This is a genomic window from uncultured Pontibacter sp., assembly GCF_947502515.1.
Classification (GTDB): Bacteria; Bacteroidota; Bacteroidia; order Cytophagales; family Hymenobacteraceae; genus Pontibacter.
The window spans coordinates 1-57,671 of record NZ_CANNAI010000012.1 but is presented as its reverse complement, the minus strand read 5'-3'; the positions used below and the strand labels follow the sequence as shown (position 1 = coordinate 57,671).

Sequence of the window (57,671 nt, the reverse complement as noted above, 5' to 3'; positions counted from 1 at the left end):
CTGACAATAGACGAAGACGAACAACGACACGCCGTGCACCTTAAAATAAAGCTGACATGATCACATGCTATGTAGTAGATGATGAGCGCCATGCGCTCGAGGTACTGTCCAGGTACATACAGAACACACCTGGCCTGCAACTGATCGGGGCCGAAGAAAACCCACTGCAAGCCCTCGACGCAATTGCTTCAGGGCAGCTAACAGCGGATATCACATTTCTGGATGTCGACATGCCACAGCTTTCGGGTGTCGACCTGGCCGGACTCATCAACAGCCGCACTACCGTCGTCTTCACAACTGCCTACCCGGACTATGCCTACCAGGCTTTCGAGAAGAATGCTGTTGATTTTCTGCTCAAGCCCATCTCCTACGAGCGCTTCCTGAAGGGTGTAACCAAAGTAAAGGAGAGTCTGCAGCCAAAGCAAGCTATACCTGCTGCAGAGCTAAGTGACAGCTACTTTTTCATCAAAACGGATGTGAAAGGCAAGTTTGTACGGGTGAACTTCGAGGAGATAAGCTATGTAGAAGCGATGCAAAACTACGTGCGTATCCAGACTGCCACTGAAAAGCTGACTACCTACCTGAGCATGAAAGAAGTAGAAGAGCACCTGCCCACTACCGATTTTGCCCGGGTACACAAATCCTTCATCGTGCACCTGCCCAAAATCAAGACCGTAGAAGGCAACCAGATCGTGCTGAGTACTGGCAGTGTGGTGCCGATGGGATCGAGCTACCGGGCTGCTTTGCTGGATATGATCAATGCAAAACTGCTGAAAAGCAAGCGCATGAATTAAAACAATACCGATACCTGTGTACGGCCCGTATGCACTGCACCTACACTGTTGGCTTTGCGACCATCATAGTTGAGTGAGATGTTGAGGCCGTTGCTCAGACGCTGCTGCACATTAAAAGACCAGGTCAGGTTATTGCCAGGGCGTAGTGCGTTGAGTATTTCGTATCCCACATAGGAGTTCATATCGCCATCAAACTCAATATTCACCCAACGAACAAGTCCTGAAACGGTGCGCTTGCTGACCTGACTCAACTTTGTTTCCAAGCCCAGTTCGTGAAAAGTTGCCTGCTGCTCTGCATCGGCTGGTGAAAGTTTGTCTTCGCGTAGGGCCAGTTGATAGGTGCCTGTAAAACGCAGCTTCGCATTAGGCTGGTAAGCCAGCTCCGGCGTAAGCTCCTGTGACACGATACTGAAGTTTTTCGAGTTCAGAAAGTTAGAGCGGTTGTCACGCACGTTCTGAGCCAGGCTGATCTTGGAACTCAGCACTTCATTCAGGTTCAGACGGGCGATCAATTGGTGATTACCCACGCTGCGGGTTTCGGTACCGTTCGCCAAAAGCGATTTCTGCTGATTCTGCTGCACCGTGTATTCCAAGCCATACTTTGGATTGCTCCGATTAAAGTAGAGCGTATTACGCAGCGACTTCACCAATGAGATCAGAAACTCATCTTCAAAATCTTCGCTGAATGGATTAAAACGGTTCATCACCTCATCATCTGTCGTCTTCTTGTCGATGCTTACAAAGCTAAGGGCTGAGAACTTAGCCATAAAGCCTTTGAAGCCTTCGGCGCTGCGCCAACTGCGGGGCACGTTGCTATTCAGACGATAGGTGAAGCGGTTGGTATAGGCGTTAATATACTCATCCGTAGGGAGGAATACTTTGATGAAACGGCGCTGGTCCACTGTCTGTGCCTCCAGGTAATCGTTCAGGTCGTTGGGGTTGCCGCCTTCACGGAGATAGTGCGTGCCCTGCCCCGGCATGGTTTCCCGGAACACGAAGATACGCTTCAGTTCACGGCCTGTACCCACAGAGTAACTCATTTCAGAACGGAAGCTGCCATCCAGAAAAGAGGTGTTCCAGTCTATGCGCGATTGTACAGTTTCTTCGTCCTGGCCCTGTTCAAGCTTCAGATTTCTGTAAGTAGCCTGCAGGGCGATATCACTGTCACGGCCATACCTGCGCTGGAGCATGGCATTGTAGGTCTGCCCTACTTCCGGCGCTCCCATCTCCCCAATTGCCGTTGGGCGGAGGTCGGTGCGGTAGCTATAGTCCACCCGAAAGCGTGTCTTGGCGGTATCAGGACTCTCCACAAAAAGCACATGCTCGTCAAAGTACATGGCCGAACCCGTCACAGAGTCACTGCCGATAGCGGTAAGTTTGTTCTTATCAAAGCGGTACATATAGCCGGGCTCAACTTTACCGAGCCTATACCTGGCCCCTACATCGCCCCTATACCACTCTGATTCGCGGGTGGACTGGTCGCTGTGCAGCATGAAGAAACTATTGCGTAACTCTAGCTTACCAAACTCACGGTTCAGGTCCAGTTGGTGCTGCGTACCATCTACCTGCTGGTGACGGTAGCGACGGCTGATGCGGTAGTTCACCAGGTTCTGCGGGTCCTGCACCGCTCCTACCGAGAAGTTAAAGATATGGTCTTCGGCTTTCTGATTCGGATTGTCAAGACTCCAGTCACGATCGAATTCAATAGGACGATAACGGTCGATGGGTTCAAAGTTCACATCAGTATACTCGTAGTTGAGCGTACTGTTGAGGCGGTATTTGCCCAGGAAAGAAAGCTGTCGATCCTGTATCGCATAACCTACCCGCATGGCAGCCCCATTATCATCCATGGCATCGAGGCGGGAGAAGCGATTGAGATCATTTTGCGAAGCGGCGCCTTCCAGGAAGAAATTCACGCCTTTCTCCAGTTCATAGTTACCGCCCAGCGTGATCAGCTGCTTCTTACGAGGCGTGGGCAGAATACGCACAGGTGCATAGTTGCCCTGCGGCACGCCATTGACCGGTGCTACCCATCGGTATACCCTACCATTCACTGCATTGCTAGCCGCCACGTAATTGCCCCGATTCGCCCCTACTTCTGAAAACCGCACATTGTATATTGCAGAGTCCGGATTGCTGGAGAACACATATACCTGCTCAGGTATACCATTTACCAATGTATCCCGCTGGGCGTAGAGCACCTGTGCCGGATCAAAAGGCACCTGCGTCGCTCCTGAAGTAACGGCCATGTTCAGGCTATCGCCTATACCTGCGAGCAGGCGTTTCTCGTCATCCCGCAGGTCGAGGTGCAGCAGATTGTTTGGATTGTCCGATTCATTGTAGTAGTTGGCGTATACCTGCACTTTGCCCAGTTGCTGGTAGTGGCTGGCGTGGTAGATGCTGCGGCTATAATTGAGGTCGGAGTACTCAAAGTCTACCCGAATACGGGAGTTTTTGGTAATGACGTGGCGTGTCGTAAAGGTGATCTCAGCCTGGTTATAGTCGATCACATAATCGAAGTCGAAACCACGGGTCAGCAGCCGACCGTCCAGAAATACACGCTCCGAATTAGCCAGTACAATGATGAAGCGTTCGTTATTGGGGCCGCGCAACCTGTAGGGTCCCTGCACGCCTTCCAATGCCTCTACAGCCTGTGAAGCAAACTTGCCTTTCGACACCGAGGCGGCTACAGTGGTAGTACCCAGTTTATCCGGTGATTTGCCAAAAGTAGTCTCGAATGCGCCGCCCTGCACGTTTTTGTAAAACTGCATGAAGTAAGACGGCTTACTACGCAGCACCACATCCCCTGCCGACAGCTGCCATTGCTTATGCTTGAGCGTGATGTACACACGGTCAAACTCGTTCAGCTGCTGCGTATTCCCCTCAGGTTGAAAAGGTATGTTCTGATCGGTGATGGCCGCTGTAATACTGATATCATCTGTCAGTTTACCGTCAAGCTGCAGGTTCAGCGCCGAGTTTACAAATACATTTTGCGTGTTACCGAAGGAAATGCCGCGTGATATGCTACCTGTTTTGTTGAGTCCAGGAGTTTTAAAAATTTCTTCCCGTTGGGCAAAGTCCTCTTTGTAGAATTCCCGTGACGACGGACTCCGGTCCAGCTTCATGATGTCGCGGCGATAAGCAGGCTTGGCCAGACTCAGTGGCAAGGTTCTATAGCATACCAGCACCGAATCAGGTATAGGCACCACCGTTCCAAGCGTATCCATGATCTGATAAGCAGGCGCCGGAAACTCGGTCAGTTTAAACTCGTGGGTATAGTAGTTATAGTCAAATTTGAACTGGTCTTTTCGGGGACCTACGAACGTGATGGAGCTAACATCAATTGTCAGTGTATCGAGTTGTTGGGGATAATCGGTGAGGTATAGCCACTTGCAATGTCGGTTGTTCACAGGAGCCTGGGCCAGCGCAGGCAGGCTCAGCAGCAACAGCAAGATGCCGGTGATCAACCCTCGAATCATGTGGTGGCCAGCGGTAAAGAAATGTAAAACGTCGTCCCCTCTCCCTCTTCTGTCACAAACCAAATGTGACCTCCTGCGTTCTCAATTCCTTTTTTGGCAACAGCAAGGCCTATACCTGAGCCTGTGTACTTGGTGCTAAAGTTAGGTATAAATACTTTGTGCTGAATCTCGGCAGGTATACCGCTACCATTATCAGCTATAGACACCAGCGCCATGTTATTCCCATCCACCTTCAAGTCTATCTTGATCACAGGCTTCCGGTCGGCAGGCACCGCTTGTATGGCGTTCAGCAGCAAATTGTTGAACGTACGCACCATCAGCGCTTCGTCGGCCATCACCATCACCGGCTCTTCAGGCATACGCAGTTTCGTTCTCACAGATGCCGGGTTTGTGTGCAGGTCGGCGGCTTTGTGCAGAGCAGCCCCCAGGTCCATCAACTCGGCTTTCGGCTCGGGCATGGAAGTGAAGTTGGAAAACGAGGTGGCGATATCGCTGAGAATATTGATCTGCGTGATCAGCGTATGCGAGATCTTGTTGATCATCTGCTCCGTGTTCGGGTTCTTCTCTGCAATGGCCTTCTGGAGGTACTGCAGCGAAAGCTTCATCGGGGTAAGCGGATTTTTGATCTCGTGTGCCACCTGCCGCGCCATTTCCCGCCAGGCTGCTTCCTTTTCACGCATCGCCAGTTCTACCTTGTTCTGCTCCAGTGTCAGTAGCATACGGTTGTACTCATTCACCAGCATCCCGATCTCATCAGCCCCTTCATAGGCCAGCATTTCGTTTTTGCCGGTCAGGGAGGTATGTTTCAACTTTTCGGCCAGCATACGAAGCGGCACCGTCAGGGCTCTGGAAGCAAAGAAGGTCAGGATGATAAACACGATGAACATGACTGTGAAAATGTTCATCGTTGTCGTAATCAGCTCGATCAGCTTCAGGTCCAGCTGTCGCTCTGAGTCAAAGAAAGGTATACCTATAAAGCCAATCAACTTCTCCGGATCATTGTCAGGACGAAGTGGCAGGTATAGCGCATTGAAGCTTAGGTTACCTGCATGCTCATCGAGGAGAACACGCAAAGCCTGTCGCTCTGATATAGCCGCAAAAGCGTGTGGATTGACTAGTTTGGATAGCAGCCCTGACTCAAAAATTAACGGCTGACTTGTTACCAACAGGCGTCCGTTACGATCATAAAGGCTCACATCAGCCTCTGATAAAGCTGCAATGGAGGCAACACGTCGCAACAAGCGATTGCGGTCGGGCAGCACTTCCAGCGTAGTCGGTCTGCTCAGATGGTCCTGTATAGCCTCGCCTTTTTTCTCGTATGACGAAAGCAGGTCTTTCTTGTAAGAGCCGGTCACCAGGCTAGCCGTTACGATACTCACCAGCATGAGGGGCAGCAAGATACCGAAGTTCAGGAAAAGCTGGATTTTGGTACTGAAGTTGGGCTGAAAATCACGCAGTCGCTCCCGATTCAGGAGTATGTAAAGCACCGCCAACACAATGAGACAGCCGGTAAAGTACAGGAACAGAAAAGAAAAATTTGAGAGTACTTCACGGGCTCCATACTTACTTGTCGTGATAATCACGGTCGGGCCGTAATCGGTTTTAACACCTAAGTGGTGAAAGCCCTCTTCGGTTGCTCCCTGCCGGTACAGTTCACTTCGTTCCAATTCGCTCCTATCGAAGTTGGTGGCATAGTCAAACTCACCTTCGCTGTATGTCAGCCGGCCCTTTTCATAAATTCCGTAACTCAGGATATCGGCTCTGAAAGGCTGCTGATGCTGTTGCCCTGCTAATAGCTCAGGCACCAGGCTATTCGGAAGCAGCTCCTTGAGGCTCAATTGCAGCACAATCGTTCCGTACAACTGTGTACCCAGGGGTACTTCAATCAACTTAAGGTAAAAGCGGGTATGCGGACGGGCAGGGTCATTGACCAGGTATAGATTATCATACTCGGTTCTGTTCTGTGGTACGGCATATTTTTGCCTTAGCTCATCCAATGTAGCAGCTGTGGTGTCGGCACTTTCAAGTGTACGCCCTTGACTGTCAAACAACAGGATATTCGCTTCATACTTGTCAAAATAGTCCGGAAGAAATTGGCGGGATATCTTGCGCTTAATAAAGTAGGCATCAACATAAGGCCCCTTCATCTTGGATTGTATAAGGGCGTCTTCAGACACCCGAACTGCTACGTCTTCTTCCAGCAGATACTCAGCCAGCACATCATTGCCCTGCATCAAGTCAAAAGCGAACTTCTGTTTGTAGGCTAGCAGCTCGCTCTGGAAGTGGGTGTAAAGCGAGGCTGCACCTGTCAAACTGCTTACTGCGATGATGAGAAAGAAAAACAGATAGGTGCGGTATGGTAAACTGATTGCCTGCCGGTGCTGTGCTGCCAACAGAATCACAATCCAGAAAACGAAGCCTATCAGAAGCACGGGCAGCCAGCGCATATCTAATACCAGAGCCAGCAAGGTAAGTATGACGGTAACTCCCAGCAGAATCTTATAGGACCACCAGCCATTTGACTTGCGCAACAGCACATTGGCTATAGAAGCCAACATATAGCCAAACAGGCTCAGTGCCACCGTGTGCAGGAACATTAGGCTGTACATTACCAATTTATACCGCTCCAGCGCAATAGATTGGTTAATGTCGAGTGCTAACGGAGAGTTGTGGTATATGCCATAGTAAAAGCGGAATAAAATGGCTAGCAACACGAAAAACCCCAACATGGAAGCCCCAAGTATTACTTTGCTCTTGTCAGCCGAATACGCTTTAACGGTGTTTAATACCTCATTTTTGTGAAACAAGTAATAAGCAGCCCAGGCGACCGTAACAAGCAATAGTACATTCAGTGCCAGATCACCTACTGAAGGGGACCAAAATGACGCAGCATAAAGGCGCGGATCAAAAAGCTCTGTTTCTACTATCAGAAAAGGCAGATTGAGCAACAGGAGCGCAAGCCTGAATCCAACCAGCAGGATCAGTAAAAGCGCTATACCCTGGGTATAGCGCTGACGTACCAAGAAGATTTTGCTTAACGAAATGCTGAACCAAACAAAAAGAACAGCCCCTAAAGTGAGCAGAATAAGTTGGATGTCATCAAACCCAGAATCGATTCTATCGGACCCATGATCGAGTGCAAACAGGAATTCACCTTCACTGGTCTTTACCTGTGGCAACTGCCCCGGGTTATCAAGCACTAGCCGAACGTCTGCTTTCCCAAAAATACTTTTCTGCAAACCCGACGACAAGTAGTCATTTGTTATACCATAATCTATCTGAAGCGGAATGTAAGTGAAGATGTCATAATCATGGACCCGATGGGGCATGACCACAAAGGTGCCATAACTATTACGAATAGTAGATGTATGGCGAACTGTCGGGGGCATGTCAAGGTCTGGTATAACAGTATGGTCAGACCAGAACAGCAAACGACCATTCTTATAGACAAAAGTAGGGTAGTGTGTTTTGGATAGAAGTTTTGAGAAGCTTATTCGGCCTGTTTGCAGCTGTTCACCGAGCTGCACAGACTCCTGGTGAGCATCCAGCAAGAGGGCCTGAACCCGCTGTGTTATACGCTGCTGCGTCTGCTCTCTATCGGCTTGGAGCCAGGAAGCCGGTACCTTATAATGCAAAAAAGCTGTCGCCATAAAGCACAGCACAGCAAGAGCAAATAAGAGTATTGGCGCAAAATTACGGTTCAAAGCAGCATGGATTACCCACGAATTTAAGCATTTCGTGTTATAAGAGCATGACCTTTAGGCAGCTAAAATGTAACTAACAGCCTCAAGGCATGTTTAATTCCGGAAGAAATGTGTAATCCGGAACAAAACCGGATCAAATTTCACACCAAAAAACTTGATGACAAAATAAAACCACATGCAAGACTTGCTGCCTGCATGTGGTTTATAATACGAATTGAAAATAGTCGCTGCTGCTAAGGAAGAATAACAAAGTATGCTACTTAGCTATTCAGTGCTTATGCGGTTTTAGCGGCTTTCTTTTTTTGACTGCTTTTATACCACAGAAATCCTACTGTACCTACCAGTACATAGGGTATCAGCATCAGGTATAGGATTCCAGTATTCAATCCTGCTCCTACCTGAGAGTCTGAATCGGTACTACCTGTACCAACATTTGACTCAACCGTCGCGCGGCACATAGCACATTGGCTGTAGGCCTCTGTAGATACCAGACTTAGCGTAAGCATCATCAGGCCGAGAATAAATATTTTAGATAATTGGCGCTTCATGATCATAAAACAAGTGTTAAATGTTCCTGGTTCTAACTATAGTACGGAGAAATCAAAATATACACGAGTACACCCGTTATGGCTACATAAAGCCAAATTGGGAACGTCCATTTTGATATACGACGATGGCGTACGAACTGCTCTGAAAAAGCAAAATACATGGAAAGCAGTACCAACGGTACAATCACCACAGCAAGAACGATATGTGTCAGAAGAATAAAATAATAAAATAGCTTAAGAAAGCCATCCCCGCCATATATCGTGCGCTCCCCCAAAAAATGGTAAGTCACGTACGACACCAGAAATACAGCCGACAGGCCAAAGGCAGTTGCCATGGCATTACGGTGCACTCTGATATTTCCCTTACGAATGTTGTAATAGCCAATAACCAAAGCAAATGCTGTTAAAGAATTCAGTATTGCATGGAGCGTAGGTAGGAAAGATACATCCACACTGCTTGAGCCTTCCTTTGGCATAAAGAAAAGCATAGCCACAACGACAGGTATAGCAATCGATAAAATGGCAATCAGTATTAAGAACTTCTTTTCACTGCCAGCCGCAGGGCTATTTTGATTTGCTGTATTCATCTAAAAGAACTTTAATTTCCAGAATCAGGCGATCCACATCCTCCTTATCAGTACCATCATATATCCCGCGGACATACCTGTCTTTATCTACCAGCATAAATTTTTCACTGTGAATAAAGTCCTGCTGGCCTTCTACTTTCATAACAGGCAAATAGAAGCCTTTCTGAGCTAAGGTATAGATTTTATCACGGTCACCCGTCAAGAAATACCACTTGGCCGGGTCAGCTCCATATCGGTCACCGTATTCGCTTAGTACTTCAGGGGTGTCATATTCAGGATTAACAGTAAAGGACACCAGTTTTACCTGTTGCTCATCCTGAAAAGCTTCCTGCACACGCACCATTTGTGAAGACATTGCTTTGCAAATGTCGGGACAAGTCGCGAAAAAGAAGTCAGCTACATAGATATGACCGTCCAGGTCTTTTTGAGAGATTGCCTGGCCTTGCTGTGAAGTGAGTTGGAAAGCAGGCACCTGATTGAAGAGTGTATCCCCCTTGGCATCACGCTGTACCTCACCTGAAGCGGTAACCTGAGGAAAATATTTACGGAGCGTGTAGTGGTGCTCACCGAAGCTTCCGATAAATATAAAAATAAGAAGAGGCACTAATAGTAGGATGCCTAATATTAGTGCCTTTGAGTTACTCATAATATGTGTACTTAGTTGAAGTAATTTCTGATCGAATCGAAGTAATAGCTGCCTTCTGAAATCAAAGCCACCATTAGCCAGATAACCAGGGCCATAGGTATAAGGATAGACCAGATCAAGGCTTTGGACTCGTGCTTCAAGTGCATGAACTCCGCTACAATGTAGAACGCCTTAAAGATGGTCAAAATTATAAAGATCGCATTACGAAGTGTACCTGCGTCCATTGTAAAGGCGAAAAGGAACTCTACTGCAGTTAAGGCTACCAGGATAAAGAATGTTTTCCAGATAACTTTTGTCTGCGCTTTTGGTATCTCACCTGTCTGGTGAAGATCTTTGGAGTGATCCGAATGAGCTGCCATAGTATACTTTATGTTTTAGAGAGGCAGTCCCGCACCAGGCGGGAACTGCAGCTGTGATAGTTTATGATTTATAAATTAGATCAGGTAGAAGAAGGTAAATACGAATACCCAAACCAAGTCTACAAAGTGCCAGTAAAGACCAACTTTCTCTACCATTTCGTAGTGGCCACGTTTGTGGTATACACCATTCACTGTGTTAATGAACACCATGACCAACAGTACAACACCAGAGAATACGTGCGTACCGTGGAAACCAGTGATGAAGAAGAACAAGTCGGCGAACAAAGGCGGACCATATTGATTCATGGTCAGGTTAGCACCAAAGATGCGTGTACCATCTGCCAATAGCATACCCTCGTCAGTACCAGAGATGAAGTGAGCCCACTCCCAAGCCTGGCAACCAAGGAAAATGCCACCGAAAAGAATCGTCCACATTAACCATTTCTGTACATCATTCTTATCCATACGATGACCAGCTTCTACTGCCAATACCATGGTAACAGAACTCAAAATAAGGATCATGGTCATCAGGGCCACAAACGCTAATGGAAGATCTACTCCATGGAATCCAGGGAAGGCGTTAAAAACTTTCTCCGGTATTGGCCACCATTCAGTTGAGAATGTAAAGTCATCCGGACTTCCAGTGTAAGGAAGATGACTGTGACGAGACAGGCCATAAACAATCAGGAGTGCACCAAAAGTAAAGGCGTCAGAGAGTAGGAAAAACCACATCATGAGTTTTCCATAGCTCGCTTTTAATGGTTCATTACCACCATCCCATGTACCTGTTTTAGGTGCTTCCAGCGTAGTTGATGTAGACATAGTTTAGTATTGAAAAAAACGTGTTTAGTGATTTAATCTCAAAAATAGATACAAGTATAGCCAAAGGCCACCCAGAAAGTGCCAATAAATGGTGCATAGCTGAATACGCAGCATGCTCTTCGAGTGAACTTTGTAACGTAGACTTGATACAATTACCACCGCCACATAAATGAGACCAGTGATCAGGTGAAAACCATGTACACCTGTTAATACATACATAAATGAACCGGAAGGGTTACTAGACTCTCCCCCAAAGAACACATTGTTATTAACTAACTCAGCCCATCCATTCCACTGTCCGAACAGAAAAGCAATTCCTAATCCGAAAGTCAAATACAGCATCAGGCGTAGTTTTGCTATATTATCCTGAGCTGCAGCATTATGGGCAAGCTGCATCGTAACACTGCTTAAAGCAATAATTACTGTGTTGATCAACATGATGTTTGGCAGGTCATACTCGAGCCAGTTGCCTTCTGCACGACGCACCAAATAAGCGCTTGTAAAGGCTGCAAACATCATAATTATACTAATAATAAGCAACCACAGTGTAAACTTTAATGGATGTACTCCTCCTGTGTTGTTCTCCTCTCCCAATGATTTGGCAACCATATCCATATCCTAAATTTTATCTAAAACGAATGCTATCAGCACGATAGGCAAATACAAAAAAGACCCAAACATAATATTCATCGCCGCTTTGTTAGTACATGTGCGCATTAAATGAAATGTCTGAGCCAGAAATAATACACCACAGATCACAGCAATCAGCGCTGAAGTAGTTCCGGTCATCCCAAACTGCAAAGGCAGTAAGCTAAGCGGAATCAATACTAAGCTATAAATCATAATCTGGACTGCTGTTTTCAAATTCTTGCCCCCTTCCATAGGAAGCATTTTGAATCCTGCTTTTTTATAATCTTCATCCAATACCCAGGCAATAGCCCAGAAGTGAGGGAATTGCCAGATAAATTGTATTCCGAATAAGATCCATGCTTCAACGCTAATAACACCAGTTGCGGCTACCCAACCGATCAGTGGCGGTAAAGCCCCAGGTATAGCACCAACAAAAACGTTGATAGGGCTGATACGCTTAAGCGGCGTATATATAAAACCATAAAGAACGAGTGACAACAAGGCAATAGCTGCTGTCAATGTGTTAAAAAAGCTCGCTAAAATAAACAAACCGCCAACTCCTATCAGCGCGCCAAAAATAGCTGCTTCAGTTACACTCAGTGTATTGGTTGGAAGCGGCCTGTTTGCAGTGCGCTTCATTAACTTGTCCAAGTCTTTTTCCAGTATCTGGTTCACAATGTTGGCAGCGCCAGTGACCATCAACCCACCCAGCATGACCAATGCTATCTGTATCCAACTTCCACCCGGATGTCCTAGTATATAGCCTATAGCACTTGAGAAAGCTACTGTAAAACTTAATCTGAACTTCAGAAGCTTAAAATATGCTGATGCCTTTTGTGCCATATTGGCTAGAGACAGTACCGATTCTGATCTATCTGTAATCATTAGCTAAGAACCACTACCGGTTTTTCAACCGCCTTTTTGGAGGCGTAGTAATAAAAAATTAATATCAAGAACTGAACACCAAATAGTAAGGTAGCTATCGTCAAGTGTAATGGTTGCAGGAAAGCAGGTATGGCAAAATAAGCCATAATCACCCCAAAAGCTATTTCAGCAACCAGTAACACTAGCATCCAGTTCGTCATCATACTCAACTGGCGATCTCTTAGCTTATAGATTAAATAAGCCATATAAAGATGAAGTACCAGTAACAGGATTGAAAAAGATCGGTGGATATAAAAACTCGAACCAAGTTGGTCTACCCAAAGATCCCTGTTGCTACCATTCATTTCGAAGGCAACAATATCCACTTCTTCACGCACTTGTGTTCCAATTAGTATCTGAACAAAAGTAGCAGCAGCTACCAGTCCAATAACAAAGAACATTTGCTTCGAAGCATCAAATCGTGGTACGATAAAAGCAGACTGCGAACGAATCACCGCATACTGCAGTAAGGCTACAAGCACCAGCGCCAGCGCCATATGGATTGTAATGGTTACTGGTAGCAGGTTTGTAGACACGACTATCGAGCCCAACCACCCCTGTATTCCAACTAGTACAAAACTTAAGAATGAGAGGAAGAAAACAGGCTTGTCAGTTTTCAGGTAAGGTATAGCATACAGCACTGTCAGGAATATTAATATCCCAATCACAGCCCCTACCAAACGATTGATATATTCTATCCACGTCTTCGTCACATTGAAATCTGTTTCTATGTGTTGAAGCGGGTGATCTCTCAATTCGCCTGCTGCTTTGTCGAAACCTATGTTATCCAGAAACCCTGCCAGTCTCTTGTTTTTCTCTACACGCTGTTCTTTGTAGACTTCCAGATAATCGTCTGGCAATTGGCTAACATCAGTTGGAGGAACCCAACTGCCAAAACACTTGGGCCAGTCCGGACATCCCATTCCTGAGCCCGTGCTTCGCACGATTCCTCCAACTAATATTAGAAAGTACACAGCTAACACTGTAAGTACTCCAATATTTCTAAACCTTTTGTATGGAAAAGATTTATCTGTCATTTAAGCTATTCTAAATCCCTCTCGTACGGCAGGTTCGAAGACTGCGTCTGAGAGAAAGGTACGTTCTGTGGGATGTAGTCCTCAGCAGCACCTGGTTTGCTATAATCGTAAGGCCATCTGTATACTGTTGGGATCTCACCAGGCCAGTTACCGTGTCCTGGATTAACAGGTGTTGTCCACTCCAGTGTGTTTGAGTGCCATGGGTTAGCAGTAGCACGACGACCTTTGAAGATGCTGTAGATAAAATTGAACAGGAAGATCAACTGCGCAGCAAAGCCCATTATAGCAGCGATACTGATAAAGCTGTTCAGGTCAGTAAATGTATTGAATGCATCAAAGCCTGTCCAAGAGTAATATCTTCTTGGGAAACCTGCTATACCGATGTAGTGCATTGGCATGAATACCAGGTAAGCAGACAGGAATGTTAACCAGAAGTGAACAAAGCCTAGCTTTTCGTCCATCATACGACCGAAAATTTTAGGGAACCAGTGGTAAATACCGCAGAACATACCGAAGAAAGCAGCCGCACCCATTACAAGGTGGAAGTGAGCAATTACAAAGTATGTATCGTGCAACTGTATATCTAATGCAGAGTTACCCAGGATAATACCTGTCAAACCACCCGAGATGAAGAGCGATACGAAGGCAATCGCAAACATCATAGCAGTTGTGAAACGGATGTTACCTCTCCAAAGCGTAGCCAACCAGTTAAATACTTTTACCGCTGATGGTACTGCAATTATTAGTGTCAGGAACATGAAGACTGATCCCAGGAACGGGTTCATACCTGTCACAAACATGTGGTGCGCCCATACTACAAATGATAGCAATGAGATACCTAACATCGAACCAATCATGGCTCTGTAACCGAAGATTGGTTTACGAGAGTTAGTAGCGATTACTTCGGAAACAATACCGAATGTTGGAAGGATTACGATATATACCTCTGGGTGACCAAGGAACCAGAACAAGTGCTGGAACAAGATCGCGCTACCACCAGTATGTGCAAGAGCCTCACCAGCGATATAGATATCAGAAAGATAGAAGCTTGTGCCGAAGCTACGGTCAAAGATCAATAGCAATGCAGCAGAGAACAGAACCGGGAATGAAAGTAGACCTAAGATAGCAGTCAGGAAGAAGGCCCAGATAGTAAGGGGCAACTTCGTCATCGACATACCTTTTGTTCTAAGGTTAATGACAGTTGTAATGTAGTTTACACCACCAAGCAACTGAGACACGATAAACAGTGCCATACTCACAAGCCACAGTGTCATACCCATAGCTGAGCCTGAAATTGCCTGAGGAAGCGCACTTAGTGGAGGGTATACTGTCCAGCCACCACCTGCAGGGCCTGTCTCAATGAACAGGGAAATAAACATGATCACACTTGCCAGGAAGAAAATCCAGAAAGAAAGCATGTTCATGAAACCAGATGCCATGTCACGGGCACCAATCTGCAGCGGAATCAGGAAGTTACTGAAAGTACCACTCAGGCCAGCCGTTAGCACGAAAAACACCATGATGGTACCGTGCATGGTTACCAATGCCAGGTAAAATTCCGGGTCTAGCTTACCATTTACGATCCAGTTGCCCAAGATTGGCTCTAGAAAAGTAAAAGTAGCTTCAGGCCAGCCAAGTTGTAGACGGAAAATAATAGATAGGAAGCCACCTACAAAGCCCCAGAAGATACCCGCAAAAAGAAACTGCTTTGCAATAACTTTGTGGTCCTGGCTGAAGATGTACTTCTCAAAGAAGTTTTGGTCATGATGATGATCATGCTCGTCGTGAGCGTGATGAACATCCTTATTTAGAGAGATATCTGTACTCGACATTGTTGATATTGTTTAATGCTACAACTCTGTTTTTACTTCTTCTGCACTCTTCTCAAGCACCACCTGATCTTTTGAATCATGCGTGAACTTTGTTAGAAGCTGTGGATTTTGCTCGATAAATGGTGTTTGTGAAGCTAACCACTCCTCGTACTCCTCAGGTTCATCAACCACCAGGATAAAGCGCATTGCAAAGTGACCACGTCCGCAGATCTCAGTACAAGCCACTTCATAGTTGAATTCAGAGTTTCCGGTTTCAGATCGCATCTCAGCCGTTGTTTTAGTAGGTACAAACCAGAATTTGGTTGGCATACCTGGCACAGCATCCATCTTCACGCGGAAATGTGGTAAGAAAACACTGTGGATTACATCACGAGAGCGGATTTTCAAAAGCACTGGTTTACCTTTTGGCACGTGGATCTCACGTGGCATAAAGTCATCCATTGCATTTGGATCACTGAAATTCACACCCATTTCATTTGTAGCATCGATGAAGTTAACACTAGCTTCACCCAATTTACCATCTGCACCTGGGTAGCGAACCAACCAGCTAAACTGCTTACCCATCACTTCCACTACAACTGCGTCGGCTGGTGCTGCACTTGTGATATTTGCCCATGTTTTCCATCCGGCAAATACTAACAGAGCCATCACAACAGCAGGAATCATAGTCCAAATAATCTCTATCTTGTTGTTGTGTGGGTAGTAATAAGCACGCTTATCATCCTTATGCTGATATTTATATGAATACCAGAAAAGTAGAATCTGCGTGATTACGAATACTATACCGATCACGATCATGGTAGTCCAGAACAGACTATCAGTCCAGGCGCCATGCACAGAGGCAAGCGGCTGGTTCATGTTTTCCCATGAATCGGCAAAGGACCAGGCGAATGCAGCACCTCCTCCTATAAGGAAGAGGAGCAGCAAAAGGCTGTTTACTTTGTTACTTGTTTTGGTGGTTCCGACAGCACGCTGTGTCGATCCTCTAAAGATGGAGGCTAGCGTCCCGATCCTGAATAAAAGGAACAGGATAACTAATAACAGGACTATGGATAAACCTATGGCGAACGTAATCATTATATAACGCTTTTAGTGTGATCTCTAAACATGATGGTGAACACTCTCTTCCAGGAATGGGTGATTTACCGGCACCAGCGAAGCTTTGGCCAAACCTTTTGTAAAGGTAAGTAAGAACACGCCCAGGAAAATAAGAGTAGTTCCGATCTCAATAAATCCAATAGTTGCATCAGTACGCATTGTACCTGGCATCATCATCAGATAGAAGTCTAACCAGTGACCAATCAGAATTGCAATCGTAACGATTTTCAGCATGATCATCTGACGCTTCGCATCTCTTGTCATCAAAACAAGGAACGGGAATGCAAAGTTTACAATAAGATTAGTAAAGAAAATCCACTTGAAGTGTCCGCCATTACCACCTAGTCGCTCAATGAAGTAGATTGATTCCTCAGGAATGTTTGCATACCAGATCAGCATGAACTGTGAGAACCAGATGTACGTCCAGAAGATAGAGAACGCAAATACAAACTTGCCTAAATCGTGCAGGTGGTTTGCATTAACCATTTTCAGGTAACCATTCTGCTTCAGGATTATCACTGTCAATGTGATTGCTGCCAAACCAGATACCCACCAGCTTGCAAACACATACCAGCCAAACATAGTCGAGAACCAGTGTGTGTCAATTGAAAGTACCCAGTCCCATGCTGATGTAGAAGAAGTAACGCCGAATACTACCAGGAACATCGCAGAAATACGAATGCTTTTGTGATAGTAGGAAGTACCACCATTCAGGTCTTCATTCAGAGAGTTTCTTCTCAACCAGTTGAAGAAGAGAATCCAAAGAACGAAGTAAGCAATCATTCTGATCAGGAAGAACCAGAAATTCAAATAAGGGGCTTTACCAGCGATGATTGGGTCATATCGCTCGTCGTTCAGATCGTAAAGATAGTCATGCGTCCAGTGGAAAATATCGTGACCACCTAGCAGGAAAACGATCAGCATAACAGCACCACCTATTGGCAGATAGTAGCCTAATGCTTCAGGTATACGCTTAATCAGTACAGACCATCCGGCATAAGCCACATACTGTACCGCAATGAAAAATACACCTACAAGTGCTATACCTGTGAAGTATACGTTATTTAACCAGAGGTTTACATAGAGCCTTTTGAGCCAAGAGGCTGCTTCATGACCAGCTGCTGCTGCCTCCCCATGCCCTTCAGCATGATGCGCATCGCCTCCGCCCATGGCAGCAATGATGATTCCAGCTATAAGTAGTACAACACCTATAGCTATCATTAAGAAAAACTTGTTATTCGTTTTTCTGGAAATGATGAGTCTTTCTTCTGTCATTATCCTTGTGATATTATGCCTTAGACTTAGTTATTAGGTGTAGTACCTGATTCTTCTGTAGTTTCTGCTTCATCAGCCGCAGGTGCCGGTGCTTCACCACCCTGTAACTGCTGCACATACATTACAATTTTCCAACGTTCAGTAGGGTTAACCTGTGAACCGTGCGGCATCATACGACCACGTCCATTTGTAATAACATGGTAAATATGACCTGCCGGAAGTTCTGCAACACGTCCTGCTGAGTAGGATGGTACACCTTTGAATTTCTGTCCAACCAAACCTTGGCCATCACCCTGGTCTCCATGGCATGAAGCACAAAAGCGAGTGTACAATACCTGGCCTTCTGCTAAGTGCTGGTCATTGTATTCGAGTGGATTTTTCAGCTCTACACCTGCTACTTCAGCTTCGTCTTTCGACAGGTACATGTTATAACCCATTTTGCCACGGGCTACTGTACCTTGAGCTGGCTCACGCATGTTCATACCGCCCGGGTTGTAAAGGTTTTCTTTTACCTGAGAGTATGGATCAAGCGGTATAGAGTGATACATGTCTGGAGCAAACTCAAGACCTGGATCTTTTTCATTGCTACAGGCTACCAGCATTGCGCCTGAGAATAGTACGGCAGAGGCTTTAATACCTAAATTTAATAGACCTTTCATTATTTGATTACCTCCTTCTCGTTAACTTCAATTGCGCCGTTAGAACGAAGTAGATCGTTCAATGCATTCATATCAGTCACACCTTCTGTAACCTCAATCGCCATTACAAACTTGTCGTCTGTAGAGCGTTTGTCAAAAACATTCACCTTAAAGGAAGGCTTCAGTTTTGTGACAATGAAGAAGGTGATCACCATACCGAATGCAGCGCAAAGAACGGTAAGTTCAAAAGTTACAGGAATAAATGCTGGTAACGCGATGTGCGGTTTACCACCAATGATCATTGGCCAGTCGAAACCCAGCATCCAGATCTGCATCCAGAGGGCAAAGGAAGTTCCGAACAAACCGCAGAAGAATGCTACGATTGGAAGTCTTGAACGCTTGATACCTAATACATCATCGATACCATGGATAGGGTACGGCGAAAAAACTTCGTAAATTTTAGTACCGGCAGCCCGGACGTTCTCGATGGCCTGCAGCAGGACATCCTCATCATCGTAGATACCTAGAACGAATTTTTTAGTCATTGCTATGGATGTGTATTAGTGTGCGAATCCTTATCAGTACCGTGCATTGTGCCATGTGGGTGGTGTTTCACCTCTGAAGATGACTTCAGGATGGCTTTTACCTCCGCCATGTTCACAACAGGGAAAAACTTGGCAAACAATAGGAAGAGAGTAAAGAACAAACCGATTGTTCCTACATAGATACCAATGTCGATGATGGTTGGAGAGAACATTGCCCATGAAGAAGGCAGGAAGTCTCTGTGCAGTGATGTCACGATAATTACGAAACGCTCGAACCACATACCGATGTTCACGAAGATTGTGATGATGAAAGTAGCGGTTAGGCTTCTTCTGATGCTTCTGAACCAGAATAGCTGCGGTGTAATTACGTTACAAGTCATCATAGCCCAGTAAGCCCACCAGTAAGGACCGGTTGCACGGTTGATGAATGCGTACTGCTCGTATTCCACACCTGAGTACCAGGCAATGAAGAACTCAGTGATATAGGCAACACCTACAATTGAGCCCGTCAGGATGATTACCTTGTTCATTGACTCAACGTGCTCCAACGTGATGTAATCTTCCAGTTTGAATACTTTACGTGTGATGATCATCAGCGTAAGTACCATCGCGAAACCAGAGAAGATCGCACCTGCCACGAAGTATGGAGGGAAGATAGTTGTGTGCCAGCCTGGGATTACTGAGGTTGCAAAGTCCATCGATACGATCGTGTGTACAGAAAGTACCAGTGGAGTAGCAAGGCCTGCAAGAATCAGGGATACAGTCTCATAACGAGACCAGGCTTTGGCGGAACCAGTCCAGCCAAATGAAAGGAATGCATAAGCTCTGCGGGAGATTGGTCCGGTTGCTCTGTCACGGATGGTAGCAAAGTCAGGAATCAGACCGATATACCAGAATACAAGCGATACAGAGAAGTAAGTGGAGATCGCAAATACGTCCCAAAGGAGCGGTGAGTTAAAGTTAACCCAAAGTGAACCAAATGTGTTTGGCAATGGAAGTACCCAGTAAGCCAGCCAAGGACGGCCCATGTGCAGAACCGGGAACATCGCGGCACAGATTACAGCGAAGATCGTCATCGCTTCCGCTGCGCGGTTAATCGAAGTTCTCCATTTCTGACGGAACAGGAGAAGGATAGCTGAGATCAGCGTACCGGCGTGACCGATACCTACCCACCATACGAAGTTGGTGATATCCCATGCCCAACCTACAGTTTTGTTAAGTCCCCACTCCCCGATACCGTACCAAAGTGTACGGTAAGTGGAGTAGATGAAAATAGCCAGACCTACAAGAGCTACAGCAAGGGCTGCGGCCCAACGTGCGTTGGGCTTGGCCTCCACCTGTCTGCAGACATCTTCGGTGATATCGTGGTATGTTTTACCCCCCGTTACCAGAGGCTCTCTTATCGGAGATACGTGCTGCATAGCGCTATCTAATTTATAAATTAAGCTAAGTTTCTAATTTTTGTCAGGTAAGTCACGTTCGGCTGTACGTTCAGTTCTTCCAGTACGTGGAAGGCACGCTCGCCTTTCTCACGGGCTAGCAACTCAGATACGCGGCTCTTAGGATCCAGCATGTCACCGAAGACAATGGCATCTGTAGGGCAAGACTGGGCACAAGCCGTCACGATCTCACCGTCCACTGGTCTTCTGTTCTCACGCTTGGCTTCCAGTTTGCCTAGCTGAACACGCTGTACGCAGAATGAGCATTTCTCCATAACACCACGCGAACGAACTGTTACGTCTGGATTCAACACCATCTTACCAAGGTCGTTGTTCATGTTGAAGTCGAACTTATCGTTGTTAGCGTAAGCAAACCAGTTGAAACGACGAACTTTGTAAGGGCAGTTGTTTGCGCAGTAACGTGTACCTACGCAGCGGTTGTAAGCCATCTGGTTAATACCTTCAGAGCTGTGCATCGTAGCAGCTACCGGACACACAGTCTCACAAGGAGCGTGGTTACAGTGCTGGCAAAGCATTGGCTGGAAGATCACACTTGGATTCTCCGCCGGATCCTCCATCGTCTTATAATCCTTCTCTTCGTGCTCTACTGCGCTGTAGTAGCGGTCGATACGCATCCAGTGCATTTCGCGACGGTTTAGTACCTCCTGCTTACCTACTACCGGAATATTGTTTTCTGCCTGGCAGCTCACTGTACAGGCTCCACAGCCAATACAAGAGTTCAGGTCGATCACCATACCCCAGTGGTGGTTTTTGTACTCGTAATCCTCCCAAAGAGAGATAGCAGCTGGCTTTGCCGGACCTTCGTGCGTAGCAATGCGAATATATTCCGTTACCTCTTTCGGATTTTTCTGATAGTTCGCCAGTGTATTTTCCTGTACTACCAGACGATCCATGATTGTATGGTGCGTCTGCATCTGAGCGATCTCTACAGTAGAGCCTGTCTTCTCCAGCTGTACAGCACCTGCAAATAGGATAGCGTTATCAGCTACCGTAGCGATAGGGAAAGCATTAGCACCACGCCCTTTAGCTGTTGGCATAGAGTCTAGCTCACGGCCGTAGCCCATCGCTATACCTACTGTACCTTGCGCCTGTCCTGGCTGAATCAGCGCTGGAAGCTCAAGTGTTTTACCATTCGCATATGTTACCTTCAGCACGTTACCTTGTACTACACCCATTTCCTCTGCCATGCGGCGAGGCATTGTAATGTAGTTATCCCAGGTAGCTTTGGTGATCGGGTCAGCCATTTCCTGCAGCCAAGGGTTATTAGCCTCAGCACCTGTACCTATTGCAACTTTTTCGTAAACAACAGCTTCAATTCTGCCACCTGCAACTGCTCTTGGAGCTCTGCCAGCTGCATCAGCGGCTGTCATCGTGCTTGCATTAGCTGTGTTAAGAGCCAGCATGCTTGTGCCGTTCTCCATTACGCCATCATGCACAGCTTTCTCCCACTGCTCGTCTGAGCTAGCAGCACCTTTTCTCCAGTTGTTGCGGATGTAATCGTAATAAGATGTGTTGTTTCCGCTCCAGGCCAGTAAGCTGTCCTGTACCTGGCGTGTCATAAAGATTGGGCTGATTACTGGCTGTGAAAGGCTCAGGAAGCCTCTTTTCGGCTCGTAGTCGTTCCAGGACTCCAGGTAATGGCTGTCTGGTGCTACGTAGTCTGCAAGCGCAGCAGTCTCTTCCACTCTTTCTGCGAAGGAAACTTTCAGTCCAACTTTAGCCAGACCAGTTTTTACTTGCTCAGCAAGTGGGTGATCGTATACTGGGTTTGCATTGTAGAAGAACACTGCTCCTACACTGCCATTGTTCATTTCTTCAATCAGACGCAGCATCTGCGCATCGTTACCCTGCTTCAGGAAGTATGGAGAAGCTGTATCGATGGTAGTACCCTCTGCACCAATTGTTCTGTTGATAGCTGTAACCAGCGTCTGAACAGCCTGATCATTTGATCCTGATACTACCAGAGCACGTCCATTATTTGCACGCAGGTCTCTGATCGCATTCTCAAGTGCTTTCTTATCAACGTTAGCCGGGGCATTTACACCTTGGCCAGACAATCCGTTATAGATCGCAGTTACGATCGCCAGTTCTTCAGAAGGCTTGATCGGAACACGCACGTCAGCATTGGCACCAGTCAACGACATAATTGTCTCGAACTGGTAGTGACGTGACATATTTGGCTTGTCAGCAGAAACTTTTCTGTTTTGAATGTATTGCTTAGCGAAAGGAGTCGGAGCAATCCAGGTTCCTAGGAAGTCAGCGCTGATGCTTACAATAATGTTAGCTCGGCTGAAGTCGTATCCCGGAACTGTGCCACCGTTTGCGCCAATCAGAGCAGAAGCGGAGTTAGCATCATACACTACATGCTCAAAATTACCCAGTCTTGAACCAAACTCATTGATAAGCTGCTTGGTTGAAGGACTGATCACTGTAGAGGAAACGAAAGCTACTTTGCCATTCACATTTGAAAGTGCGGCACGTATTTCGCTGTCTACCTGCTCCCATTTAGCCTCTTTGCCTTTGATAAGCGGGGTACGTAGTCTGTTGTTGTCGTAAAGGCTAAGTACAGATCCCTGAGCTTTAGGGCTAGTACCCATTGGGGTTAGTGTTGAGCTTGGGTTTGGCTCTACTTTAATTGGACGGCCTTCACGTGTCTTAACCAACACGCTATTATAGTCACCGCTGTTATAATAAGTAGTAGCATACCAGTTTGCCACTCCTGGCTCAACATCAACTGGCTTGTTCAGGTATGGAATTGCCTTTCTTACAGGAGCTTCACATGAAGCCAGTGTAGCGGCAGCCAGACCAAAACCTAGCAGTTTTAGGAAGTCCCTTCGTGGAGCAGTCATACCAGTTGACTCACTCTCGCCTTTGGCTTCGTTTATCGGCAGGAATTCTGGAAACTCGTTATGAGCGTTTTTCGCGAATTCAGGAGTATTTTCAAGCTCCTCTATTCCTTTCCAGTATTTTATTCTGTCTTGCATATTATATCTAGAAAACTCGAATCCTTAATTTTTAATAATTAGTAGTGGCACTTAGAACACTCTGCACCACCGTTTGATGACACAGTGAAAGCACTCTTCGTTGTTGACTCGTGCAATTTCACCAGGTTGTCATAATATGCATTTCCTTCAGTGTTAAGAGGAGTTTCACGGTGACAGTCAATACACCAGCCCATTGTCAGCGGCGAGTATTGATACACTACTTCCATCTCCTGAATAGGACCGTGGCAGGTCTGGCACTCAACGCCACCCACTTGAGTGTGCTGGGCGTGGTTGAAGTAAGCCAGGTCAGGCAAGTTGTGAATACGCACCCATTCGATAGGCTTATTACGCTCAATAGCTCTGTATATCTTCTGAATTTCAGGTGATTCTGTCTTGATCTGGCTATGGCAGTTCATACAGATATTAGCAGAAGGGATACTGGCACTCTTGCTTTCATAAACAGTAGTGTGGCAGTAGTTACAGTCGATTTGATGCTCGCCTGCATGCAGCTTGTGCGAGAAGGCGATCGGCTGTGTCGGGGCGTAGCCCTGCTGTATACCGACACCCATTGCTTTTTCAAGCGCCAGGTCCAGCAGCACGATCACAAAGATCAGCACTACCAGCGTACGTACGGCTTTAGACTTATATATCTTAGAGAAGTCGAAACGCTGGTTTACAATTTCAGCATCGTACTCATCAAGTTGCTTGTTCTTGTTCAGATAGTTCTTTAATACTGATGTGATCAAAAGAAGGGTCACAACCAGCACGATCAACACAACGATCAGTACTACCAATACAATGTCCAGGTAACCACCGATTGCACCAACTGCGTCAGTACCAACGTTTTCGCCTGGAGCAGCCTCTGTACCTCCTGCAGGACCAGTGGTCTCAGCTGCGGCAGTTTCAGAAGCCTTGATATAGGCCAGCATCGATACAATTTCCTCATCAGAGAAATTGAAGGAAGGCATCGCCTGCTTATTGAACTGGTTGTAAACCGCGATTGCGTCTTTATCACCAGAGGCGATCAAAGCTTGCGAGTTCTTGATCCAGCTGATCAACCAAGGCTGCGTTCTGCGCTCATTGACGCCTTTCAAACCAGGACCAACTACTACATCGCTTCCCACAGAGTGACAAACAACGCAGTTGTTCTTATACAGGGACTCGCCTGCACTTACAATACCTGCATCATCTACAGGCAGACTTGCGCCTTGTGCATAACCTGTAGTCGACACTCCAAAAGAGGCCGCCAAGGCAAACAAGAAGGCAATCAAGAATTTGGTTTTTGCTCTTTGTATACAGCTAATCATAGCCAGGACGCTTGTGTTTAGTATAATGGTGAATTTACTTTACGGGCACAAATCTACTACCTGAAACCCATTAATCAAATATTATATGCTTATTTTTACCCCTATACACAATAACCCATTCAGTACAATCATCCGTAGAGCATTTTCTGCATTATTTTATCAGAATCACCTTTTTTATTTAAAATTATTCTAAATAACACAAGTTTTCCCTACGCCATTTTGTACCAAATTATCCTATTCTCTCTTGCTTAATCCGCATTCTATTCAGCATCCACCTTTGAACTCATAAACCACTGATTTTGTTGTCGTTACCATTTATTTAATTTTCATCTCATTTTCCCTCACCCAACTCGCCCGTTTTCTCAGTTTCAGGTACACCTTATTATATATAGGTTAATCATTATTGTTAAGTCCTATTGGCGTCTCATGTTATTACAATACCCTCGCCCGAGCTGATTGCAATGCCTGGTGATGAAAGTGCTTTTGATCATACATTTATTTTGGTGCAAGTTTTTGTATTACAGAATCATTGCTGTATATTTGCACCCTAAAACAAAAAAATTCTCATAACCAAATGGAATTAAAAAATTACGAAACGGTCTTCATCTTGACGCCTCTGTTGAACGAGACGCAGATGCAGGAAACGGTCGAGAAGTTCAGACAGGTGCTTAAGGAAAATAGCGCCGAAATTATCCACGAAGAGAACTGGGGTCTACGTAAGCTTGCTTACCCAATCCAGAAGAAATCTACTGGTTTCTACCACCTCATCGAGTTTAAGGCTCCATCTACTGTAATTGATGTGCTTGAGCTGGCTTATCGCCGCGACGAAAAAGTTGTTCGCTTCTTAACTACTGCACTTGATAAGCACGCAATTGCTTACAACGAGCGCAGAAGAAAAGGCGAGTTTAAATCACAGGCTAAAAAAGAGGAGGTTAAAGCATAATGAGCCTAGTTAACGAAAGAGTACACAAACAAGAAAACCGTCAGAAATACTGCCGCTTCAAGAAGAGCGGTATCAAGTATATTGACTACAAAGACGGTAACTTCCTGCTTAAGTTCGTGAACGAGCAGGGCAAGATTCTTCCAAGAAGACTGACAGGCACTAGCCTGAAATTCCAGCGTAAAGTGTCTCAGGCTGTTGCCCGTGCACGCCACCTGGCTATTTTACCTTATGTAACTGATTCTTTAAAATAAGGAGGGACGAACATGGAAGTAATACTTAAAGATGACGTTAAGCACCTTGGTTACAAAAACGATATCGTTACTGTAAAGCCAGGTTATGGCCGTAACTACCTGATCCCTCAGGGTCTTGCAGTTTTGGCTGACAAAACGAACAAAAAAGTTCTGGAAGAAAACATGCGTCAGGCTGCTCACAAAGTTGAGAAGATCAAAAACGACGCACAAGAACTTGCTAACAGCATTGGAGATATCACACTGGAAATCCCTACTAAAGTAGGTGAAACTGGTAAGATCTTCGGTTCGGTTACGACTAACCAGATTGCTGAAGCTCTGAAAGCTAAAGGTCACGATGTTGATCGTAAGCGCATTTCTTTCAATCAGGAAGTGAAAACTGCTGGTGAGTACACCGCATCGCTGAACCTGCACAAAGAAGTGAAGCACCAGATCCGCTTCAATGTAGTAGCTGAGTAGTCTTAGCAATCACATAAAAAAAGCGCCCTGCCCTAAAAGCAGGGCGCTTTTTTTATTACACCTTTCCGGTTAATTTGCGCTATACCTATACCTATACCTATACCTATACCTATACCTATACCTATACCTATACCTATACCTATACTTATGTTCCGGACTGAAGTACATGTACCCGCCAGCGGCCTTGACCTTTCCTTACAGGATGGTATCATGACTATTGGTTCCTGCTTTGCTGAGGTAATAGGCAGGCGGCTGCATGACAGCAAGGCGCAGGTAGTGGTTAATCCGTTTGGGACTATCTTCAATCCGCTTTCAGTTAGCAAGCTGCTCCGTGGCGCTATAAGCCAGCAACGGGACTTTGATCAGAACCTGGTGCAGCACAATGGAATCTGGTATGCTTATGATCTGCACTCCTCTCTCTCCTCCCCTAACCGGGATGAACTGCTAGTTACCATCACAAATCTTCTGGACACTACCCGCACAGCACTGCAGCAGGCTAAGCTACTGATTGTCACGTTAGGTACAGCTGTAGGTTATCGTCTGCTAAGTTCAGGTGAAGTGGTTGCAAATTGTCATAAAATACCGGCCCGCAACTTTAACCGTGAGCTTCTTCCGCTCCATACTCTGCGGCAGGACATGGAAAGCACGCTTGAGCAGCTGCAGCAGTTCAACCCTAAGCTTCAGGTACTACTGACGGTGAGTCCAGTGCGACATATCAAGGAAACGATCGAGATCAACAGCGTGAGTAAGTCCATATTGCGGGTACTATGCCACCAGATGACGACGAATCAACAGGCACGGTATTTTCCTGCCTACGAGATCATGGTTGACGACCTGCGCGATTACCGTTTCTATGGGCGCGACATGGTGCACCCGACAGAGGTAGCGGAAGACTACATCTGGGACAAGTTCGTGCAGGCATACCTAAGTCAGGAATTCAGAGATTTTCTGCAGGAATGGGAGAAGATCAGGCGAGCCCTATCCCATCGTCCTTTTCATCCCGCCTCCGACGCACACCAGAAGTTCCTAAAAAACACGATTGATCAGTTACAGGACCTTAGCCGCAGGTATAGCATTGATACCGCCGCAGAAGAGCGGAGCATTACACAGCAGCTGATAGTATAATAATACTGGAGTTGTCAAGCTCCCCTACTCCTTTCTTTCTTCATTCGAGATCCGGATGCCCCAAGCATACTTTTGCTGGTCTTGCCCGTAGGTATAGAGTGCTAACAGCCTGCAAAAGAAATGACGATGGCCAAAGACAGAAACCCGAACAGACTGATCAATGAGAGTAGCCCTTACCTACTACAGCATGCCTATAACCCGGTGGATTGGTATCCATGGGGTGAAGAAGCACTCCTGAAAGCAAAGCAGGAAGACAAACCCTTACTCGTAAGCATCGGCTATGCCGCCTGTCACTGGTGTCATGTGATGGAGCATCAGTCTTTTGAGGACCCGAAAATTGCGGAGGTGATGAACAAGCACTTCGTATGCATTAAAGTGGATCGGGAAGAGCGGCCTGATGTGGACGCGGTGCACATGGATGCCCTGCAAGCGATGGGACAGCGTGGTGGATGGCCTCTCAATGTATTCCTGAACCCGGACGCAAAGCCTTTTTATGGCGGTACTTATTTCACACCACAGCAGTGGGTAAACTTATTACTCAACATCGCCGATGCCTACAAGAAAAACCGACAGGAGCTTGACCATACGGCAGAGCAATTTGTACAGCACCTCAATACCAGTGAATTAGCCCGGTTCGGCCTGCAGCAAAGTAAATCGAAAGTAAGTGAGGAGGAATTTGAAGAGCTGTACCGCAATCTGGCAAAGCAGTTCGATAAAAAACACGGGGGGCTAGGCAATGCGCCGAAGTTTCCAATGCCGGCTAATTACCTGTTTCTACTCCGCTACTACTATCATACCCAAAACGAGGCAGCACTGAAGCACCTGAATCTCACATTGCATGAAATGGCCTATGGCGGCATTTACGACCAGATCGGTGGTGGATTTGCGCGCTACTCCGTTGATGAAAAATGGCTGGTGCCACATTTCGAGAAAATGCTTTATGACAACGGGCAGCTGATCACGCTTTATTCAGAAGCTTATCAGCTTACCAAGGAACCGCTCTACAAAGATGTTGTGTATGAAACGATTGCCTTTGCAGAACGTGAACTGATGAGCGAAGAGGGTGGGTTTTATTCATCGCTTGATGCTGACAGTGAGGGAGTGGAAGGCAAGTTCTATGTATTTACGCGCAAAGAGCTGCAGGCCCTGTTTAAAGAAGAGGAGCCTATTCTGGCGAAATACTACCATGTAACTACAACCGGCAATTTTGAGCATGGGCAGAACATCCTGCACCGCCGCATCAGTGATGAGCACTTTGCCAAAGAAAACGAACTGGAACTGGAGGTGCTGGAGGAGATGGTAAAGACCTGGAAAGAGAAGCTGATGGAAGTTCGCTCCCAGCGCATCCGTCCAGGCTTGGATGACAAGATCCTCTGCTCCTGGAACGCCATCATGCTCAAAGGCCTGGCTGATGCTTACTATACCTTCGGCAACAAGCACTTTCTGCACCTGGCTGTCCGTAATGCTGATTTTATGCTGCAGCACCTGAAACAGGGCGGGAAGCTATACCGGAACTATAAGAAAGGCACAGCTTCTATTGACGCTTTCCTGGAAGATTATGCGCTACTGATCGGGGCGCTGATCCGGGTATATGAGATTACCTTTGACGAGAAATACCTGCAGGAGGCAAAACAGCTAACGGACTATACCTTAACCAACTTCTTTGACGAACAGGAGCAGCTGTTTTTCTTCACAGACCTAAACGCCGAAAAGCTGGTAGCCCGCAAAAAAGAGTTACTGGACAATGTGATTCCATCCTCCAACTCCGTCATGGCCACGAACCTATACCTGCTGGGGCTTTACTTTGATGAGGAGCGCTACCAGCAACTCTCCGACACGATGCTGTCGCAGGTAAAAGAGTTGGTTGTAAAAGAACCGAGTCACATGGGCAATTGGGCCAGCTTGTACTTCCACAAACTGCAGCCTACTGCAGAGGTAGCCATCGTGGGACATCTGGCACCGGAGATGCGATCAGAACTCAGCTCGTTTTACATCCCAAACATGCTGCTGGCAGGTACCGAAAGCCAAAGCGAACTCCCCTTGCTGAAGGATCGTAGCGCCATCAATGGAAAAACGACAGTGTATGTCTGCTATAACAAGACTTGCCTGTTGCCAGTGCATACGGCGGCAGAGGCGCTGGAGCAGTTGCAGAAAGGCAATGGCGAGTCTACTACGTTTCCGTCGCTGTAGGTATAGCGAAACCTTGCTGTAAAATCAGGAATGTGCCCTCATGGCTTGTACTGTGGTCATGAGACAGGTATAGCTATACCTTCCTGAAAGCCTTCGGGATTTACATGCTTTTTTGCGACATTTGCATGTACAACCTATACCTGCGCCCTTGTCTGAGTTACTCAATTTCAATTACCCGCCAGAGCCGGCCGTGGACCGCGTCACCCTCTTTGCCGACGTGATTCTGCCCTTGCCGTTGCCGAAGCTTTATACCTACCGCATCCCCTTCGAAATGAACGACGAGGTGCTGGTGGGCGTACGGGTTATTGTGCAGTTCGGGGCTAAACGGATACTCAGCTGCATTGTGGCCGATATCCATGAAAATGCCCCTGCCGACTATCAGGCCAAGTATATTCTGGATGTGCTGGATGACAAGCCGATCGTTACAGCTCCACAGCTCAAGTTGTTCCGTTGGATAGCGGACTACTATATGTGCACCATCGGCGAGGTGATCAATGCGGCGCTCCCCTCGGCGCTCAAGCTTAGCAGTGAATCGCGCATACAGCTGCACCCGCACTTCAATCCCGAAGAAGACGATATCCCTTTAGCATCGCAGGAGGTCAAAATCATCTATGCCTTGCAGCAAAATCCGGCGCTTACCTTCACGGAAATAGGCAACCTGCTACAGGTGAAGAGCTACCATAAGTACATCAAATCGCTGATCCAGAAAGAAGCGATCATTATATTTGAGCAGGTTAGCGACCGTTTTTCTCCTAAAGTGGTGAAGAAGATCCGTCTGACCGAGCATTTTGTGCAGGAGGAAGGTATGCTGGAGGAGCTCTTTAACCAACTCGCCGCCAAACCCAAGCAGCTCGACATCCTGCTCAACTACCTGCAGAAAGTGCCGGTGCACCAGAACATCCACCTCAATGCGGCAGGTATAGAGAAAAGCGCGCTGGCAAACAACCCGCACCTTTCCAAGTCGTCTATCGATTCGCTAATCAAAAAAGGCGTGCTCGAGCAGTTTGACCAGATCATTTCCCGCTTTCCTGTGGATAATACGGTGCCGTTACAGCCCATGAAGCTGTCAGAGCACCAGGAGCAGGCCAAGGACGAGATACTGGGTCTTTTTAAAGAGAAAGACACGGTGCTGCTGCATGGCGTAACGGGCAGTGGTAAAACCGAGGTATACATCGACCTGATCAAGCATGCGCTGGAGGCAGGCGGACAGGTGCTATACCTGCTCCCCGAAATTGCGCTGACTGCTCAGATTGTGACGCGCCTGATGAAGGTATTTGGCGATAAGCTGGGCATTTACCACTCCAAATTCTCTGACAACGAGCGGGCTGAGGTATGGCAGGGTGTGCTGTCCGGCCGTTTCCAGATGGTGGTAGGTGTGCGATCGGCTGTGTTCCTGCCTTTCCACAACCTGTCGCTGATCATTGTCGATGAGGAGCACGAGCCTAGCTACAAGCAGTACGACCCTGCTCCCCGCTATAATGCCCGCGAAACGGCTTTGATGATGGCACACCTGCAGGGGGCTAAAACCCTGCTCGGCTCCGCCACACCATCCATTGAAACTTACTACAACTGCAAAACAGGTCGTTGGGGACTGGTTAACATGCACAAACGCTTTGGTGAGGCCCAGTTACCAGATATTGAGTTGATCAATGTGCGGGAAGAGCAGCATCGCAAGAACATGCACAACCACTTCTCAGGCAAATTGGTCACCGCCATTGAGGAACGGCTGGCGCGACAAGAGCAGGTGATTCTGTTTCAAAACCGTCGTGGCTATGCCCCTTTTATCAGCTGCGACGAGTGCTCCTGGATTCCAAAGTGCCGAAACTGTGCTGTGAGCCTCTCCTACCACAAATATAACAACGAGCTGCGCTGCCATTACTGCGGTTATCACGAGCGCATGCCGCACGACTGCCCGGCCTGTGGCGCTACCACGCTCAAAAGCATGGGCTTTGGTACCGAGAAGGTGGAAGATGACCTGAAGCTGATGCTGCCCAATGCAGAGGTACAGCGCATGGACCTGGACACGACAAAGAAAAAGAACAGCTATCAGCAGATCATCGCCGACTTTGAGAGCGGCAAAACGAATGTGCTGATCGGTACCCAGATGGTTACGAAGGGCCTGGACTTTGAGAATGTGAGTCTGGTAGGTATACTCAACGCTGACAGCATCATCCATTTCCCTGATTTCAGGGCACATGAGCGGGCTTATCAGCTGTTTGTGCAGGTGAGTGGCCGTGCCGGTCGTAAGGGCAAGCCGGGCACAGTACTGATCCAAACCCGCGACCCGCTCCAGCCGATCTTCCGCAAGGTGCATAGTAACGACTATACTTCCCTGTACGAACACGAAATAGAGGAGCGCATGCGCTTTGGCTACCCTCCTTTCACCCGCATGATCCGCATTACAGTGAAGCACGCCGACGAGAAAGTCTCCGAAAATGCTGCCATTGTGCTAGCGAAGGATTTGACGGATCAAATGGGAACGCAGCTGGTGCTGGGACCTGAAGTACCATACATATTCAAAATCCGAAATCTTTTCCTGAACGAGATACATGTAAAGCTGCCGCGGGAGAATGTAAACCTCAGAGCTGCCAAACAAGCGATTGCCAAGGTAATTCAGCAACTGTATCTCCTACCTGATTTTAAGGGAGTAAGGGTGGTCGCGGATGTGGATCCAGCTTAGTGTTCTCTTAATTCAATATTGGTGACTGCTATACCTACTAGGGCCGTTAAGTTCTAGCAAATTCTCCCCTTGAGGACAAGTGAGACGCGAGTCGAAACTTGCGAGCGAAGCTCTCAGAGGAGTGTGGAGGCTGTGCATGCATGGTGAACAAGTCCGCTGATTGCCATTCAGCGCCGCGTTCACACCCCTATCATCCCCTGAGGGGATAATTCCCGACAGAACTTAACAGCTCTGCTGCTATACCTGCGGAATAGCAGTTACTAAATCTACTCTGGGACAGGTATAGCAACAGAAAAGTATGGATTAGAACTTTCCGGAATTACTAAATCCTGATGAAACGAACGGTTCAAAAAAATATTTTACTTTTTTGAAAGCGCCTGTAACCCTGCCAAAATCAGGGGCGTATAATGAGTACCTTTGGCTAAAAGTTGAAAGCCTGAAAGTTGGGAATGTCTACCAAGATATTTTTTAACTTTCAGGTTTTTCTCTTTTTATCCCCCTCCTATTCCTGCGACTTGTTCTTGTTCAGCAACACGACATACATGATTCCGAAGCCCAGAAAAGCGATCAGGAAAAAGATGTCCATCCATTCGTACTCTCCCTGTATGATCTGCCAGCCTTTTACACCTGCAAACACAAAGCAGGCGATGGCAAGTAAAATTCTGAATATTCGTTGATTAGGCATAAGCTTCTTATTGGATGAATAGCAAGGTATAAAATCAGAGAGATAAATAGAAAACAACCCAGGCTGTAATGATGACCGTGCCTACCAGATTGAGAATTAGACCTGTTCTCACCATCGTGCTGATAGGTACTTGTTTACTTCCGTACACGATGGCATTGGGCGGAGTTGCCACAGGCAGCATAAAAGCCATGCTGCAGGCTACGACCACACCCAGTACCGGGTATAGCTCGGGCAGTTGCAGTTGGTTGAGTATACCAATAATGATCGGTACAAAAGTGATGGCGATCGCCGTGTTGGAGCTTACTTCGGTCAGCATCAGCACACCACCTACCAGTACAAACACCAGTATGATCAGCTGCTCCGGATTGATGAAAGAGGTTATACCTGCTCCGATCACATCGGCAAGTCCTGAAGTCACTACTAGCTGCCCCAACGCCATACCTCCCCCAAACAGCAGGATCGTGTCCCAGTCTATCTTCACCAGGTCACCTGCTGTCAGCGTCCCCTCTCCCCCATTCTCCTGACCGGGTGGGATCAGGAAAAGCAGCAACGCAGCCAGTACTGCCACTGTGCTCTCCGCAAAATAGGTGCTCATGAAGGTATAGGCCGCTTCCATACCCAGCAGGTTAAACACGCCCGGACTCAACCACAATACCACCGCCAGTGTAAACACACCCATCGTAATCTGCTCTCCTTTCGAAATGGGAGGTTGGGTATGCGTGTGTTCTTCTACATAAGCTCTTATACCATCGGCACTAAACCTGAACTTCTTAAGAAACCAGCGTACGTACACCAGCATAAAGGCATACATGCTCAACGAAATAGGCAGTGCCATTATCATCCACTGCAGAAAGTCAATGCTGATGCCTTCTTTGGCCAGGTAGTTCACCCCAATCAGGTTGGGAGGCGAACCGATGATTGTACTGGCTCCTCCAATAGAGGCGCTATAAGCTATACCTAACAGAAAGAAAGGCGCAGGGCTTTTACGTGACTCAGGCTCCTGAATGAGTTGTAGCACCCCAATCATGAGCGGCAGTAGCATAGCTACCGTCACAGAGTTGCTCACCCACATCGACAGTACATACGACACCAGCGAGAAACCCAGAAACATACTGAACAAGCTTTTCTGAAAAACCTTCCGGGACAGGATAAAGAGTGCAATCCGTTTATCGAGGCCGTGACGGGTCATGGAGCGGGCCAGCAGGAAGCTTCCGATAAAAAGCAAAATGATGGGGTGACCGAGATTCTGGAAGGCAGTGCTGATGTCGGCTATACCTGTCAATATCGCCATGATCACGCCCAGGAAGGCAGTCATCGAGAGCGGAATCACCTCGGTCATCCAGAAAGCCAGGCAGAAAACCATGATGGTCGCCACTTTCCGGGCCTGAGGCTCCAGTCCGCCGGTCAGCCACCACATGATAACAGCCAGCAGAGGCGCCAGCAGCAAACCTACGTTTCTTCTGCTTAAAGTCATGGGTATAAATATAGCGATAAACCTACAGAAGCAGCAGATCTACACGATAGGATTGGGCAAAAAGAATGAAGCTATACCTGCTTGCACTTCAAGAGTTTGGGCTAGACCAGGTAACGCTGCTTGATAATGTTGAGGTGATGAATCTCGTGCCCCAGAATAGCAAAGCCTAGTGCTCTCACAGAAACACTCCGACCACTGGCTATACCTGTATTGTTCAGCATTTCGTCATCAAAGCCTTTGAACAGCTCAATGGTGGCCTGGCGTACGGCGGCATACTCAGCCAAAATGGACGTTATCTGTCTTGTATCTGCCTTACTATTTTCTGCATAGGCATTTTCGTCAAATCCGGGCAGCTCCGTCTTATCATTGCGGGCGAAGCAGAGGGCACGGTATGCAAAGATGCGTTCGGTATCAGCCATGTGCACCAGCATCTCCTTGATCGACCACTTTCCGGGCTGGTAGCGGTGATTTAACTGCTGCTCTTTAAGCGAAAGCATGAAGTTGACAATATACTCTTCGCTGGCAGCCAGAGCAGACAGCAGGTCATCGGTATTGGCATTGCCAATGTAGCTGTTGAAAAACTCGTCGTATTCAGCTGGATTAGGCGCACTGATCATCTTATCCATAGTTTTGGGTTTTGGTAGTAGGATTATAGGTATACGTGAAGGTACAAATTATACGCGTATCCTAATATGCGTTACAAATAAAAAGCAGCGGCCTGACTTCAGTAAGCCAGGCCGCTGCTTTTGTAAAAATATGACTCCTTTATTACTAATTGGTGAGTCAATGTAATGATTACTGCCCCACCAGGAACACGGCATTGCCGAAGAGCAACTTACCGTTGTGCCAGAAACCGCGGAACAGCGGGTTGTCAGCCAGGTATACCACCTGCCCTCTGCCCATCGGCTGCGTACCCAGGATCAGGGCGTCTTTCAGGCGCTCTTTCGCTTTGGCACCTACAAAACCGGTAGCATAATTATCCTTTTTGAGCACACCGACGTTCCAGCCTTCTTTCATGAAACTGAAGGTGTCGGAGGTACGCACCAAGGCATAGTATGTGTCACCGTAGCCGAAAGCCAACGGATGGGTTTTGTCGAGATTCACGCGGAACACACTGCCCTGCACTTCTTCTGAAATAGCGTCACGCTCACGGTCGCCGTAGGCACGCAGCAGACGGTAAGGATCTTCTTTCGTTTCCTTGGCTTTCTCTTTATCAGCCGCTTCGCCACCGCTCTTCTTCTGGAGGTTAAAGTCCTTCTTTCCGGCCAGGAAGCCAGCAGCACTCTCCAGGGCAATCAGTTTGCCGCCGCCGCGCACCCAGTTCTTCACCTGCTCCAACGCTTGCTCATTCAGCACACGGCCGTAAGAGCCTGCAGGCAGAATCAGTACATCGAACTCGTGCAACGGCACGTTACCGAAATAACTGGTGCCAAGCACCGTCACCGGATAGCCGATCTGCTGCTCGAAGTAATGCCAGATCTCGCCAAAAGCATAAGGCGATACACCCTCACCTGACATGATAGCCACTTTCGGCGTTTTGAGGAAGCGCACACTGCCTGACCCGAAGTCGGCACCACTGCTTACAAAGCCCGTCGTGGAGGCTTGTAGGGCTATGCCATGTTTCTCAGCGGTTGCCCGCACCACCGCATCCAGTTTGTCGCCCATCCCTTCATTTCCGGTGCGGGTGATAATCAGTGTACCTGCATCATACTGGCGGTTATCCATCTCGAACGGCTTCTCTGACATGCGTACTTTTACTTTCTGGGCCATCAGCTCGGTCAAAAATTTCACGTCCTGCAGACTGTTCCATCGGGTCAGGTAAGCAAATGGGCGCTCTACTTTTATAGCAGTAGCTGCTTTCGCAGGTTTCTGGTTACTTGGCTCAAGACGGCTCTTTAAAGCATAAGCTTGCAAACCAAAGGCATAAGGCATGGCCCAGGAAGTAATATCATAGGTAAGGGAGTCTTCCAGATTTGAGTTCGGCTCGAATAATACCTTTACCAGCGTAGACTTCGGCTGGTACATGCTCACCACCAAGTCATTCTGATTTACCCGTACGCTTTCTTCTTTGCCAGTGGCGTAGTTAAAAGCTTTGGCTGAACTGCTCTTGTCGGCGTAGCCATACCGGATTTGCTGCTGGTCAAGGTAGTCAGTCAGGGCTTTCAGGTTGCCTGTACTGCGGTCGTCGGCCCGGAACACAAACGTCTTGTAATCACCACCCGGCTTCTTCAGGTTGTTGTCGTAGTACTTGCGGAACTCTTGCGTGAGTTGGTCGGCCTTTTCGGCTGTGGCCTGCAAGGTAGCCAAACTGGCGATGTGGTGGTGCGCGATACGGTCAGTCAAGGTGAGCGTGTCGCCGTCCTGTTTCTTGTAAGCCAGGCCAGCACGACCGGAGCCGCCCTGTTCGTAGGTCATCCCGATTGCCCCATTAAAGGTAGGCCAGGTATCGCCGTAGCTTGGGTAGAAGAGGTCGAAATTTTCGCGGGTAAAGTATAGCCAGTTGTTCTGATCGAAGTACTGGCGGTTGTAGTCGCCTATGGTGTACTGAAAATCGCGTTGCCAGGTGGTGATGCTCTCATGCAGCGGCTTGGCGGCTGGCGAGAAGTAGTAAGGCTGCTCCGGCCCCATCTCGTGGAAGTCGGCGTGCACCTGCGGCAGCCACTGGATATACTGCGCCATACGCTGCTTCGACTCAACCTGTGTCTGCCAGGCCCAGTCGCGGTTCAGGTCGAAATAGTAGTGATTGGGTCTGCCGCCCGGCCAAGGCTCGTAATGCTCCCATGCATATGGCGATGCATTGCCTCCCCGGTTCTGCACTTGCTTGTACCACTGCACGTAGCGCTCACGCCCGTCTGGGTTTACGCAAGGGTCCAGGATCACCACGGTGTTCTCCAACCACTTCTTGGTCTGCTGATTGTTTGGGTCTACCAGGTCGTAGAGCACCTGCAGTACTGCTTCGCTACTCACCGACTCATTGCCGTGGATGTTGTAGCTCATCCAAAGTATAGCGGGCTGTTTGCCCTGCACCTGTCCGTTGGCTATACCTGCCTGACGCAGGTTGTTCTCCCGAATTTGCTCGAGGCGCGGCAGGTTCTCGTCGCTGGCTACATAAGCCAGCAGCAAAGGCCTGCCCTCGTAGGTTTTGCCGTACTCCTGCACCCGAATGCGGTTCGGGGCCTGCTGTGCCAGGTAATTTACATAGTCTGTGATGCGGGCATGTGTTGTAAATTCTTCGCCCAAGGTATAGCCCAGGAATTGTGCTGGTGTCTGAAGGGCCTGCTGCTGTGCCAGGGCCGTTTGCAAACTCAGCAATACGAGGGCAAAAGCGAACAATCGCTTCATTGTGTTTTGCATGATCAATTGCTTAAAAAAAGGTATGTTGATGGTATTGGGAATAAAGGTACAATCTGCGCAAAAAAGCTGAATTTGACAATTTTATACCTGCAAAGACTGTCTATACAATGATTGGGAGAAGAGCAGGCTGGCCAGGGTGGAATTTTACCTGCCAGGCTTCGGTTTATTTTCTATACCTGACACCTTACTCCTTATGTGCGTACCTATAGCTATGTATCTGTTTTGGCGAAAAACCGGCAAAGGCTTCCTGGCATTTATGGCGGGACTGGCCCTGATGACCGTACTCTACGTACTGGCCGGACTGACGCTTGGCAGTATACCTGTCAACAGCAGCTATGCGCAAACCACAGAAGGTATAGAGATTTTTGTGACCGACAATGGCGTGCACACGGATCTGGTGCTGCCTGTTAAAACCGATATCATAGATTGGCGAGACAGGCTGTACGTGCAGGACTTCGCTGGTGCTGACAGTTCCTTTACACACGTAGGATTTGGCTGGGGCGACCGGCAGTTTTATATGGAAACGCCTGAATGGACTGACCTTACGCTCACGACGGCCATTACCTCTCTCTTCTGGCCTACCCGTACGGCCATGCATGTGGAGTACATCGCCCAACCACTCCGTCAAAACAAATACCAGCAACCCGTGATTATAAGTCAGGAGCAGTACCAGGCGCTGGTGCAGTATATCCTGGATAGTTTTCAGCAACAGGCTGATGGCGAGTTTTTGCTGATCGAAGGTGGGGGCTATCATTCCCGCGACAACTTTTACGAAGCAAACGGCAAGTTCCACCTCTTCAAGACCTGCAACGGCTGGGTAAACAGCGGACTTAAAGCTATGGGCCATCGGGCCGCTCTATGGGCTCCTTTTTCATTTGTGGTGATGCGGCAGGTGCGAGAGTAGTTTCTACTTACGCTCTTCTAATCTTAGACCTTCAGTCGATTTGGCGGCATCAGCAGAGCCATCTTCCACTCCCTGTATAAACGCTGTTTTGTGGCTCTCCCAATTTACGGCAATATCAACAGCATAGATAGTTGCTATACCTAGCAAAAAGCATTTGATGTCTCTTTTTGTAATGTTGGGCGTGTTCATATTTGAAAGATTGAGGTTTGTCTCCAAATATATTGCTTTAATCTAATATTTAAGGCCCTAACATCAACTATATTTATGCCTAATTTCCATCCACTCTGATCGGATTCTTTGGATTGTAAACAGTATAGAGCGTTCCTAGTTTTGAATTGAGCCCCATGATGGGTGCAGCTACTTTGATGCTGGAGGAGTCGCTTGTATCCAATGTAATGGACTCTACCTGAAGCAGCGAAGATTCAAAATGATCAGCGAAAAGCTCTCCTTTATACTTCTGGTTTGTAGTGCTGATGATCTTCCCACTGTTGTCAGCCAATAGTACCAGTTCAAAATCAGGCTCCTGCACAAAGGCATACAGATATTGGTCTACCTGCTCCATGTTCCTCGACATCATGGCTGTCCTCACGGACCATGAGAAAGGCATCATCAGCGTTCTTAAGAAATAAGTGGTGTTCTCCGTTACACGCTGATTGGCTTGCGTGACAACCACTTCCCGTTCCTGTGCCGCCTGTTCCCGGGCCTCGCGGAGCTGTGTATTCTTAGAGGAATTGATGAACAGGAGAATAACCAGAAAGGCAAGTGCCAGTAGCAAAGGGATGAACACAGCGGGTCTTTTGAGCAGCGTAATCAGTCTATTCTCCTGATAAGGCCGCTTTGGAGGTCGTCCTTCTTCATAATCGGTTGGATGTAAACGGTTTTCCATATGTTTTGTCATGTAAAATGATGGGATTTAAACTAGTGGGTTTCCGCTTTGGCTTTAGATCCGACCAAAACCTCAAAGCGCACCTTAGAACTTATACGCTGGAATGGCTATATTCAGGCAGAAAAACAATCTTCCTTAAACATAAACCTCTTCCAATGCGACAAAACCACCTTTATTTACGTGCGTTTTTCCTGCTGCTGGCCCTCTGGCTGTATGCAGGTGAGGCACTTGCCCAGCGGGTTAACCAGGACTCGCTTTATATCCGCGAGCATTACACCAAGCAGGAGTACCAGGTACCGATGCGCGATGGCAAAAAGCTCTATACAGTGGTCTACTCCCCAAAAGACCAGAGCAAAAAGTACCCCATCATGCTTAACCGCACACCCTATTCTGCTGGTCCATATAAAGAAGGCTATAAAACCTCCCTCGGCCCCAGCACGACGATGATGCGCGACGGCTACATCTTTGTGTACCAGGATGTACGTGGTGCCTATATGTCGGAAGGTACTTTCGTGAACATGACCCCGCATGTGCCTAACAAGAAAGGCAAGAAAGACATAGACGAAAGCACCGATACCTACGACACTGTGGATTGGCTGGTGAAGAACCTGAAAAACAGCAACAAACGCGTAGGCCAGTGGGGTATCTCCTACCCTGGCTTTTATGCCGCTGCTGGTCTGATGAGCAATCACCCGGCGCTCAAGGCTGTATCGCCACAGGCCCCGATTGCCGACTGGTTCTGGGACGATTTTCATCACAACGGGGCGTTTTTCCTACCGCACGCTTTTAACTTCCTAGCCAGCTTTGGGCTGCCTCGCCCCGAACCTACGCCTAACCGTAACCCACGCTTCGACCACGGCACCCCGGATGGCTATGAATTTTTCATGCGTATGGGTTCGCTGAAGAATGCAAACGAAGTATACTACAAAGACAAAGTGGCTTTCTGGAACGAGATGGCCGCACACCCCAACTACGACAAGTTCTGGCAGGACCGTAATATACTGCCACACCTCAAAAACCTGAAAGGCACCGCTGTGATGACGGTGGGTGGCTGGTACGACGCCGAAGACCTGTACGGCCCGCTCAAGATCTACCAACACATCGAAAAAAATAACCCGAAGCTGACCAACATGCTGGTAATGGGGCCATGGGTACACGGTGGCTGGGCCCGCGGCGACGGTAGCAGCATTGGCAATGTGCATTTCGGCAAGGCACATTCTCCCTGGTACCAGCAGGATGTAGAGGCCAGGTTCTTCACCCACTACCTGAAGGAGGACGCCAAAAACCCGGTGAAACTGCCAGAGGCCATTATGTTTGAAGGCGGCACGAACCAATGGCGTGAGTTCGAGACCTGGCCACCGAAAGCCGTTCAGGAGAAAACGCTATACCTGCACGCCAATGGCAAACTAAGCTTCGAAGCACCAAAAGCAGGCGCAGCCGAAGCCAGCGAATACATTAGCGACCCTGCTAAGCCGGTACCGTTCACCGAGGCCGTTGCCACTGGCATGACCCGCGAATACATGACCGATGATCAGCGTTTTGCTAGCCGTCGCCCCGATGTGCTTACCTTCCAGACCGACGTGCTTACGGAGGACCTCACATTGGCAGGCGAAATACTGGCGCAACTGAAAGTAGCTACCACCGGCACCGATGCCGACTGGGTGGTGAAGCTGATCGACGTATACCCGGACACAGCTGCTGCACATGCACACCAGCAGAACAAGCCGATGGGCGGCTATCAGCAAATGGTGCGCAGCGAGGTATTCCGTGGCCGCTTCCGCAATAGCTTCGAGAAGCCGGAGCCTTTTGTGCCAAATCAGGTAGCTCAAGTAAACGTGGAGTTGCAGGATGTGCTCTATACCTTCAAAAAGGGCCACCGCATTATGGTGCAGATCCAAAGTACCTGGTTTCCGCTGGTCGACCGTAACCCACAGAAGTATGTAGACAATATTTTTGAGGCAAACGAAGAGGACTTTATCAAAGCTACCCACAAGATATACCACTCACCCCAGCAACCGACGAGTTTGAAGGTGAAGGTACTCTAGCAGGGCTGGCAGCTAAAACAGAAATGTTATATACAAAGACAAGGGCCAGGTATAGCATACCTGGCCCTTGTCTTTGTATATAACATTTACTTATTTATCATTCCTTCATCAACTTGAATTGACTCTTGAAACCTCCCATAGTGGTAGAAACGATATAGATGCCTCGCGGCAGGGATGGGTCCAACTCAAGTTTCTCAGTATTAGCTCCTCTCTCTACCCGTATAGTGCGTTGCATTAACTGTTGTCCCATGGTATTAGTTACCGTTAATTGTACATCTCCAGTCGCTTCCGAATCTATGTTTAGTTGCAGCTCCGAATGAAATGGATTAGGATAAGCTTTGATACTATTAGCTGTAATGGCGCCAAATTCTACGGCCTTTGTGCTAAAATACTCGAACTTACCATCCAGGTCCACTTGCTTCAGGCGGTAGTAACGTGTGCCTAGCTTGCCTTTTTCTCTGTCAACAAAGGTATAAAGCTGTTTTAAGCTGGTTGTATTTACCTTAGAGTCCACAAAACCCAAGCTGCGGAAGTTCTGACCATCCAGAGACACCTGCACTTCAAAACCTTTATTATTTAATTCAGAAGCAGTCGCCCACTCCATCGCTACATCAGTGCCGCGTTTGACGGCTGTGAAGTAAAGGAGCTCGACTGGGAGGGGAACGATGGGTTGACTTAGAATCTCTAAAAATCCATCATCTGGTAAATTTTCATAACACACATTCTGCTCTTGAGGGGTAATAAAAACTCTTACTTGTGTCAAATTTTCAGGAGCTGAAAGTAAAGTAAACGTAGGAAAAGTAGAAGTGCCTTCACTGGTCCATGTTGCTCCGTCGTCTGTAGATGTAAACCATTGTGCAGAAAATATATCTCCTGCATCTATAATTTCTGACTGCGCTATAAATGTAACTGGCTCACCAGCTATTACCTCATCATCTGGATCATCTGTATCAATGATTATATCACCAGCAGTTAAGAATACTTCCTCTTTAATTCTAACCTGAAATGAAGCACTACTTGTTCCACAAGGGGTAACTGCACTCACAAAAAGCGGGCTAATAATTGTGGTATTGGAATATTGTAAAGTAATTTCATTAGTATTAGAAGGGCCTATCACCGTGGCAGTTGTGGGTATTGACCAAGCATAAGAAGTTGCGCCAGCTAATGCAGGAACTGTATATGTAATCTCACCACCACCACATAAATCATTTCGAGTAGCAGTAATAGGACCAACCGAAGGGGTAACAGTTAAAGTTCGAGATTGATTTGATCGAGTAAAGTTATCACTTCCGCCTACTCTATTTCCTACTCTTAAATAAAGTATTCTTGGCTGGCTTAATATTCCTGAGGGCAAAGTATAGTTTATAGTTGTCGTATTTGTAGCAGTAGTAAAGTATGTTGCCAACAGGTTTGCAGCATCAGTATTATTGGCTGTATATACTTCAATCCGTACGTCATTTGCTCCTGTGTCAAAAAGAGTTCCTGTTATTGTTATAGGGAGGTCTGGTCTACCGGCGGTAGTACACTCTGGATTTACAGCAGTTATTGTTGGTGTTACATTTTGCGCAAAAGCATTATTATTGATTAACAAAAAAATAAAAACTACAATAACACCTAAATGCTTCACACCTAAACGAGATGCTGCTGATATTGTCTTTATCTGAGTAAAATTCTTTTCCATAATTTATTTGCTAGAGGTGAGTGCATGCTAGAAGTGTGTATGTTCATATATCTAGTGCATTAAATAAAAAGCAGTTTGCAACTGCCTCGTATGCTTCAAAGAACTTGGTAGTCCTCGATAAAAGCTATCTACTTTACCATTGTTGCTTCAACTAGTATACTTGTCTCCAAAAGTCACCCCTATAGATAAAGGGGAGTCATTGTTAACCGGATTTCAACTACTATTTAAGAGCAGCTCTAAGATTATATCTAAAAAACACAATATTTTATATTATTAACACTTGACATACCTGAATTACTCTTAGTTAATTTACCCTTATTACATATAAAAGTTTCATGACATTGACATACTCACCAACATAACATCTTATTATATATATTGAATATTATATAAAACACCACTAATAGTATCCATTAGCCTCTAACCGCTTCTTTACATCACTATCAGAAAATTCACATAAAACCAACAACAATAGGTTATACTAAAGCAGATTGGCAACCAACTCAGGAAACAGATGGAGTAGCTATCATCGTCTAGAATCAAGAGCCTGACAGGTATTAGTATAGATTTGCTGTACCGTGTTTCTTATATTTAGCTCGCCATTACATTACATCTATGAAAAGAAAAACCCATCTCCGCATCCGCAAAATACACCGCTACCTGGGCCTCATCACAGGTATACAGTTTGTGATGTGGACCATCGGCGGCATTTACTTTAGCTTTAGCGATATGGATGAGATACACGGCGATCATCAGCGCAAACAGCATGCGACAACCTTTAGCCCTGGAATGGAACTTGTATCGCCAACAGAAGTGCTTCAGTACTTCTCCGCAGGCTCGACCATTACATCCGTCAAGCTAATTGACATTTTAGGCGAACCACATTACCAGATTAGCTACCATCCTGACACGACACTACATGAGACCGGTCATGCGCATGCCACGACTTTGACACAGTTGGCAATAGCTGCTACCGGCGAACTGCGCCCGGCACTGAACGAGCAGGAGGCCATCGAACTTGCCCGCCATAGTTTTATAGATTCAACCGCTGTGGCCAGTGTGGAGTATATCACCAAGGAAAACATAAACGGGCATCATGAGTACCGCGGCAGCGCTCTGCCAGCCTGGGCTATAACCATGGAGCACCCCACCAAGACTACGGTTTATGTAGCCGCTGAGCAGGGAGTGGTCACCAAGTTCCGTAATAACAAATGGCGTGTGTTTGACTTTCTCTGGATGCTGCACACCATGGACTACCAGGGACGCGACAACTTTGGCAATCTCCTGCTACGCGTGTTCTCAATTGCAGGTATTGTGACTATACTTTCGGGCTTTGCCCTTTACTTTGTGAGCAGTGGCTCTCGTCGGCAAAACACCGCCAGACCACAAGATCGAAGACGGCCTGTTATCAGCTAGCTTGCACGAGCTTACGACACACTGCTAATCAAGCCCTGCCACTACCGGCTGGGCTTTTATTTTTGGAAAAGGCGAAGCAAAAGGGGAAATTGCATAACTAACCTTATTTCACGATCACCCTTAAAACAACCGTACTCATGAAAAAAATTTATGCACTCGCCACGGCGGCACTGGTCTTTCTAAGCCAGTGGACGATGGCGCAGGCAGACCTCTCCTACTACCTCCCGCAGGATGTAACCTACAACAAAGAGTTTCCGACACCCAAAGACATACTGGGCTACAACGTGGGTGAATGGCATGTGAGTCATGACCAGTTGGCCATGTACATGCGGCAAATGGCGCAGCTCTCCGACCGTATCACCATTGAGGAGTATGCCCGCACGCACGAAAACCGTCCGCTATACCTGCTCACTATCACTTCTCCCGAAAACCACAAGAACATCCAGCGCATCAAGGAGCAGCACCGTCAGCTAACTGACCCGAATGCATCCGGTAAGCTTGACATCAAGAACATGCCGGGTGTGGTGTGGATGGGCTACAGTGTGCACGGTAATGAACCGAGCGGAAGCAATGCCTCTTTGCTAGCCGTATACCATCTGGCCGCTGCGCAAGGACCTGAGATTGATAAGTTGCTAAGCGAAACTGTGATCCTGATTGACCCTTCCATCAACCCGGACGGACTAAACCGCTTTGCCAGCTGGGTAAACACGCACCGCAGCAAAAACCTGGTCACTGACCCTAATAGCGAAGAGTTTTCTGAGGCCTGGCCTCGTGGCCGTACCAACCACTATTGGTTTGACCTGAACCGCGACTGGTTGCCGCTTCAACATCCGGAGTCGCGTGGCAGACTGGTTAAATTCCACGAGTGGAAGCCTAATGTGCTCACTGACCACCACGAGATGGGCACCAATTCTACTTTCTTCTTCCAGCCAGGTATACCGAGTCGTAACCACCCGCTCACCCCGGCTCGCAATTATGACCTGACAAAGAAGATCGCCGGCTTTCACGCCAAGGCCCTCGACAAGATCGGATCATTCTACTATACTGAAGAGAGTTTCGATGACTTCTACTACGGCAAAGGCTCTACCTACCCGGATGTGAATGGTGCTATCGGTATCCTGTTTGAGCAGGCGAGCTCCAGAGGCCATGCCCAGGAGAGCGTGAATGGTGTGCTGACTTTCCCTTTCACCATCCGCAACCAGTTTACGACCACCCTTTCTACTTTGGAGGCCGTGCAGAACATGCGCGAAGAGTTACTTACCCATCAGCGTGACTTCTACCGCGATGCCTTGAAGGAGTCTGCTAAAGCTCCGGTTGGTGCTTATGTGTTCAACGCTGAGAAAGACCCGGCCCGTGCTTACCACCTGGCTGAGATCATCCACCAGCACCAGATCGACATTTACCGTCCGCAGGAGAAATTCACGATCAACGATGTGACCTATACCCCGGAGAATAGCTACATCGTACCAACTAACCAGCCACAGTATAAGCTGATCGAAGGGATGTTCGAGCGCCGTACTTCGTTCCAGGACAGCCTGTTTTACGACGTGTCTGCCTGGACGCTGCCGCTAGCTTTCAACCTCGAACATGCTAACCTGACGTCCCGCCAGTTCAAGCGCAGCATGCTGGGCCAGAAACTCGCGTCCGTTGACTTCCCGACAGGTCAGGTAGTAGGCGGCAACAGCGCCTATGCTTATGCTTTTGAGTGGCACGGCTACTATGCTCCAAGAGCCCTCAATACCCTCTTCAACCACGGCTTGCAGGCCAGGGTGACTACGAGCAAATTCACGGCCGATGGAAAACAATTTGACTATGGCACCATCCTGATACCAGTGACAGGCCAGCCGGTCAGTGCGGAGCGCATACACGAGCTAATGACCCAGATCGCTAAGGACAATGGCATCATGGTACATGCTATCAGCACCGGATTCACAGAAGGCATCAATCTGGGAAGCCCGGGCATCTATACCTTGCAGCAACCTAAAGTAGCCATGCTGATCGGCGACGGCGTGAACAGCAACGATGCCGGTGAGGCCTGGCACCTGCTCGACCACCGTTTCGATATCGTTACCAGTCTGATCAATGCCGAGTCTGTGAACCGCGCTGACCTCAGCCGGTATAATGTGATGGTCATGGCCGATGGCTCTTACGGTACTATTTCGGAGATTGGTAAAACAAGGCTGCGCACCTGGGTGCAGCAGGGCGGCACGCTGATAGGTATGGGCAATGCCACGCGTTGGCTTGCGGATAACAAGATCGGCAACTTCACCTTCAAGCAGGGCGAAAACAACAGCACCGAGCGACTGCCATACGCTACTATGAGCAACACAACTGGTGCACAGGTGATTGGTGGGGCAATCTTTGAAACTAACCTCGACCTGACGCATCCGCTGGGCTATGGCTACTACAACAGCAAGCTGCCTGTGTTCCGCGACAACCGCCTGTTCATGGAGCCTTCCAATAGCCCATATGCCAATCCGGCGGTATACACAGCCAATCCGTTGCTCAGCGGCTACATCTCAAAACCAAACCTGAAGCAGCTTGGTAACAGTGCCGCTATTACAGTATCGGCTTTGGGAGGTGGTAAAGTGATCGGCATGACGGACAACCCTAACTTCCGCGCCTTCTGGTTCGGTACCAATAAGTTGTTCCTCAACAGTATTTTCTTCGGCCAGATCATCAGCGGAAGCTCCGCCCGTGCCGAGGAAGCAGCGCACTAGTGCTGGCTAAACCTGCAAGGACTAAGCGTGGATTGCCCTTTGTTAAAAGAGGTAGACTGTTAGGTTCTAAGATAACCAGTTCGAAACTTACTGTCATTCTGTAAAGAAACTTGGTTAAAATACAGTCCTCTACCACCGAAGGTTAAGCTTATACTGCTGGCGGGGTTGTAGCTATCTTTACCAAAATCCTTACAGGATGACAAAAAGTAGAATAAAACATCTTTACTTTCAAAGGACAATTTCTGACAGAACCCAAAACCAAACATTCTCGAATGTGGCTCTATACATAGAATAAGCAACCCACCATAAAAGAGAAAGGCCAGCGCAAATGCGCTGGCCTTTCTCTTTTTGTGAGCGATGGACTTGTATCTTATTTGAAGCGGTAGCCTAGCACGACCTCGTGTGAACCGGCGCTCTGGTGGCGCATGCGGGACACGGTGATGTCGTAGGTATAGCTCAGTTGAAACTGCTCCTGAAACTGCACACCTACCAAGCCTACAACGGCGTCCTGGGTACGGTAAGAGACGCCTGCCCATACCTGGTCATCGTACACGGTCTTCTGGCGACGCTTGCTCATGTGGTAGGCTGCTTTCATATTGAAGTCAGCCTGAACTGGGGCGCCCTGCACATACTTCAGCAAAGCAGAAGGCATCAGCCGGATTTTGTCGTGCACATCGAAGTTATATCCACCTGACACAAACAAGTGGCGCGAAAGTCGGCTTACTTCTTCACTTCCATCTACTTCATTTATCTTGTTGCCAAGCACCTGAAATAGCGACACCCCAAAGTAAAAGTCTTCTGAGTGCATGAAAGTACCAATTGTAAGGTCTGGCATAAAGGCATCTATGCGGCCGTGATTGGTTACGGGGTCACGCTCGTTAGAGCCATCTGCCAGGCGCACTTTAGCTGGGTCGAAACGGAACTGCTGGAAACCTGCAGAGAAGCCGGACGACAAGTAGATGCTTCGATTCAGTGGCACGTGGTACGCATAGGAAGCCAAAGCGCCAGTGCGGGTAGTTGGACCTGTCTGGTCAGTGTAGACCATACCGCCTGCCCCATGGAAGCCCTGTGTCTTGCGGCTGCGCTTCAGGTGTCGGTTAAACAGGGCGCCCTCTCCACTCAGGTAAAAGGTTTTAGGTGCGCCCTCAAAGCCAACCCACTGGTTGCGGTAACCCATTTTAATGTTTACGTCCTTCTCAAACCCAGCTACAGCCGGGTTGAGAATGAAGTAATTGGTCATGTACTGTGAGTAAAGGGCTTTCTGCTGGGCCGAGGCGGTGAAGGCAATCAACAAAAAGCAGAGTATTAATATCTTATTTTTCATAACGGTCTCTTTCTAAAATGGCGAAACTTAACGCATGATGGTCACTGATGTCTTAACTGCCGGCGTATCGTCACCGAACTCGATGATGGCGTAGTAGGTACCATCAGGCAGTCGCTTGCCGTTATTCGTACCGTCCCATTCTCTGCCATATCCTTTCGACTCGAATACCGGGCTACCCCAACGGTTGTAGATCGTCACTCTGCAGTTAGGGAAAGTCTCCGGCAGGTTACGAATCACCCAGGTGTCGTTGATGCCGTCGCCGTTTGGTGTGAAACCGTTCGGAATGTCAAGTTCACCAAGGCTAGTCACGTCAAACTCAACCTCTGTAATACAGCCGCTGGCATCACGCACTTTCAGGTAGTGTTTGCCACCGCGCAGGTTCAGGAACTCTGACTCGTTTACAAATTCTCCACCGTTGAGTGAGTAGACATATGGTGCCGTACCTCCGCTGATTGCGCTCACTTTAGCACTGCCTGAGTTAGGTTTACCTGGCATTCCATCTGTCACAGCCATCTCCACTTGCAGCGCGGCCGGCTCCTTGATCTCTACTGCACCTAATGTGATGGTACAAGTAGAAGAGAAGCGGGTGATCACCTGGTAAGTACCCTTCGCCAGTCCTGTAAACTCTGGGTTTTTCTGGAAGGTCTTGCCGTTGTCGATGCTGTACTCAGTGTTCGCATCACCGCCAGTGGCCTCAATCATAATAGTACCATTCTTGTCGCCGGAGCAGCTGATGTGACTCACATTCGCCACTTTGCTCGATAGGCCCACCACTGTTACCGGAACAGAGAAGGTACAACCTTTGGCATCTTTCACGGTCAGGGTATAGCTTCCGGCCGCTATGTTCGCCAGGGTAGTTGAAGCAGAGAAGTTAGTCCCGTCAAGTGAGTAGGTATAAGGCGCTGTGCCACCTAGCACTTCCGTTACTTTCACTTCGCCGGCGGCATTGCCGCAAGCAGCAGCCGATACGCTGAACTTCACATCTGTCAGCACCGGGCTGTTTTGCAAGGTCACGGTTTGTAGTTGGGTACAGCCGCTGGCATCCTTCACCGTTAGCTGGTACTCACCTTCAGCCAAGCCAGTAAAATTTGGCTCTGCTACGAAGTTGATTCCGTCGATGCTGTAGGTATAAGGAGCCGTACCGCCTACGATCTCACTGATCGCGATGCGGCCGTTGCGCTCACCGCAGCTGGCATCGGTGCCAGTCGCTGTGAAGCTCTCTACTCCACCGCTACTCTGCACTGTCTGCTCTACTGTAATAGCACAGCCTTCTGCGTCTTTGATCGTGATGGTATAAGCACCTGCCGTCAGGTTGCCGAAAGTAGCAGAGGCCTGGAAAGCACCACCGTTCAGGCTGTAGGTATAAGGGGCTGTGCCACCGTCTACTGCCGTTACTGTGATAGCGCCGTTTGTCTCACCACAAGAAGCTTTGCTAGCTGTCAGCGTTGCTTCTTTCGGACCCTTCTGGCCAACTGTCACAGTCGTTACCGTGCTGCAGCCATTGGCATCTTTCACCGTCACTTCGTACTCACCCGGGGCTAGTGTTGCGAAGGCAGTAGCGGCCTGGAAAGTAGTACCGTTTATGGAGTAGGTATAAGGTGCCACACCGCCGGTTACCTGGCTTACTGTGATAGCACCGTCGTTCGCATCACAAGAAGCAGCTGTGGCGTTTGCAGTCAGTGCCGAAGGACCAGCTACGTTGCCCACTTCTACTTTCTTCTCGATGGTACAGCCGTTAGCATCTTTCACCGTGATGGTGTGCTCGCCAGCCGCTACGGAGGCGAAAACTGTTTCGCTCTGGAAGTCACCGCCATTCAGGCTATAGGTATAAGGTGCTTTGCCGCCTGCTACACCACTTGCTGTGATGCTGCCATTGGCTTCGCCGCAGGTAGCCGTTATAGAAGTAAGCTCAAAGCCAGTCGGACCGGCAATGTTCTCGATCACTACCGCTTTGCTGAAGATACAACCGTTGGCATCCTTGATATATACTGTGTGGTTGCCTGCCGCCATACCTGACAACTCAGCCGAAGTCTGGAAGTTCGTTCCGTCTTTGCTGTAGGTATAAGGAGCCCGACCACCGGTCACCGTACCTATTGTTACGCTGCCGTTGCTGGCACCGCAGGTAGATGCTTTGGTAGTAGTGGCAAATCCTTCCGGACCATCGGTGTTCGTTACTGTCACCGCTTTCGCGAAGGTACAGCCGTTGTCATCCTTCACTGTCACCAGGTACTCACCAGCAGCCAAACCTGTGAAGTTTGAGGAAGTCTGGAAGTTGGTGCCATTGATGCTGTAGGTATAAGAAGCTTTTCCGCCTGCTACGTTGGTCACGCTGATCTGTCCATTGCTGTTGCCGCAGGTTGTGTTCTGAGCTGTAGCAGTGAGGTCAGTTGGACCCGTCACATCATTGATTGTGATGGTCTCAGTGTGCGTGCAGTCGTTGTCATCCTTTACCGTGATGGTATACTCTCCTGCCACAAGACCAGAGAAACTGGCTCCGCTTTGGAAGTCACCACCGTTCAGACTGTAGGTATAAGGCGCAACACCACCGTCCACTGAAGTGATTCGGATACTGCCATTGTCATTACCACAAGTTGAGTTGCTGGTTGAGGCAACAAAACTGCCCGGACCGTCTTTGTCTACTTTAACTGTGGTAGTCGTCTCGCAACCTTTGGCATCTCTCACTGTCAGGGTATACTCTCCGGAAGCCAGTGCCATGAAGACAGTGCTGGTCTGGAAGTCGGTGCCGTTGATCGAGTAAGTATAAGGAGCCGTACCACCTGTCACCGTACCAGCCGTGATGCGGCCGTCGTTGTCGGCACAGGTTGCCGCTTGCGAGCTTGCCGCTACTGCTGAAGGACCGGCAATGTCTGACACGGTGAAGGCTTTCGCGAAAGTACAGCCTTTGTCGTCTTTCACGGTAATGGTGTATTCTCCGGCTAGCAGACCTGTGAAGGTTGGAGAAGCTTGGAAGTTCTTACCGTCGATAGCGTAAGAATAAGACTCCGTTCCACCTGAAACATTCGTCACCGTCAGTTCACCGTTTGCTGAGCCGCAGGTAGAAGCAGTCATGGATGCTGTCAGGTTAGTAGGCCCGGCGATGTTATCCACTACAATCTCCTTGCTGAAAGTACAGTCGTTGGCGTCTTTCACCGTTACGGTATACCTGCCAGCCAGCACACCCTCGAAGGTGGTTCCCTCCTGGAAGTTGATGCCATCGATGCTGTAGGTATAACCACCTGCTACACCGGTAACGCCTGTCACGCTGATCGTACCGTTCGCGCTGCCGCAGGTAGAAGAGGTGCTGGCCAGGATCATGTCGCTTGGACCAGCTACATCTTCTATCGTCACGACTTTGGCAACGATACACCCGTTGTCATCTTTCACCGTGATCGTGTGCTCACCTTCCAGCAGTCCGGTTAGAGTAGCCGACTCCTGGAAGTTCACGCCGTCTTTGCTGTAGGTATAAGGCGCTGTGCCTTCTGTTACCTCACCCACAGTTACGCTACCGTTCGCACGGCCGCAGCTGGAGCTTTTCAACGTTACCACAAAGTCAGACGGGCCAGGGATGTTCTCAATTGTAACAGACTGGGTATAGGTACAGCCGTTTTTGTCTTTCACGGTTACCTCGTAGGTGCGGGCTGCCAGTGTCGCGAAAGCTTTTTCGGTCTGGAAGTTGCTGCCGTCTATACTATAAGTATAAGGAGCAGTTCCACCCGTCACCTCACCTATCGTCAACTGTCCGTTGCTATCGCCGCAGGTAGAAGCTGTTACAGCAATCGCCAATTCGGAAGGACCCGCAATATCGCTCACCTGCACCTGGCGTGTAACGATACAGCCTTTGGCATCTTTCACCGTAATGGCGTGCGTACCGGCCACGAAACCAGTCAGTGTAGCTGATTCCTGGAAGTTCACACCGTCCTTGCTGTAGGTATAAGGAGCGAAACCACCTGTTACTTCGCCTACTGTGATCGTGCCGTTGTTGCTACCGCAGGTAGTGGAAGTAGTAGAGCTGGCAAAAGTAGTCGGAACGTCATTCGTCACCGTCACTTTTGTCGTTACGGTACAGCCGTTGCGGTCCATCACGGTCAGGGTATACTCTCCTGAAGCAAGTGCTCCAAAAGTAGTCTCTGACTGGAAATCGCTGCCGTTGATGCTGTACTGGTAAGGTGCTACGCCGCCTGTTACAGTACCTGCCGTAATGCTGCCGTCGTTGTTGTTGCAGCTGGCAGGGGCAAAAGTAGCCGCTACCGCAGTCGGACCGGCAATGTTGGTCACCGTCACCTGCTTGGCTACGATACAGCCTTTGGCATCTTTCACGCGGATGCTGTAGTTACCTGCAGCCAATCCTGTGAATACATTCGACTCCTGGAAGTTCACGCCGTCGCGGCTGTAGGTATAGTCCTCTGTGCCGCCTGTCACGCCCGTTACTCGAATCTCGCCGTTGGCGCTGCCGCAGGTAGAAGAGGTCGTTTCGGCTGTCAGGTCAGTAGGACCAGCAACGTTATCCACTACGATCTCCTTGCTGAAGGTACAGCCGTTAGCGTCTTTCACCGTTACAGTATACCTTCCTGCCAGTACATTCTCGAAAGTGGTTCCCTCCTGGAAGTCGCCATCATTCAGTGCGTAGGTATAGGTAGAGGTTCCGCCTGTCACGTTTGTTACAGTGATCGTGCCGTTGGCGCTGCCGCAGGTAGAGGATTCAGTTGTAAGTGTGATATCGGTTGGTCCAGGGATATTCTCTATCTCAATGGTCCTGGTAAACTCACAATCATTGTCATCCTGCACCGTAATGGTGTACTCACCGGCAGCCAGCCCTGCAAACGTTTTTCCGGTCTGGAAATTTCGTCCGTCGATGCTGTATGCAAATGGAGCCGTACCGCCTGTCACCTCACCTACTGTAATGCTGGCATTGCTGTCGCCGCAGGTAGAGGCTACCGCTGTCAGCTCAAAGTCGCTTGGTCCGGCGATGTCTTCTACTTCTACAGTTACAGAACCCACGCAGCCGTTGTGGTCTTTCACCAGCACTTCGTAAGTACCAGCCAGCACATTTTCGAATACAAGGCCATTCTGGAAGTTATCGCCATCGATGCTATAGGTATAAGGACCTACACCGCCTGTTACACCACTTATTGTGATGCTTCCATTTGCAGCGCCGCAAGTTGTCGCAACTGGTGTAGCCCTGAACTCTGGACCTGCAATATTGCTCACAGCTACTGACTTGGAGAACACGCAGCCTTTGCTGTCACGCACCCAGATGGTATGCGAGCCTGCTGCAAAACCTGTCAGCGTCGCGTTAGTACTGAAGTTCTGTCCGTCTTTACTGTATTCGTACGTACCGGTACCACCTGTTACAGTACCTACCGTAATACTGCCGTTGCTGTCGCCGCAGGTAGAAGCTACGGATGTGCTGGCAAAGTTGGTTGGTACGTTGGTGTTTACTTTTACTGTGGTGGTGACGGTACAGTCATTTCCGTCTTTGGCTGTTACGGTATAGTCTCCGGAGGCCAGGCCAGTAAAGTTCTTCGACTCCTGGAAGGTGATACCGTCAATGGAGTAGGTATAGGTTCCTGTTCCTCCTGTTGCCGTACCTACCGTAATCGAACCGTCGTTGTTCAAACAGCTGGCTGCCTGGGTAGTGGCCGTAACAGCTGTTGGTCCACCGGTGTTGGTTACATTGAACTTCTGGGCGAAAGTACAGCCTCTGGCGTCTTTTACGGTGATGGTATACTCACCAGCAGCCAATCCTGTAAAGAGATCGCTTTCCTGGAAGTTCACGCCGTTACGGCTGTAGGTATAGCCCTCTGTTCCACCCGAAACACGGGTTATACGCAGCTCGCCATTGGCGGCACCGCAGGTAGAGGCTGTTATTTCAGCAGTCAATCCATCCGGGCCAGCAATGTTCTGCACTTCTACTTCTTTAGTGAAGGTACAACCTCTGGCGTCTTTTACTGTGATGGCGTAGGTGCGTGCCGTTAAGCCTGTGAAGGTAGCCGACTCCTGGAAGGCGCCGCCATTCAGGCTATAGGTATAGTCCGATGTACCGCCAGTTACTGCACTCACCGTGATAGAACCGTTGCTATTGCCGCAGGTAGATGATACTGCAGCCAGCGTGATATCAGTCGGGCCGGGAATATTGGTTACTTCGATTGTCTGAGTAGCCACGCAGCCTTTTTCGTCACGCACCGAAATGATGTACTCTCCGGCGGCCAGGTTCACAAAGCTATTGTTGTTCTGGAAGGTGTCGTTGTTCAGGCTGTACTGGTAAGTACCCGTTCCGCCTGTCACATTGCTCACCACGATCTGTCCATTGCTGTCACCGCAGGTGCTGGATTCAGCCTCTGCCACAAAGCTTGGGCCTGCCACATCCGTTACGCTAAAGCCTTTTGCAAACGTACAGCCGTTTTCATCTTTCACCGTGATGGTGTAGTCGTCAGCCAACAGACCTTCGAATGTAGCTGACTCCTGGAAATTATCACCGTCGATGGAGTAGCTATACGTTTCCGTATTGCCTGTTACCCCTGTCACTGTCAGACGGCCATTCGGGTTACCGCAGCTAGAGGCTGTTGCAGTCGCCACGATGTCACTAGGACCAGCGATGTCGCTTACCGCAATCTGGCGGGAAACCACACAGCCTTTGTTGTCGCGCACCCAAATGGTGTGGGTAGTAGCGGAGAAACCAGTAAGGGCATTACTGTCACCAAAGTTCTGGCCATCCTTGCTATACTTATATGGACCTGTACCGCCTGTTACGGCGCCTACCGTAATCGTACCGTTGCTATTACCGCAGGTAGATGGGTTGGTAGTGAAGGCGAAGGTAGTCGGCACGTTGGTACCTACTGTTATCGAACGGGTGATGGTACAGTCATTTTCGTCCATCACCGTCACGATATAAGGACCAGCGGCAAGGCCATTGAATACATTGCTTGCCTGGAAGTCTATACCGTTGACAGAATAGGTATAGGTACCGGTTCCGCCCGACACATTACTCACCGTAATGCGGCCGTCGTTGTTGTTACAGCTGGCTGCTATCTGGGCAACTGTCATTGTCGTTGGGCCAGGCACGTTGATGATGTTAAAGGTTCTGGAGAAAGTACAGCCATTGGCGTCGCGTACCGTGATCACATGCTCTCCCACAGCCAAACCTGTGAAGTCAGGCGAGTCCTGGAAGTTCACGCCATCGCGGCTATACTTGTAACCACCGGCAGTACTTGTCACACCCGTTACTTTGATCTCGCCGTTTGTGGCCCCGCAGGTTGTGTTGCTTACGGTAGCGGTGAAGTTAGTAGGACCTGCCACATCTGTCACCGTCACTTCTTTGGTGAACTCGCAGTTCTTACCATCCTTTACTGTGATGCGGTAAGTATCAGCCGTTAGGTTTGAGAAAGTATTGGAAGTCTGGAAATCGCCACCGTTGATGCTGTAGGAGTAAGTACCGCTACCACCTGTCACAAGGCCTACTTCAATGCTGCCGTTGCTGCGACCGCAGCTTGAGGCGTTGGCCGTGAAGGCAAAATCAGACGGACCAGGTATATTCTCGATTATAACTTCTTTGGAGAAGGTACAGCCACGGGCATCTTTTATAGTAATGGTGTGCGGACCTTCTGCCAGACCAGTCAGCGTAGAAGACGACTGGAAAGTGCGGCCGCCGTCTTTGCTGTAGGTAAACGTACCAACCCCTCCCACGATGCCGCTCACCACCACGGTTCCGTTAGCGTCGCCGCAAGTAGCTGCAGTTGGGGTAGCTGTGAAGTTTGTCGGCACACTCTGCACCACTGTTACCGATGTGCTGACAGTACAGAGGTTAGCGTCACGTGCCGTCAAGGTATAGGTGCCGGCAGCTAGTCCTGTAAAAGTAGTGCCGGTTTGGAAGGTGCCATTGTTGAGAGCGTACCTGATCGTGCCTGTACCTCCTGATACACCTCCCACCGTAATGGTACCGTCGTTGTTGTGGCAGCTGGCAGGGGCCGATGTTGCCGCTACGGCCGTAGGGCCAGGTGTATTGGTCAGTGTAAATGACTTAGTAATGATACAGCCATTTGCATCCCGCACCCGGACAGTATAAGCTGTTCCGGCAGTCAAACCAGTAAAAGTGTTTCCTGTCCCGAAGGCGCTTCCGTTCAAAGAGTAAGTAAAACTGCGATTTCCCTCTGTGGTCACACCTGTTACACGGATTTCGCCGTTACTGTCACCGCAGGTAGTGGCTTTTAGCTCCACTGCAAAGTCAGTAGGGCCCGGCGTGTTAGTGATGGTCACCTGTTTGCTGAAGGTACAACCCTTTTCGTCTCTCACCCACACTGTATGCGTCCCGGCAGCAAAGCCGGTGAGTGTAGGGGAAGTCTGGTAGTTGCTGCCGTCTTTGCTGTACTCCAGCGTACCTACGCCACCGACAACGGCAGAGATAGAGACAGTACCGTTCGGGTTGCCACAGGTGGAAGCAGCCGGTGTGGCGGTGAAATTGGTCAGAGACTGCTGCACCACGGTCACCGAGGTAGTCACTGTACAGCCGTTGATATCGCGGGCCGTCAAGGTATAGTCGCCGGAAGCAAGGCCTGTAAAGATGGTACTGGTCTGGAAGTCGTTACCGTTGATGGAGTACTCCATCGTTCCGGTGCCGCCTGATACCTCGCCTGCTGTTATCGAACCGTCGTTGTTGTGGCAGCTGGCCGGTGCTGAGCTAGCAGTTACGGCCGTAGGACCCTCTACATTTGTTAGTGTATAGGATTTACTGAAGGTACAGCCATTGGCGTCCTTTACCGTGATGGTATAAGATACTCCGGCAGCCAGACCAGTAAAGGTATTGCCTGTCTGGAAATCTCCCCCATTGATAGCGTATTCAAAACTTCGGTTACCTGAAGACGTCACACCCGT

40 protein-coding genes (1 of these 40 running past the window's edge) are annotated in these 57,671 nt (G+C 48.4%); 12 read left to right on the top strand and 28 right to left on the bottom strand.

Annotated features, from left to right (window positions below; translation table 11 throughout):
- On the top strand, positions 1–60 hold the end of the coding sequence (locus tag Q1A54_RS20100; RefSeq protein WP_299991789.1) for a histidine kinase. Its footprint begins 783 nt before the window's first position; only the last 60 of its 843 coding nucleotides appear in the window; its start codon lies off the left edge, out of view; it ends in the stop codon at positions 58–60.
- Positions 57–794 (top strand): LytTR family DNA-binding domain-containing protein, encoded by a 738-nt coding sequence (locus Q1A54_RS20095; RefSeq protein ID WP_299991786.1) that lies wholly within the window; start codon positions 57–59, stop codon positions 792–794. The genes Q1A54_RS20100 and Q1A54_RS20095 overlap by 4 nt, the downstream gene beginning before the upstream one ends.
- Here the strand turns inward: Q1A54_RS20095 and Q1A54_RS20090 are convergent.
- The 18 genes from Q1A54_RS20090 to Q1A54_RS20005 form a co-directional block, all read right to left on the bottom strand.
- Complete coding sequence (locus tag Q1A54_RS20090) at positions 791–4,273, bottom strand: hypothetical protein (RefSeq protein WP_299991783.1); 3,483 nt, start codon at positions 4,271–4,273, stop codon at positions 791–793. The two genes, Q1A54_RS20095 and Q1A54_RS20090, sit on opposite strands and share 4 nt — an antisense overlap.
- Positions 4,270–7,923, bottom strand: coding sequence for an ATP-binding protein (locus Q1A54_RS20085; protein WP_299991780.1), 3,654 nt, complete (start codon positions 7,921–7,923; stop codon positions 4,270–4,272). Before Q1A54_RS20085 ends, Q1A54_RS20090 begins: the two co-directional genes overlap by 4 nt.
- 329 nt (positions 7,924–8,252) lie before the next feature.
- Positions 8,253–8,531, bottom strand: a complete 279-nt coding sequence (locus tag Q1A54_RS20080) for a hypothetical protein (RefSeq protein ID WP_196114584.1) — start codon at positions 8,529–8,531, stop codon at positions 8,253–8,255.
- A 26-nt stretch (positions 8,532–8,557) separates the two neighbouring features.
- On the bottom strand, positions 8,558–9,112 hold the full coding sequence (locus tag Q1A54_RS20075; protein WP_299991777.1) for a DUF420 domain-containing protein: 555 nt from the start codon (positions 9,110–9,112) through the stop codon (positions 8,558–8,560).
- On the bottom strand, positions 9,090–9,758 hold the full coding sequence (locus tag Q1A54_RS20070) for an SCO family protein (RefSeq protein ID WP_299991775.1): 669 nt from the start codon (positions 9,756–9,758) through the stop codon (positions 9,090–9,092). Before Q1A54_RS20070 ends, Q1A54_RS20075 begins: the two co-directional genes overlap by 23 nt.
- Before the next feature lie 11 nt (positions 9,759–9,769).
- Entirely contained in the window at positions 9,770–10,117 is a 348-nt protein-coding gene (locus Q1A54_RS20065) for a cytochrome C oxidase subunit IV family protein (protein WP_299991773.1), read from the bottom strand.
- A gap of 75 nt (positions 10,118–10,192) precedes the next feature.
- On the bottom strand, positions 10,193–10,939 hold the full coding sequence (locus tag Q1A54_RS20060) for a cytochrome c oxidase subunit 3 (RefSeq protein WP_196114581.1): 747 nt from the start codon (positions 10,937–10,939) through the stop codon (positions 10,193–10,195).
- Positions 10,940–10,963: 24 nt separating this feature from the next.
- Complete coding sequence (locus Q1A54_RS20055) at positions 10,964–11,554, bottom strand: cytochrome c oxidase subunit 3 (protein WP_196114580.1); 591 nt, start codon at positions 11,552–11,554, stop codon at positions 10,964–10,966.
- Between the two features lie 3 nt (positions 11,555–11,557).
- Complete coding sequence (gene cyoE, locus Q1A54_RS20050; RefSeq protein WP_299991770.1) at positions 11,558–12,454, bottom strand: heme o synthase; 897 nt, start codon at positions 12,452–12,454, stop codon at positions 11,558–11,560.
- Positions 12,454–13,530, bottom strand: coding sequence for a heme A synthase (locus Q1A54_RS20045; protein ID WP_299991767.1), 1,077 nt, complete (start codon positions 13,528–13,530; stop codon positions 12,454–12,456). Before Q1A54_RS20045 ends, cyoE begins: the two co-directional genes overlap by 1 nt.
- 5 nt (positions 13,531–13,535) lie before the next feature.
- Positions 13,536–15,362: a cbb3-type cytochrome c oxidase subunit I gene (locus tag Q1A54_RS20040; RefSeq protein WP_299991765.1), complete on the bottom strand. Its 1,827-nt coding sequence runs from the start codon at positions 15,360–15,362 to the stop codon at positions 13,536–13,538.
- A gap of 18 nt (positions 15,363–15,380) precedes the next feature.
- Positions 15,381–16,439, bottom strand: coding sequence for a cytochrome c oxidase subunit II (locus Q1A54_RS20035; protein WP_196114576.1), 1,059 nt, complete (start codon positions 16,437–16,439; stop codon positions 15,381–15,383).
- A gap of 24 nt (positions 16,440–16,463) precedes the next feature.
- A complete protein-coding gene (locus Q1A54_RS20030; protein WP_007652676.1) occupies positions 16,464–17,735 on the bottom strand; it encodes a hypothetical protein in 1,272 nt (423 codons plus the stop codon).
- A 26-nt stretch (positions 17,736–17,761) separates the two neighbouring features.
- Positions 17,762–18,394: a cytochrome c gene (locus tag Q1A54_RS20025; protein WP_196114575.1), complete on the bottom strand. Its 633-nt coding sequence runs from the start codon at positions 18,392–18,394 to the stop codon at positions 17,762–17,764.
- Complete coding sequence (locus Q1A54_RS20020; protein WP_076420272.1) at positions 18,394–18,918, bottom strand: DUF3341 domain-containing protein; 525 nt, start codon at positions 18,916–18,918, stop codon at positions 18,394–18,396. Before Q1A54_RS20020 ends, Q1A54_RS20025 begins: the two co-directional genes overlap by 1 nt.
- A gap of 2 nt (positions 18,919–18,920) precedes the next feature.
- Positions 18,921–20,339: an NrfD/PsrC family molybdoenzyme membrane anchor subunit gene (nrfD, locus tag Q1A54_RS20015; RefSeq protein ID WP_196114574.1), complete on the bottom strand. Its 1,419-nt coding sequence runs from the start codon at positions 20,337–20,339 to the stop codon at positions 18,921–18,923.
- A gap of 20 nt (positions 20,340–20,359) precedes the next feature.
- Positions 20,360–23,362, bottom strand: coding sequence for a TAT-variant-translocated molybdopterin oxidoreductase (locus Q1A54_RS20010; RefSeq protein ID WP_299991759.1), 3,003 nt, complete (start codon positions 23,360–23,362; stop codon positions 20,360–20,362).
- A gap of 38 nt (positions 23,363–23,400) precedes the next feature.
- On the bottom strand, positions 23,401–24,633 hold the full coding sequence (locus Q1A54_RS20005; protein WP_299991757.1) for a c-type cytochrome: 1,233 nt from the start codon (positions 24,631–24,633) through the stop codon (positions 23,401–23,403).
- Positions 24,634–25,243: 610 nt separating this feature from the next.
- Here Q1A54_RS20005 and rpsF point away from each other — a divergent pair.
- Genes rpsF through rplI form a run of 3 tightly spaced genes read left to right on the top strand, consistent with a single transcriptional unit; the run spans position 25,244 to position 26,319 of the window.
- Positions 25,244–25,612, top strand: coding sequence for a 30S ribosomal protein S6 (gene rpsF / locus Q1A54_RS20000; protein WP_007652664.1), 369 nt, complete (start codon positions 25,244–25,246; stop codon positions 25,610–25,612).
- Entirely contained in the window at positions 25,612–25,863 is a 252-nt protein-coding gene (rpsR, locus tag Q1A54_RS19995) for a 30S ribosomal protein S18 (RefSeq protein ID WP_007652662.1), read from the top strand. Before rpsF ends, rpsR begins: the two co-directional genes overlap by 1 nt.
- A 12-nt stretch (positions 25,864–25,875) precedes the next feature.
- Positions 25,876–26,319 carry a 50S ribosomal protein L9 gene (rplI, locus tag Q1A54_RS19990; protein WP_299991754.1) on the top strand — a complete coding sequence of 148 codons (444 nt, stop codon included), beginning with the start codon at positions 25,876–25,878 and terminating at the stop codon, positions 26,317–26,319.
- 32 nt (positions 26,320–26,351) lie between these two features.
- Here rplI and Q1A54_RS19985 read toward each other — a convergent pair whose 3' ends face one another.
- On the bottom strand, positions 26,352–26,531 hold the full coding sequence (locus Q1A54_RS19985; RefSeq protein ID WP_299991752.1) for a hypothetical protein: 180 nt from the start codon (positions 26,529–26,531) through the stop codon (positions 26,352–26,354).
- On the opposite strand from Q1A54_RS19985, the gene Q1A54_RS19980 reads away from it, so the two are divergent.
- From Q1A54_RS19980 to priA, 3 genes are all read left to right on the top strand, one after another.
- Complete coding sequence (locus Q1A54_RS19980; protein WP_299991750.1) at positions 26,530–27,444, top strand: GSCFA domain-containing protein; 915 nt, start codon at positions 26,530–26,532, stop codon at positions 27,442–27,444. The two genes, Q1A54_RS19985 and Q1A54_RS19980, sit on opposite strands and share 2 nt — an antisense overlap.
- A 126-nt stretch (positions 27,445–27,570) precedes the next feature.
- Positions 27,571–29,634: a thioredoxin domain-containing protein gene (locus tag Q1A54_RS19975; protein WP_299991748.1), complete on the top strand. Its 2,064-nt coding sequence runs from the start codon at positions 27,571–27,573 to the stop codon at positions 29,632–29,634.
- Positions 29,635–29,782: 148 nt separating this feature from the next.
- Complete coding sequence (priA, locus tag Q1A54_RS19970; protein ID WP_299991738.1) at positions 29,783–32,314, top strand: primosomal protein N'; 2,532 nt, start codon at positions 29,783–29,785, stop codon at positions 32,312–32,314.
- Positions 32,315–32,816: 502 nt separating this feature from the next.
- On the opposite strand, the gene Q1A54_RS19965 is transcribed toward priA, so the two are convergent.
- From Q1A54_RS19965 to Q1A54_RS19950, 4 genes are all read right to left on the bottom strand, one after another.
- Positions 32,817–32,999, bottom strand: a complete 183-nt coding sequence (locus Q1A54_RS19965; protein ID WP_299991736.1) for a hypothetical protein — start codon at positions 32,997–32,999, stop codon at positions 32,817–32,819.
- A 34-nt stretch (positions 33,000–33,033) separates the two neighbouring features.
- On the bottom strand, positions 33,034–34,473 hold the full coding sequence (locus tag Q1A54_RS19960) for a DASS family sodium-coupled anion symporter (RefSeq protein ID WP_299991733.1): 1,440 nt from the start codon (positions 34,471–34,473) through the stop codon (positions 33,034–33,036).
- A 101-nt stretch (positions 34,474–34,574) separates the two neighbouring features.
- Positions 34,575–35,099 (bottom strand): DinB family protein, encoded by a 525-nt coding sequence (locus Q1A54_RS19955; protein WP_299991730.1) that lies wholly within the window; start codon positions 35,097–35,099, stop codon positions 34,575–34,577.
- A gap of 169 nt (positions 35,100–35,268) precedes the next feature.
- Positions 35,269–37,827, bottom strand: coding sequence for a M14 family metallopeptidase (locus Q1A54_RS19950; RefSeq protein WP_299991727.1), 2,559 nt, complete (start codon positions 37,825–37,827; stop codon positions 35,269–35,271).
- A gap of 211 nt (positions 37,828–38,038) precedes the next feature.
- On the opposite strand from Q1A54_RS19950, the gene Q1A54_RS19945 reads away from it, so the two are divergent.
- Complete coding sequence (locus Q1A54_RS19945) at positions 38,039–38,731, top strand: TIGR02117 family protein (RefSeq protein WP_299991725.1); 693 nt, start codon at positions 38,039–38,041, stop codon at positions 38,729–38,731.
- Between the two features lie 3 nt (positions 38,732–38,734).
- Here the strand turns inward: Q1A54_RS19945 and Q1A54_RS19940 are convergent, their stop codons facing one another.
- Together Q1A54_RS19940 and Q1A54_RS19935 are read right to left on the bottom strand one after the other, a co-directional pair.
- Complete coding sequence (locus tag Q1A54_RS19940; protein ID WP_299991722.1) at positions 38,735–38,920, bottom strand: hypothetical protein; 186 nt, start codon at positions 38,918–38,920, stop codon at positions 38,735–38,737.
- Between the two features lie 79 nt (positions 38,921–38,999).
- Positions 39,000–39,617, bottom strand: coding sequence for a hypothetical protein (locus tag Q1A54_RS19935; protein WP_299991720.1), 618 nt, complete (start codon positions 39,615–39,617; stop codon positions 39,000–39,002).
- A gap of 155 nt (positions 39,618–39,772) precedes the next feature.
- Between Q1A54_RS19935 and Q1A54_RS19930 the strand changes: the two genes are divergently transcribed.
- On the top strand, positions 39,773–41,662 hold the full coding sequence (locus tag Q1A54_RS19930; protein ID WP_299991718.1) for a CocE/NonD family hydrolase: 1,890 nt from the start codon (positions 39,773–39,775) through the stop codon (positions 41,660–41,662).
- 97 nt (positions 41,663–41,759) lie between these two features.
- Here Q1A54_RS19930 and Q1A54_RS19925 read toward each other — a convergent pair whose 3' ends face one another.
- Positions 41,760–43,343 carry a T9SS type A sorting domain-containing protein gene (locus tag Q1A54_RS19925; protein ID WP_299991715.1) on the bottom strand — a complete coding sequence of 528 codons (1,584 nt, stop codon included), beginning with the start codon at positions 43,341–43,343 and terminating at the stop codon, positions 41,760–41,762.
- Positions 43,344–43,958: 615 nt separating this feature from the next.
- Between Q1A54_RS19925 and Q1A54_RS19920 the strand changes: the two genes are divergently transcribed.
- Positions 43,959–44,759 carry a PepSY domain-containing protein gene (locus Q1A54_RS19920; protein ID WP_299991712.1) on the top strand — a complete coding sequence of 267 codons (801 nt, stop codon included), beginning with the start codon at positions 43,959–43,961 and terminating at the stop codon, positions 44,757–44,759.
- A 137-nt stretch (positions 44,760–44,896) separates the two neighbouring features.
- Positions 44,897–47,479 (top strand): M14 family metallopeptidase, encoded by a 2,583-nt coding sequence (locus Q1A54_RS19915; protein ID WP_299991710.1) that lies wholly within the window; start codon positions 44,897–44,899, stop codon positions 47,477–47,479.
- Between the two features lie 370 nt (positions 47,480–47,849).
- Here the strand turns inward: Q1A54_RS19915 and Q1A54_RS19910 are convergent, their stop codons facing one another.
- Together Q1A54_RS19910 and Q1A54_RS19905 are read right to left on the bottom strand one after the other, a co-directional pair.
- Positions 47,850–48,803, bottom strand: coding sequence for a type IX secretion system membrane protein PorP/SprF (locus tag Q1A54_RS19910; protein WP_299991707.1), 954 nt, complete (start codon positions 48,801–48,803; stop codon positions 47,850–47,852).
- Between the two features lie 27 nt (positions 48,804–48,830).
- A complete protein-coding gene (locus Q1A54_RS19905) occupies positions 48,831–57,665 on the bottom strand; it encodes a gliding motility-associated C-terminal domain-containing protein (protein WP_299991705.1) in 8,835 nt (2,944 codons plus the stop codon).
- Between the last annotated feature and the right edge of the window lie 6 nt (positions 57,666–57,671).

Excerpts from the sequence above, each read along its gene's own strand:
- nrfD (WP_196114574.1), bottom strand. The coding sequence starts at position 20,339 with ATGCAGCACGTATCTCCGATAAGAGAGCCTCTGGTAACGGGGGGTAAA.
- Q1A54_RS19925 (WP_299991715.1), bottom strand. The coding sequence starts at position 43,343 with ATGGAAAAGAATTTTACTCAGATAAAGACAATATCAGCAGCATCTCGT.
- Q1A54_RS20055 (WP_196114580.1), bottom strand. The coding sequence starts at position 11,554 with ATGGATATGGTTGCCAAATCATTGGGAGAGGAGAACAACACAGGAGGA.
- Q1A54_RS19935 (WP_299991720.1), bottom strand. The coding sequence starts at position 39,617 with ATGGAAAACCGTTTACATCCAACCGATTATGAAGAAGGACGACCTCCA.
- Q1A54_RS20025 (WP_196114575.1), bottom strand. The coding sequence starts at position 18,394 with ATGAAAGGTCTATTAAATTTAGGTATTAAAGCCTCTGCCGTACTATTC.
- Q1A54_RS19910 (WP_299991707.1), bottom strand. The coding sequence starts at position 48,803 with ATGAAAAATAAGATATTAATACTCTGCTTTTTGTTGATTGCCTTCACC.
- Q1A54_RS20075 (WP_299991777.1), bottom strand. The coding sequence starts at position 9,112 with ATGAATACAGCAAATCAAAATAGCCCTGCGGCTGGCAGTGAAAAGAAG.
- Q1A54_RS20085 (WP_299991780.1), bottom strand. The coding sequence starts at position 7,923 with ATGGCGACAGCTTTTTTGCATTATAAGGTACCGGCTTCCTGGCTCCAA.
- rplI (WP_299991754.1), top strand. The coding sequence starts at position 25,876 with ATGGAAGTAATACTTAAAGATGACGTTAAGCACCTTGGTTACAAAAAC.
- Q1A54_RS20090 (WP_299991783.1), bottom strand. The coding sequence starts at position 4,273 with ATGATTCGAGGGTTGATCACCGGCATCTTGCTGTTGCTGCTGAGCCTG.
- Q1A54_RS20080 (WP_196114584.1), bottom strand. The coding sequence starts at position 8,531 with ATGATCATGAAGCGCCAATTATCTAAAATATTTATTCTCGGCCTGATG.
- Q1A54_RS20035 (WP_196114576.1), bottom strand. The coding sequence starts at position 16,439 with ATGATTACGTTCGCCATAGGTTTATCCATAGTCCTGTTATTAGTTATC.
- Q1A54_RS19930 (WP_299991718.1), top strand. The coding sequence starts at position 39,773 with ATGCGACAAAACCACCTTTATTTACGTGCGTTTTTCCTGCTGCTGGCC.
- Q1A54_RS19975 (WP_299991748.1), top strand. The coding sequence starts at position 27,571 with ATGGCCAAAGACAGAAACCCGAACAGACTGATCAATGAGAGTAGCCCT.
- Q1A54_RS19960 (WP_299991733.1), bottom strand. The coding sequence starts at position 34,473 with ATGACTTTAAGCAGAAGAAACGTAGGTTTGCTGCTGGCGCCTCTGCTG.
- Q1A54_RS20060 (WP_196114581.1), bottom strand. The coding sequence starts at position 10,939 with ATGTCTACATCAACTACGCTGGAAGCACCTAAAACAGGTACATGGGAT.
- Q1A54_RS20095 (WP_299991786.1), top strand. The coding sequence starts at position 57 with ATGATCACATGCTATGTAGTAGATGATGAGCGCCATGCGCTCGAGGTA.
- Q1A54_RS19980 (WP_299991750.1), top strand. The coding sequence starts at position 26,530 with ATGACTATTGGTTCCTGCTTTGCTGAGGTAATAGGCAGGCGGCTGCAT.
- Q1A54_RS20065 (WP_299991773.1), bottom strand. The coding sequence starts at position 10,117 with ATGGCAGCTCATTCGGATCACTCCAAAGATCTTCACCAGACAGGTGAG.
- cyoE (WP_299991770.1), bottom strand. The coding sequence starts at position 12,454 with ATGATTACAGATAGATCAGAATCGGTACTGTCTCTAGCCAATATGGCA.
- Q1A54_RS19940 (WP_299991722.1), bottom strand. The coding sequence starts at position 38,920 with ATGAACACGCCCAACATTACAAAAAGAGACATCAAATGCTTTTTGCTA.
- Q1A54_RS19965 (WP_299991736.1), bottom strand. The coding sequence starts at position 32,999 with ATGCCTAATCAACGAATATTCAGAATTTTACTTGCCATCGCCTGCTTT.
- Q1A54_RS19950 (WP_299991727.1), bottom strand. The coding sequence starts at position 37,827 with ATGCAAAACACAATGAAGCGATTGTTCGCTTTTGCCCTCGTATTGCTG.
- Q1A54_RS19985 (WP_299991752.1), bottom strand. The coding sequence starts at position 26,531 with ATGATACCATCCTGTAAGGAAAGGTCAAGGCCGCTGGCGGGTACATGT.
- Q1A54_RS20030 (WP_007652676.1), bottom strand. The coding sequence starts at position 17,735 with ATGACAGAAGAAAGACTCATCATTTCCAGAAAAACGAATAACAAGTTT.
- Q1A54_RS19915 (WP_299991710.1), top strand. The coding sequence starts at position 44,897 with ATGAAAAAAATTTATGCACTCGCCACGGCGGCACTGGTCTTTCTAAGC.
- Q1A54_RS19920 (WP_299991712.1), top strand. The coding sequence starts at position 43,959 with ATGAAAAGAAAAACCCATCTCCGCATCCGCAAAATACACCGCTACCTG.
- Q1A54_RS20010 (WP_299991759.1), bottom strand. The coding sequence starts at position 23,362 with ATGCAAGACAGAATAAAATACTGGAAAGGAATAGAGGAGCTTGAAAAT.
- Q1A54_RS20040 (WP_299991765.1), bottom strand. The coding sequence starts at position 15,362 with ATGTCGAGTACAGATATCTCTCTAAATAAGGATGTTCATCACGCTCAC.
- Q1A54_RS20045 (WP_299991767.1), bottom strand. The coding sequence starts at position 13,530 with ATGACAGATAAATCTTTTCCATACAAAAGGTTTAGAAATATTGGAGTA.
- rpsF (WP_007652664.1), top strand. The coding sequence starts at position 25,244 with ATGGAATTAAAAAATTACGAAACGGTCTTCATCTTGACGCCTCTGTTG.
- Q1A54_RS20070 (WP_299991775.1), bottom strand. The coding sequence starts at position 9,758 with ATGAGTAACTCAAAGGCACTAATATTAGGCATCCTACTATTAGTGCCT.
- Q1A54_RS19945 (WP_299991725.1), top strand. The coding sequence starts at position 38,039 with ATGTATCTGTTTTGGCGAAAAACCGGCAAAGGCTTCCTGGCATTTATG.
- Q1A54_RS19955 (WP_299991730.1), bottom strand. The coding sequence starts at position 35,099 with ATGGATAAGATGATCAGTGCGCCTAATCCAGCTGAATACGACGAGTTT.
- rpsR (WP_007652662.1), top strand. The coding sequence starts at position 25,612 with ATGAGCCTAGTTAACGAAAGAGTACACAAACAAGAAAACCGTCAGAAA.
- Q1A54_RS20020 (WP_076420272.1), bottom strand. The coding sequence starts at position 18,918 with ATGACTAAAAAATTCGTTCTAGGTATCTACGATGATGAGGATGTCCTG.